This is a genomic window from Taibaiella koreensis (assembly GCF_003545715.1).
GTDB lineage: Bacteria > Bacteroidota > Bacteroidia > Chitinophagales > Chitinophagaceae > Taibaiella > Taibaiella koreensis.
In genome coordinates this window covers 1-57,671 of the sequence record NZ_QVNU01000003.1, presented here as the reverse complement: position 1 = coordinate 57,671, position 57,671 = coordinate 1, and the positions used below count along the sequence as shown (strand labels likewise).

Here is a 57,671-nt window from a genome sequence, read left to right as displayed (position 1 = left end):
AAAAGAAATGGCCTGACCTCACTTTTAACCTTTCCCAATGCGGCAAATTGCCATTCATCAGCAGTAGGTAAACGATAATTTTTATTTGTTCTTCTGTTTAATTCTTTAAGAAATAGCTGAATGTCGTTATAATTTACGTTTTCAACTGGACAGTCATCGCAATTGCTAAAGTGGGATGGGTTATCGCCCATTATTCTTTCCCATTGCTTTTGTGTCACTTCAGTTTGACCAATATAAAACTCTTTTAGATGATTTTTATGAAAGGAAAACGTATCCCGTAAAAAAACCATTTTATAGTCTATAATCGAGTCTGTGAAATCTTGAGAGAGTTGCCAATATTGAGCGTCCTTAGATTTTTTATTTTCCTGATTTGGTTTTGCAGAGAATATGTTGCTTAAGAATGCCGTATTAGACAGGTAATTTATTCCTAGAATAGAATCATCATAACCTTTCGACAGCGAATTTGGTTGCTGCTTAGCGGAATCATTGGTGATTTTTATAGAAGAAAAATGAGGTTTCTTTAATTCCTTCTTTTCCTTTAAAATAAAAAAGTTAAAGATATAATCCTTACTGATAAAATACAGAGGCACTAAAACTATAATTATTATCAGTACATAGATAATCGATCTATATTCTTTGAAATTCCATTTTTTCCTACTCGCTAATCGTTCAAATCGTTTTTTTTTACTCCAACAAAATTGGATTCAAAATTCGGCTTTTCTCCTATTTGCGGCTTTTTAATTTTAGGTTCTTTATAAATCTCCCTTAATAATTCTTCATAGTTCTCTGAAAATTTTCTGTCGTTTGAAAAATCGATATGGATGAACTGTTGCATAAATTCAGGTATACTACTTGCTATACTGCCTTGCCTCAAAATAGGTATTATTTTACCTTGACCAGTAATATCCTTATAGAGACCAATGTTGATAATTGAGTACTCATAACCAACGCCTCCTTCCCTCTTGTCAGCTTTCAATTTGTAGTTAGGCGTATAAACTATTATTATTCTGTTAGACTCACTTACAGCATTTTCTATAAAGTGCTGTAAACTCTTGCCAGCGCTTAATTCATATCTATCAAGTATAACATCAATCCCATTTTTAATAAGCAGATTCGCCAAATCTAAAACCCACTGCTTATGCGCATCATTATCCCAGGAATAGGATATGAAAACTTTGTTGTTCGTCGTATTACTCTTCATACCGGTGATTGCGAATGTGTTGTATCTTAATTGATAAAAACAACTAAAAATAACACAAGATTCTGAATTTTAATGCAGCAGTGGAGCAGAATTTTATAATTAATGTCGCTTAGGCCCTTTCGGTTTTTGTTCTTTATCGGCTTTCTGTTTTTGTAGCTTGTCCAGGAACATTTCACGCTCTGCCTCTTTGCTGCCCGCTTTCAGCCCGGTATAATAACCTTTGTGATTGGCGGCTCTCTGTATTAGATCATTCAACTCCGGGCTATTGCCGCGCCGCAGCCAATAGCCATGTTCAAACCCTTTCTTGAATATCGGATCGACTGTTTTTTCTTCTTCCATTAGAACGGGTTTTTAGCGTTTTTCTCAATATAAGCGTCGATGCTATCGCTATCATACAGGAACAGCCGGGGGCCGACTTCGCTGTAGCGGATTTTGCCCTCATTACGGAATTTTTGCAGCGTGGTTTTGGATTTGATTTTCAGCATGGACATGGCTTCCTCGTCATCAATCCATTTATCACGCGACTTGACCCCAAGTTGCTTTTTTATATCGGCTACAAGCCTGTTATAAAGTTCGTAAAAAGCTTCTTCCTCTAAAACAATAACTTCCATATCGCAAGTGTTCAGGTATTCGGCTTGACGAATTTAAAACACTTATTGCAATATGCGCGCATAGCGACAGAAGAATGAAAATGTTGTACCTATGTTGTACCAAAACAAAAAGCGTTACAGAAAAACTCTGTAACGCTTTGATTCTTTGGTAGCGAGAACGGGAGTTGAACCCGTCACCTCAGGGTTATGAATCCTGCGCTCTAACCATCTGAGCTATCTCGCCATTGGGCCGGCAAAGGTAGAAAATGTTTTTTAATTAAACAAAAAATCCCCACTCATCTTCGTAGTCATCTTTTTCAAAAGTGCGCACCCATTTGCGGAAGAGTAAGCGGAAGCTGTCGATATCGGCACGCACTACGGCCGTATGTCCTGAGTCTATAAAACCCATATCGGCCATGGCCAGTACCTGTGAGGAAACAAACTGGGCGCTTTTGCGGATGACAGCGGCATACTCCATCTTCAGCACATAAAAACCCGCCGTATCGGCGCTCCTTACTTTTACCGCTACCTGGCGCGCCTCGTCGAAGATCATATTTTTCTGGCTATGGAGGAATTCTTCGGAGGTGCCGGTATGCTCGCGTACATAGGAGAACAGCCCGTTGAGTCCCGCCATTACTTCGCGCCATTGGTTGTATAAAGCCTTACAGGCCTCGCGGCCGGCATTGTCGTTCCAGGTAAGACCATCCTCTTCTTCGATCCTCCGGAATCGTTCGTCATCCCATTCGGGCAGGTTGCTCGGATTGTCCCAGATATTTTCCATATTCAAATCGTTTAGTTTGTTTTTTTCACCCTGCGCAGGTCTATAATGTTCAGCGCATTGCTTTTTAAGCCGGTCACATTGTTCTGGGTGAAATGAAGCATCTCATCATAATATAAAGGTACTACCGGCGCCTCGCTGGCAACCAGGCTGTCCATGCGGGCATACAGGGCATAGCGTTGCGTATCGCTGGCTGCCTGCAGGCTCTCCCGGTACCAGCGGTCAAAAGTCTGGTTCTGATAACGGGTATAATTGGGCGGGGCCGGGAAACCACCGTAAAAGCAGGCCAGGAAGGTTTCCGCATCGGGATAATCGGCTACCCAACCGGCCTTGAAAAAGGGTAGCTGAGAGCGGGTCATCATTTGCCGCAGCAAGCCCATCAACATCACCTGTACCTGGGTGCGTATCCCTACTTCGCCAAGCTGGCTGGCTACAAAGTTACAAATGTCCACATATACATCGGGAACTGTAAGGGTGATGGCCGGCAGCCCTTCCCCATTGGGAAAGCCGGCTTCCCGCAGCAGCGCCAGGGCCCGTTCCGGATCGTAATGGTAACCCTCAAACGATGCACTTTCGAGGCCAGGCATGGCCAGGGGTATGAAGCCCCTGGTAGCGGGTACGCCTACGCCATTGCGGAAATAGGTCACGATCTTTTCCCGGTCTATCGCATAGTTGATCGCCTGCCTTATCTTTTTCAGCTTCACAGGGTTGTTCTTCACTACGGGATTGGTGGTGTCGATCACGAATGCCAGGTATTCGGTATACAGGTAGGGCTGCTTTTCCAGCCGGATACGACCTGCAAATTCGGGTCGCAAGGTCCCTTTCCGTGTGAGCACCATATCCTTCATCGAACCGTCGATACCATTAATAAAATCGATCTTCTTCTGGTTGAAGAGCAGGAACTCCATAGCCCGGGTATCGTTGAACGAGACCTGTACGGCATCCAGGTAAGGGAGCTGTACACCCGCCTCATCATGCTCCCAGTAATGCGGGTTGCGGTGCAGCACCAGCATATTGCCTTCGTCCCAGTAGCGGAACTGAAAAGGGCCGGTACCACAGGGATGGTTACGGAAGTCCTTGCCCCACTTGTGCACGACCTCCGGGGCTATTACCGAGCAATATTGCATGGTAAGGATCTGGGGCAAGGGCCGGAACGGTGTTTTGAGATGGATGAGTAAGGTGCTGTCGTCGGGCGCCTCAAAAGGCCGGTGTTCCCGCACACGGTCGTTGAATATCCAGGCGCCGGCCGATGCCGTAGCCGGATCAATAAGACGGTCGAAGCTATAGACAACGTCGGCAGCCGTCATCCGGCGACCGCGCCCCCCGGGAAAAGCCTCATTGTCGTGAAAATAAACGTCGCGGCGCAAATGGAAGCTATAGTCGAGGCCGTCGGGGCTCACTTCCCAGCGCGCCGCCAGCGATGGTACTGTATGCAGGTTGCTGTCCACTTCCAGCAGGGTATTGTAGATAAAATGGGTGCCCCATATGATAGCAAGGCTTTTGGCAAATGCAGGGTCGAGGGTTTCCATTCCGCTGATCTGGTTATAGCGGAAGATCATTTTCTCACCGGTCTTCCGCCCGCCGCAGGAAAGCAGCAGGAAAGCCAGGAGTGCAGGAAACAACAGAACTGCTTTGGGTCCTTTCATCAGATGGTGCAAGATAAGCTAAAACAAAAGAGGCGCCTTCAACGGGCGCCTCCATTTCATTTCGTTCAGGTTATTGCTTGATGAAACGGCCCGCGGCGCGAAGACCGCCGTTATAGATCGTCACCAGGTACATACCCGGCTGCAGCGCCGAAATATCCAGCGACAGCTTCTCTTTGCCGGAGAGTGCCTGGCCTGTGCCTTTTACCGCAAGCTGCCGGCCCGAAAGGTCGGACAGGCTTATCACCGGGCGGTCAGCCGCAGTACCGGCCCATGCAATTTGTACCGTATTGCGGGCAGGATTGGGATACAGCGTCAGACGCGTTTTCGCAGCATCCGCCTCATTAATACCGCTGGCAGGAAGCGCTTTAAACGTTACATTATTACAACTGGAATTATTATTGGTTACTGTCGTATCAATAAAAGTGCCGGTATTGCTGGGGTTGCTGACTACCCGTACGCAATAGGGCTCGGTAACATCGCCGGGATTGTTCGTTACATTGGTGCTCGTGGCCAGGATCAAGGTAGCGCTGCCCCCCGAGAGGATGGCCTGCTGCAGCAGGAAAGGCTTCAGTTGCGCATAGGGCATCGATGGCGTATTGTACCAAACGGTATCGCCTGCGGCTAGGTCGTCGGGTCCTATGTTATCTATCTTTACGGTAATGTTGAATGTGGCATACGCATTGATCACCGCTCCTTCGGCCGGCGTCATGAGCGTAATACTCATATCGCATTTCTTTGGCTGCGCCTGTACGCTGCCGGCGCCGGCAAGCAGCAGCAAAGCGGTACAGAGTAAATTTCCGGACTTCATAATTAATTATATAGTTTCGTTGCAAATTAAACAAAAAAGCATTGATATACGGTAGTATCAATGCTTTTAATGTTAAATCTTACCGTCTTAGCGACTGATGGTCAGCTTGCCCGTGGCGCGGCGGTCGCCGCTGTTCCACTCGACAAGGTAAAGACCGGCGTTCAGATGGCTAACGTCGAGACGCAAAGTAGTATTAACGCCTACGGGAAGCTTTCCGTAATCTTTGCGGGCTACTTCACGACCGGTGATATCTTTCACAGACAATACCACGTTCTCTGCCTTATCGGCTTTGATGTCAAACTTCACTTCGCCGCTGGCGGGGTTGGGGTATAAGGCCAGGGCCTCGTTGCTGCCGCTACCCCATTCGAAGATGCCATTGTTCGGGCGTTTCTTCAATGTTATGGTATTGCATGACGTATCGTTGGTGGCTACGTTGTCGGTATACGTAACAGTGAGCGGCCGGGGCGGAGTGCCAACGGTAATATCTGCCTGCTTACGCAAAACGGCGCAGACAGTGCCGGTAAGATCAGCAGCTTTCAGGGTATCGATGGTATGTATTACCCGGAACGATTTCGTGGCAGTAAACGATTGACCGCTGGCAATGGCGCCGGCAGGTACCAAAGGTATCAGCGTTGTGGTACCCAAAAGGCCCACTACGATTGTATCGGTGGTAGCCAGTGCTGCGGTGCCATTATTCTGGATCTTCACATCGAAAAAGCAGGTATCCTTGTAGTTAAGTGTTGTTGAATATCCTGCTGAAGCCGTAACCGTGATCCCCAGGTTGCACTGCTTTTGGGCAAAGCCGGTTGCTGTACAGAGCAAGCCTGCAGCCACCAAAAAGAGTTTAATTTTTTTCATCAATATTGCTTTTAAAGATTTACCCGCTAAATTATAGACAAAGTTCTATGTATTCCAATCCTGATGCCTGCCTTTTTGATTTTCAGCAAGAAATCACACGCAAACAGCCATTCCTCTAAAACAAAAAAGCTGGTACCGTATTTAATGTCCGATCACAAGCTTGCCTGTGGCCCTACGGTTACCGTTGCACCATTCAACAAAGTACAGACCTGGCTTAAGTCCTCTTACATCTAGTGCGACATTGGTCGCAGCGTTGCGCAGTACTCCGAAATCCTGCCGCCGAACTTCCCTTCCGGTAATATCTTTGACGGACACCAGTACGGGTGCGGTATTGTCGGGTTTCAGATCAAAACGCACTTCATCCCGCGCCGGATTGGGGTATAGCTGTAAGGACTCCGTGGCAAGGCCCGGGCCGGCTATACCATTTGCCGGACGCTTTTTGAGGGTAACCCTGAAACAGGCGGTATCATTGGCTGCCCTTGTATCTTCGTACGTTTCCGTAACCGGCCTGGGCGGATTGCCGACAAGGATGTCTGATTGCTTCAGCAGCACGAAACAGGCGCCAACAACTTTGTCGGCAGCCCGCAGCGTATCGATGTCGTGCGCGGCATAGGTTTTTTTGACCAGCGTAAAAGAGCCGCCGTTGGGGATCGGCCCCGGGGGAATGATGAGGGAAATGGATGAAGTACCCACCATACCGAGGAAGAGACTATCGGTAATAGTGAGCACATCGGGCCCGTTATTGGTGATCTTGAGATCGAAAAAACAAGAGTCACCATAATTTACGGTGGTGGAATAGCCCGCCGATGGGGTCATCGATACAGCCAGGTCGCAATCCTTGTGTGCAAACCCGTTAAAGGAAGCCAGAACGGCTGCCAGAGCAAGGTACAATTTTCTCTTTTTCATAAAATTCGCGTTTAGATACCGCCAAATTATAGGCCTGGCGCGAGATCCGGGTTCTTTTGCGCAAGGGACCACAAGCTGCTTGCCAAAATGATCTGATGCCGGTAGCAAGCAGCTACCCGCTTCCGGGTAGCTCGCCGGCCCGTCCCGGAATGCTGCAACATTTCCGGCTCATGGAGGCTTCCTCTACTGCTCCCGTTAAGCTATTTAAGGTATAAAAGACATTATTTTTCTATATAATTTAGCGTAGGAGACCGGTAAAGGATTTGTTTTTCCAATTTTTCCATTACATTTGCGCACTTTCGATAATTGTGTACTTCATTTTACTATGGCAGTAATTCAGAAAATACGGGATAAATATGCGAAGCTGGCCGGTGGCGTGATCGTGATCGCATTGGTGGGTTTCATCTTGATGGACTATGGCAAAGGAGGCGGCTCCCGCTCTACAACCATTGGTAAGGTCAATGGTGAAAAGATCGATGCCCGGGACTATGATGTTGCCGTAAAGCAGCGGGAAGATGAAATGAAACGCCAGAATCCCAATGCTACAGTTGATGAAAATACACAGGCACAGTTGCGCGACCAGGTCTGGAACGAGATGGTAAGCGAACGTCTGCTCAATGATATCAGTCAAAAGCTGGGCATCACCGTCGGATCGGCCGAACTGAAAGACATGGTAAGTGGTCCCAACCCCGACCCTACCATCAAGCAAATGTTCACCAACCAGCAAACGGGCGTTTTCAACCCCCAGGAAGTGGCAGCCCAGATCCAGCAGATCAAACGGAATCCCGAGTCCAAGAAACAATGGGATGCTTTCGAGGCAGGTTTGGTTAAGAGCCGCTATACTACCAAGTTCAATACGATGGTTACCGGTGCGATCTACATTCCTAAGTTCATGCTGGACGACCAGCACACCTCACGTAACACACTGGCTAAAATCAACTACGTGAAGCTACCCTATACCCTGGTTCCCGATGACCAGGCCAAGGTAAGCGACGACGATATTAAAAAATACATGGAAGCCCACAAGGCCATGTTCCAGGTAAGAGAAGCCAGTCGGGCCATCGATTTCGTAAGCTTTACGATCCAGCCTTCTGCCGAAGATTCTGCCAGCACTTTTGCTGCGCTGGATAAGCTGAAGACTGAATTTGCCGTGGCCACCAACGATACTGATTTTGTAAACCGTAATTCCCAGAGCCAGATCCCTATCGCTTATTTCACCAAGCAGCAGCTGCAGAGCATTCCCAATGTGGATGAGCTGATGAGCGCCCCGGTGAATAGCATAGTTGGTCCGTTTTACGACGGGAATAACTATATGCTTGCCAAGATCAAGGACAGGAAATCTTTTCCTGATTCTGTAAAATGCCGCCACATTCTTATTGCAACCAGGCAGCTGGGAGAAGGCGGACGCTTCTTTTCCGATACTGCTGCCAAGGCCCGTATCGACAGCGTAATGGCCATGGTGAAAGCAGGCGCTAAATTTGATTCCCTCGCAGCTACTTATTCCGATGATGCTGGTAGTAAAAATAAAGGCGGCGAATACGACTTCCCCCTGGGGCAGAAAGGCAGCCTGGCAAAAGAATTCGGAGACTTCGTATTTGAACAGGGCCATACCGGTGAATCGAAGATCGTAAAGACGGAACTGGGCTATCACTACATTGAGATCCTGCACCAGGGCGCGCCCGAAGCCTCCACCAGGATCGCCTTCGTAGCCAGGGAGCTCGCTACCAGCGACAATACACAGAATGCGATCTCGGCCAAAGCGACACAATTTGCCAGCCAGGCCACATCGGGTTTCGACAAGGCCGTTAAAGCCAATGGCTACAGTGCTATCCCTGCCGGCGGATTGAACAAGAACAGTTATGCAGTGAATGGGCTGGGCGCTTCACGCGACCTGGTGAAGTGGGCTTACGATGCTAAGCTTGGCGATGTGTCCAGCGTATATGCCGTAGGTGATAAATATATAGTGGCCAAGCTCACGAGCATTATGGAACCAGGTATGGCGCCCATCAATAGCCAAACGAGGCCCATACTGGAAGGCTATGTGAAAAAAGAGAAGAAAGCCGAGATCCTGAAACAGAAGGCAAAAGGTAAGACGACGCTTGAAGCGATCGCACAGGCAGAGAACCTGCAGGTAGGTACTGCCGATTCACTGAGCTTCATTCGTGCCTTCGTTCCCAACATGGGCAATGAGCCGAAAGTAGTCGGCTATTCTTTCTGCAAAACATTCAAAGAAAATACACTTTCTCCGGCTATATCGGGACAGGATGGGGTATTCTTCATCAATGTTCTGGGTCGCAGCGCCATCACCGATCAGCAGCCACGTAACCTGGCTGTTGAACGCCAGATGCTTGAGTACGGCGTTAAAAACAACGCTTCAAGTATGGTGCTTAACGGCCTCCGTGAAAAAGCGGAAGTGGAAGACACCCGCTCTAAAATTTATTAATTTTCATTTGAGAATAATTTTTGAAAAGGGGCAGCATTGCCCCTTTTTTTATTAATGACACCGGTTTAACTTAGCGTCCCCAAACCGATAACCAATATTTCCCGTTCTGGAAAAGAAAAGAATCATACTGACCGTGATCAACGATCTGAATTATGATCAGCGTATGATCCGGATCTGCCGGTCGCTCACCGAGGCGGGTTACGACGTCACGCTCATCGGGAGGGCACACCGTAACAGCATACCCCTGCGGGAGCAACCCTTTCGTTTGAAACGGCTGCGCATTGGCCCCGGCAAGGGAAAGATGATGTACGTCCTTTATTGGCTCCGGCTGTTCTGGCATCTTCTGTTCCGTAAGGCCGATGCTCTTTGCGCGATCGATCTGGATACCATATTGCCTGTTTATTTGGTTTCCAGGATAAGAGGCATTAAACGCGTATACGATGCGCATGAGCTGTTCACCGAAATGCAGGAAGTAGTCACACGGCCAAAAGAGAAAAAGATATGGGACCGTATTGAGCGCTTTTCCGTTCCCCGTTTTCCTGCAGGTTATACCATAGGTGAATGTTATGCGGCTTATTTCCGGGAAAAGTACGGCGTCCGATACGAGGTTGTACGCAACGCTACCGTTCTTCGCCCGCTTAGTCTTCCCGGAAAGCGGGAAAAATTCATCCTGTACCAGGGAGCAGTCAATATAGGCCGTTGCTTTGAGTACCTGATCCCGGCGATGCAGCAAGTGGATGTTCCGCTGATCATTTGCGGCGACGGTAATTTTTACAAGGAAGCGATAGCGCTGGTCAAAAAGTACCAGCTTGAAGATAAGATCAGCTTTAAGGGCTATGTACCGCCCGATCAGTTGCGCGAGTACACCCTGAATGCCTGGGCCGGCATCACTTTATTTGAGGCAATAGGTCCCAGCAACCGGCTGTCGATGGCCAACCGCTTTTTTGATTATATGCATAGCGGCGTGCCGCAACTGTGTATGGCTTACCCCGAATATGAAAGTGTCAATGCGCGTTTCGAGCTGGCCTGTCTCATCGAAACACCGACCATAGACAGTATAGCCAAAGCGCTGAACCAACTGGTGCACGACGAAGCTTATCATCTGCGTCTGCAGCAAAACGCGTTGAAGGCAAGGGAAGTTTACTGCTGGCAGGAAGAGGAAAAGCGCCTAAAAGCAGTGTACGAGCATCTTTTTGACGAGAAATAATTTTTAATGACTATCGGATATAGGAATCCAGCCCAAAAACAGGTGCAATGAAAAATGATTCTTTGGGTTAATTATTAGAACGTTGATCTATGGTCATATGCCCATACCGGGATATCGTCACTTAATCTTTTATCATTTTGATCCGCCTGCATATTATATCGTCCGATGTACCTTATCCCCCCGACTATGGGGGTATGGTCGATGTGTTCTATAAGATCAGGAACCTGCACGAAGCCGGCGTAAAGATTTACCTGCATTGCTTTGAATACGGCAGAGGCCGCCCGGAGACTATGGAACGTTATTGCGAGCAGGTATTCTATTACCGGCGCAAGACCGGGCTGGCCGGGCTTTCCCTCCGGCTACCTTATATGATGTATTCCCGCAGGGACGATCAGCTGCTGTACAATCTGCAAAGTATCGATGCGCCGATCCTGTTTGAAGGGGTACATACTACCCACTATCTGTCGCATCCCTCTTTGGCCCGGCGCTTTAAACTGATGCGTAACCAGAACCTTGAGCAGGAGTATTATACCCATCTGGCCGACCGGGAGCGCAATCCTTTGAAAAAAATGTATTACCGGGTCGAGGCGCTGCTGCTCAAAGGCCAGGAAGCCCGGCTTGGGGCTGCGGATGTCTTTCTGACGGTGGCTGAGCACGATCATCATTTTTTCAAAAGGGCTTATCCGGAAAAGCAGCATGCCTATGTACCATCTTTCCAGCCTTACAATGATGTGACCGCCCTGCCGGGCAAAGGTAGCTATGCGCTATACCACGGCAACCTCGGGCACCCCGAAAATATCGAGGCGGCTTTATTCTTGCTGGAGGAAGTATGCCCGCACAGCACTATGCCTTTTGTATTTGCCGGGAAAGACCCGGATGAGAAGGTGATTGCAGCTTGCGAACGCCTGCCACATTGCCGGCTGGTGGCCAATCCTGAGCAGTCTGCCATGGCCCGGCTCGTAGCAGAAGCGCAGGCCCACCTGCTGCCTACTTTTCAGGCTACCGGGCTTAAATTAAAGTTGCTGCATGCCTTGTTCCACGGAAGACACGTGATCGTAAATCCCGAAATGGTGCACGGGACGGGGCTTTCCGAAGTCTGTCACGTAGCCGGCGATGCCGCCGCATTCGTTAGCTTGCTAGAAACGCTTTCCAACCAACCTTTTGACCGGGAAAGCATCGATAAACGAAGAGCTTTGCTGCTGCAGCGTTACAATAACCGGGACAATGCAGCCCGGATCATGGCATTCCTGCAGCCGTGATCTCCGTTACCGTATTCTGTTCTATACGCACCACTCTTGCCGGGTATTTTTGAAGAATGCCGTAGTCGTGTGTGGCCATTACCACCGCTGTATGATAATCGCGGCAAATGGTGAACAACAGCTGCATGATCTTATCTGTAGTCTCGGGGTCCAGGTTTCCGGTGGGCTCATCGGCCAGGATCAGCTTGGGATTATTGAGCAGGGCGCGGGCAATATCAACTCTTTGCTGTTCACCGCCACTCATTTCATAAGTCATCTTATAACCTTTGGCCCGCAGGCCCACTTTATCCAGTACGTTCTCGATCTTTTCTTTGATCAGCGCTTTGTCGTTCCAGCCTGTCGCTTTCAGCACAAACTCAAGGTTGTCGTTCACATTACGGTCGGTGAGCAATTGAAAGTCCTGGAATACGATGCCCAGGTTGCGGCGCAGCAGGGGCACGGTTTTCCAGTTCAGGTCCTTCAGGTTGAAGCCGGCCACATTACCTTCCCCCTCTTTAAGCAACAGATCGCCGTACAGGGTCTTCAGTAAGCTCGATTTACCGGTTCCAGTCTTGCCAATCAGATACAAGAATTCACCTTTGCGCACTTCCAGGTTTACATTGCTGAGCACTAAGCTCTTGCCCTGGTATATCTGAGCGCCTTTAAGCAGCACCGGAACTTCTTCAGACATTTATATTCTTTTTTGATCGTTACAAAAATAGGCTATTGATGGCAAATGGTAGCCCTCGGGTCGGGGAAGCCTTTAATCATCCTTCTTATAGATATGCTTGGTGGTGACGAGACGCTTGCCCGTGATCTTACGCAGAAAATTGCGCAGTTTCCGGTCCAAGCTAAGCGCCATTCCTTTGACGGCCTCTTCGGGCCTGCCATAGAATGAGGTCACATGGAAATAGCTTTCGTTGTCGGCAGGCAGGTGCGAGAAATAATAATTCGAGACACAACAGCGCTTGCCGTCTGCTACTACTTTGCTTACCGAATGATAGGACGACTGGTTGGTGATCATCAGCACAAGCCGGTTGAACTGCGATACAATGGTACGCGGATCGCCCTGCACACCGCCATCCCATAGCTCCAGGTTGCCCCCATTCTCCAGCTTCCAGTCCGGGCTTATGTAGTACAGCAGGTTAAGCACCCGGTACCGTTCCCGGTCGTTGTCGTGTGAGTTGTCGAGATGTGGGTTGAGAAAATTGCCCTGGCTCATCAGGCTGATGCCACCGGCATAAAGATGCTCATCGGGCTCCATGTCCCTGATACCGGTAATATAGGTACACAGCGCGACTACAGCGGGTTCCTGGAAGGCATAGACAATCTCTTCCAGCAGCGGATGATATAAATTCATCTGCGCCGCTACCCTCTTGTTTTCCCTGATAGAACGGTGTATGGCCATTTCCTCGGGCGAGGGGAAGGCCTGGTATATTTCCATCGCCTGCTCAACGGGCAGCAGGTTGTCGATAAAACAGGAGTTGATGTGGCCGCTCTGCTGGAATTCAGCCTTCAGCCGATCTTTTTCTTCTTCCAGGCGCCCGGTTATCAGCGCTGCCAGCGCCTTTCGCATACCCTTTACATTGATCTCTGACATCCCTTGTTTATTGATCGTCTACAAAGATAATACGTATCGGACACAAAAAAGGGGTTATGATCCTTGCGGTCATCACCCCTTTTCCGGTTTCTTATCCGGTGTTTAAAGCTTCTTGCTGTTGATGAGCACGTCGCCGGTGATATTCATTGGTATGGTCTGCCCGCCTCCCGATATCTGACCTTCGATGTTCTGCGTGGTTTTACCCGACAGGATCTGCCCGGTATTGATATCGAGCTCCATAGTACCTTCCTGTTTGCCATTCATCCGGATCTGCATGGGAACGCCCGCCGCAGCGCTCATATCGGTTGCCGGCAGGTTCATGGCAGAAACGACGGCTACCGTGGCTTTACCATTGCTGATGCTCTTCAATGTATACGTATTCTCCATATTCACATTGATACCCTGCAAACCCATACCCATTACCGATTTTTTACCCCAGGACTCGCCCACTTTGATCTCTTTACCGGGATAAAGGTCAAATGAATTTTGCATCATCATCCTGATCGCCGTATCGCTGAACTGGCTTTCCATGGCCGCCCGGGTGTTACCATCTGCATTGCCCGACAGCGATTTGATGAGCTCGCCCAAGCCCTCTACGGCAGCAATATCTCCATTGGGCGCTATTTTAATGCTGAACGATTTGCCGATAAGCTCGTTCATAAAAGCCATATCAGCCGGACTCTTCTCGGGTGTTTTCGAATCGTACTGAACAGGGCCCATCGGGGTCGTCAGGCTCATAGCCACATGATCGTAAGTGATCTTTAGTTTTTTATTATTGCCCTCTTCGCCTTCGTAGGCATATACCATTTCCATTACCATCGACTGGTCCATGGTCGTATTGAGCGAGTTAATTTTCTGATTAACCTTGGTCGTATAGAGATATTTTTCCCCGGGTTTGAAATTGATCTTAATTGTAATCGCATTCCCGCTGCCGGAGTTTTCGCTTCCCGATTTACAGGAGAACAATACCAGCAGGGATAGGCAACATGCCAACCAAAGCCCTGCGCCTTTTCTGAATTTGTTCATCTATCTGATTTTGGTGGAAGAACAAAGATAGCTTTTTGCCGGGCAACCGGCGTTAGCGAAGCCATAATCTTTACAACGGTGCCGAGCTGTGCCATCACCTGATAAACGGCCTGTTTATTTATACTCCACATCCAGCCGGAAGATGCAATTGCTGCCTACCTCCCGGTTGGCATGTACCGATTTGATCTTCCGTTTTCCGCCTAAGCCTAGCATGCCCTTCTTGCCCTTCAGTGTTTCTCCGAAAAGGTTAAGGTTGGCATAGATCGTACCATTGCCTTTTATTTTACCGCCGGGACACATGTATTGAGCGATATTTTCAAGCGTTTCTTTGCCCTCGATCACATCCTGGAGCTGGTTTTTCAATATGGCGTCGGGTATCAGCTCAATCTTCTTCTCTGCCGGCGCAGGCTCTGCAACCGGACCGCTTTCTCCGGCACCGGCTGCGGTGCCTTCGCCAGGAGGCGCTGGGAGAGGCAGTGGCGGTAGCTCATCCACATTTGCGCCGTGGGCGTCGGCCGGGTTCATGGATATGGTGATCGTCTTGCGATACACTTTTGTCTCATCGTTGTCCAGCTTCAGCTTCAGCACATAGCTACCGGGCTCGGTAAAGCTGTAAGATACTTTGTTGCCCGGCTTTGGCGGAAAAGCAGTATTATTTTCTATCGTCCATTCATAAGCGCCGGCAGTCATTCCGGTCTGGTAAATAGCCAGCTCGCCTGCTGCAGCAAAGTCTTTACCGATGATAGCACCCTCACCGTTGGCCGAAGGCGTTGCCGTTACCGGTGTCGCAAGCGCTATAGGACTGATGTGCACATTAACCGATTGCAGGCAACGTCCGTTGATCGTTGCGGTAACCAGGAAATTGCCTTCCTGCTTGTAGCTATGGGTCACCGTAACGCCGGTAGCTGCCGGGCTGCCATCACCGAAGTCCCAGCTTACGTCTTGCAGTCGCTTCATCCCCGCCTGGAAAATAATGCTCTCACCCACGAAGTAATAGTGGGGCCGGGCATGTGCCACCACACCCTTCAGGTTCAGCCTGGCCTCATAGCAAGGCTCTGTAGTGGCGATACGGAAACCCAGAAGCCCGGCCGACAAGAGTACGGTAAGCAAAAGCGTCAACCATACTTTGTTGTCGAAGCCCATACGATTGCGGCTATAGATGCGGGAAAGCTGCTGCATAAGATAAGATGTTCTTTTACGGGGCCGGTTAACGTTTCATGCTCATATTGTACTGGGTAAGCAGCTGCGAGTAGGTGTTCCTGCAATCGTCGTACTTGGCTTTCCACTGGGCCAGCTGGCTCTCGAACTCTGCCGCCTGGGCATCCTTATCTCCCGAAGCCCTGATCCTTTTCTTATCGTCCTTGATTTCAAAATAGGTCTTGATCAGCTCCTGGTACAGACGCTTTTCCGAAACGGAATCTTTATCCACCATGGCGGTAAGCTGCTGTAGCCTGGAGTCTATCTGGCCGTCAACCAATTCAGCCTGCACGCCGGGTTTGTTTACGGAATCCAGCAGGCCTTTGGCCTCACCCAGCTGGGCAAAAAAACTGCGGCCGAAGTCGCGCTCCTTTTCTATGCTGGCAAGCTGCTCCTGCAGCTTCTTATTTTGCTGAAAAGGGACCTGTATTCCGAAGTATATGGCAACCACAACAATGCCCGTAGTAATGATATACAGGATGATAAAGCGGGTAAAGGCCTTTTTACGTTCCGGGCTGTTTTGCGGTATCATGCTTGTTTATTTTGTTTAGGTAACAAAGTGTTTTCTCAATGATTGCTAACCGAAGAAACGGCGCTTGGGCTTGGGCGTTTCGTTATTGCCGTTCTGCTGGTACTGTTGCTCTTCTTTGACAAAAATACCGGACTCCTTACGCTTGCCGATGAATTCAAGGTTGCTCAGCGATTCAAAAAGCTTACCGGTTACCTTGGCGAAGCGGATTACCGGCATAATGTTGCTGTTGATATCATTGTGCTCATAACGCAATCCGGCCAGGCCACTCAGCATTTGTTCGAGCTCACCGGGGTTCAGCTCGCACCATTCGCTCAGGTAGCTCATCAGCTCTTCCTTGCCGGAGCCAATGCGGAGGTCAATCGTATTCTTCATTACCCTGGCGAGGCTCACGATCGTGCTGAACATCTTTGCCGGCGGCTCATAGACCTGGTTCCAGCGCAATTCGGTAATGGCCTGCCCGATGAAGAGCATAATGCGGTCGCAGAGAAACAGGGCCAGCTCCGAAAGATCATTCTGCTGACTTTTCCGGAAGATCTTCTGTACGATCTGGGAGCAGCGCAGCTCCAGTCCTGCCAGGAACTGATCCAACTCGGAATGCAGCCCCATAAGGTCGGGAGACGACTGGACCGACAGACAGGGTGGTATATAATATTCCTCTACCCTCACGGTGTCGCCGTTTACGATCACCTTACCTATTATCAACGCAAAAGGATTACGGGCATATTGGTTATACTGGCTTTCCGGCGTTACCTGCAACTGGTAGGCCGGCTGTGCAAGCGGATACCGGGGCGGATTTTCCGTCGCGTCGGGATTACCCGATGGCACACGTTCAAAGGGCTGGGCGGTAAGCACGATCCAGTACAAGGCCTCGCTGCCCGAAGCCGTGAATGGAAAGGTACCGGTCAATCCTCCTTCGGCCTGGTGCGAAGGCAGACCCGGAACTTGTATGCGTACGCCGCCGGGTGTCACTGCCTGGAGACTCAGCACAGCTACCTTAAGCGTATTCTGGTTGTCGAGCGATAGCTTTACATGGAAAGTGTCTTCCCCGGCTGCGGAAGGTGGCATCACTCCGTAACGCAGCGGCGAAAGGCATAGGGTAGCCATATCGCTAAGGGCGTCCTGCCATGCGTTATCCTGGGCAATGAAATGATCCTTATTGATCTTCATGCCATCCATCCAGTTAACGGGAAAGTATTTTCTCTGGCTTCTCATGGTTCATCTATAAGGGGCTGTTATGCCCCGGTTTATGAAGTGGATATTGTAGCGTCATCTTCCCTAGCCGCTCTCTCACATATGATCACGGTATTTTCCCGTATGCCGGTTTGCTGAACAGTACGTGTGGCATCGAGAATACGCGAACGTTGATACCATTTGGGCTTCGTCCGGAAGTACCATTCCTGTGCCCTGCCGGTACTATCGGCATATTGTATCGGCGTCTCGCTCTGCATCTCGTTATAGTCGTTGATGAAATGATAATACAGCTCGCCCAGCACCATTTGTTCCGGCGCCTTGGCACGGAAAAAAGTACGTTGCCGGTCGCTCGCTTTCTTCGCTATCTCAAAGCCGATCACATATAGCCGCTCTCCTTCTTTTTCATCGGGTAGGTCGATCGCTTGCAGCAAAGGATATTCCCATGCAGGAAATACCGTGGGCGGAATATGATAAGCAGCCAGAAAAGTCTGATTCATCAGAAAAGGAACCAGGAAAAACAAGAGGCTTAGCAGCATGGGATAGAAAAGAAATGACTTATCCTTCAGAAAATACTGCAATCCCGCAAAGGCCGCGATACTGAACAGGATGATCGTGATACCGAATAGCAGCTCAGCATAGAAGAGCTTACTGCGCGATTCTGCCGGATGACTGAAAAACCGCCGGTGTGTGATGACAACATGGATCAAGCCGAAGAGAAAGTAGACAGCCGACAGGATCCAGAAGACCAGGAAAAGGTTGTTACTGATGAAAGTAGCGGCAAAAGCTGCAGCCGAAGCCAGCAGGGAAGAAAGCCCACCGTAAAGCAACGGCTTTTTGCCCTTAGCCGAAAAGCTGGACGAGACTTGTTTGATCACCGCAAACAAGGCCAACGAGCCTACCAGGAAAGGAAGAAAATAAAGCAGGAATGATTTCAGGACCATGATATTTCTGTTCTTCAGGTTTACAGGTAAAAGCCATAACCCAGCACCGGCTCCGATGCCGCCTCCTCCTGCTGGTCGCCAACATATTCAAATTGCGCTTCTACGGCCAGGGGTATAAACAATGCTTCAAACCGCTCCAGGAAACGACCGTAGGGCTTCCCTGCGGTATACAACAGCATCTCCTCCGGCCCCAGGCCTTCTATCGTGAACACCCATTGTTCATATGGCTCTTCAAAACACTGTCCGCATATGGTATCGACACTCAACGCGGCATCGCCTGTCCCCAGCGGAAAACCGCTTACATCGCCGGATGGCTCATTGACGATACGGGACGCACCCGATACCGGCCGGTCGAGCATCATAGCCAGGGCGCTTGCCGTAAGCCGGAGATCGCCTTTGATCTGCCGTATCCAGGGCATTATAAGCACCAGTACTGCCGCCGGCGCTTCGGGAAGCTGCGGGTCGATATTCCAGAAGCGATAAAATTCTTTATCCAGCTTGCCGCTCAACATACCGAACTGCAGCTTTCGCTCTTCTGTCTCGGTGAGGACCGCATAGCGGAACAGCTCTTGCTCTACGGGCTGAAAAAATTTGCGGGCCAGCTTCTCCTCATCCCTATAGCGCCGGTATTCACCGGTCATGGCGCTTAGCGTGCCGGTGTTGCTACCGCCGCGTGTCTGGTGAAACAAGCCCTCAGGCAAACGGTCGTACAAGCCATCCCGGTTGATCTCGATAGCCAGGCGGTTGTTGGCGTCTTTCAGCGCCTCTACCCGTTCTATATCGTTGCGGTAGCTTTTACGGAAAGCACCTGCCATACGGATAACGATCTCGTCGAAAGAGACGCCATTCTCCATCAATTCCGCACACAATGCTTCAGCCCGCAGCAGCTGGTATTGATCAATGCAGTATGGGCTTTCGGCAGACATGGGAACAGCTTAACGGATGAGGATTTTTACTGATGGAACAAAAGTAGATAAAAGTTCTTTTTTGAAAATACGTATTAAAACGTATTGTTTCCCCCTGGGTCAGCGGCTACTTTTGCTATTACAATTTTATTCATTTAACCGAAAATTTTTAACCATGAGCTTCAAAGCAAAACTGAGTGTTGCCGGTAAAGATTATAATGTGCTTAATGCCAGCTACGACCTCCACCAGGAAGTGGACGCCACCGGCCGGCCCTCGTCTATTACCCGGGGAGGCAAGATCTATGTTACCGTGGAAAGCACCCAGGAGACAGAGCTTTTTGAATGGATGTGCAACAACTTTGAACGCAAAGACGGCAGTATCGTATTCCTGAAAAGAGACTCCGACGCGACCATGAAAGAGCTTAAGTTCAAAGAAGGCTACCTGATCAAGTTTGAAGAGGTCTATGCTTCCGACAATAAAAACCCGATGATCGTTAGCTTCGGTATCTCTGCCAAAGAGATCTCAATGGGCAACGGCACCCATGTTAACGAATGGGTATAAACCCCAATGGAAGAGATTCTGCGGCGACGGCCCCTCCTGCCGCTGCCGGCGCTCTTTGTCTGTGCCCCGGCGATCCGGATCACATATGCTTTCCATCGTTCTTATCGTCTGACGGTCACCGGGCGGGTCACCGCACAATGCCGGCTCTTAATCCGAAGTTCTCATGAGTAACAAAGTCAAGATAACGATCAGCGGGCAGGAAGGAGAGATCCAGTTTTCCAGCCTTATGATCAGTCAAAGGCTCTGCGATGTCAATTCCTTTTCCTTTATCTGGCGCGATCAGCAGGACCAGGAAGTTACGCTGAATACCTACAAAGCCTTTTACGATAAGAACCTGGGCGCGGAAGTCAATATCGGGATCGACGAGCAGTTTACCTTCAAAGGACTGATACAAGGTATCAGTTGCTTCAACCAGTATCAACACAACATCGAGTACGAGATCACCGGAAGCGGTCTTCCGGCAAGGCTCGACGGCATGCAGCACTGCACTAGCTGGAGCGGCAAAACGCTCCAGGAGATCGTTAGAGACATTGCTCCGGCCGACCAGATCAAAAACGAACCGACCTGCAGCGAAACCCTCTACTATACGGTCCAATACAACCAGACGGCATTTGAATTCCTGTCGATGATGGCCGCCCGGCACGGTCAATGGTTCTTTTATGATGGAACGAAAATGGTATTGGGTAAACCGGAAGGCATGGCCAGCCCACAAAAAATAACTTTGGGCAGGAACACCGTTTTCGATGTACGCATCCGTGCCCGTATTTTCCGGCCCGAAGCCAATATCGTTGGCTTCGATCGCTATAAGGGCGAAAAGACCGCGCACAATAAAGATGTACCCGATTACGGCGGTACCGGCCTTGTTGATACCGGCGCCAAAAAGGGTAAAGCAGTGTTTGGCAAGGAATACCTGGCACACTACGTCAATTCCGCGAACCAGAATCTTATGGGTAAAGAAAACGAGCTGCACCAACACGCGCAAGCCGCCGCCTCTACCTTCCTGCATGCCAACAGCTATCTCTCCCAAATCAGGATCGGCAGCGCCATTCAGCTGGAAGAAAGCAACGGGACCGGCGCAGGCACCTATATCGTCACAGAGATATATCATTCCAGCAGCGGTGTGAACAATTACCAGAACCAGTTTAGCGCGATACCGGCCGAGAACCAGGCGCCGCCTTATACCAACCCCGATTTGTATGCCTGGTGCTACCCACAGCCGGCTGTGGTCAAACAGAACGAGGATAAGGATGGCCTGGCCCGGGTGAAAGTCCAATTCCCCTGGCAGCCGCAAAACGAGACCTCGCCCTGGTTAAGCGTTGTAGTGCCCCATGCGGGCAATGGAAAAGGCTTTCGTTTCCTGCCCGAGCTGGAAGACGAGGTCATGGTCGATTTCGTGAATAACAATGCGGAACGGCCCTTTGTCATGGGCGCTGTATACTCCGAAAAGAATAAATCGGGTGTACCAGCCGATGGCAACGACGTTAAGATCATTGGTTCCCGCACAGGAAGAATGATCGCCATCAACGATAAGCTGGGCATGATCACCCTTGTCGACAATGTATTTGAAAAAGATGAGTACGGCCTGCAGCAGACGAAGAATCCAAGCAATGATATCGCACTCGTACGTAAGGGCGAAGGCGCCGACGATATTTACCTCTCCCTGAGCTCCAATAAAGACGATGACAACTGGTCGTACCTCCAGTTTACCAATGGTAAGGAGTTGAGGCTATCGCTCATCAGCGATGGCGAAAATATTGCCTCCTTACTCTTCAGCAAGGATGGCAAGAAGATTAATATCCATTCCAAAGGTGTGATCAATCTTTCATCCGATCAAAGCGTCAATATAGACTCTGGTGAGATAAATCTCAACGCGCAGTCTATAAACCTCAACGCGAAACAGAAGATCACGATGAGCGGTAAAGAAGCTATAGAAGCCGCCGGCGGACAGGTTGCCATAAAGGCCGATACCGAACTCAAGCTGGAAGGCATGCAATCTGAAGTAAAAGGCAGCACTATGCTGGACCTGCAGGGCGGTTCGCTTGCCCAGCTACAGGGCAGCCTGGTCAAGATCAATTAATACGGGCAATATGCACTATTTCTGCTACGATACGGCCATCAACAAAGAGTATACTTTACTGCTGCTGCAGCAATCGTACCTTGCTCATCGTTGCCTTTTCGAAGGAACCAAAGACAACCAGCTCTGGGATGTAGCACCCTGGCTTTTTGCTATCGGCGACGATATACCCGGCCTTTACGCGCACATCCAGGCAGATCCTCTCGCTTCGTTGGAACGGGCCACCATATTCGAATCCGGCCTTGACCTGGTAAGCCTGGCCACTTACCTGCAGGAATTCATCTATTATACCGAGGCGGGCAAAGAATATTTCTTCCGCTTCTGGGATGCTGCCGTTATGGACAAATATCTTGTCTCCTGCAGCCCGGTGCAGCTGGATATTATCTACGGCGAGGCCTTACAGGCGATCTGTTGTGCACCCGATGCGCAGCATATCCGGCGGTATACCTTCCGGTCGGGGAAGCTTCACAGCACAGACCTCATAACAGACACAAAGGAGATACAGCCGCTTCCGGCCGCCGAAATAGCACCCGCTACGGAGACGACAGCCCGGAAGCCGCGGAAGTTCTTTATCGATTAGCACAGGAAAAACAAACAGGATATGGGCAAGCCCGCAGCAAGAATAACCGATATGCATGTATGTCCTATGGTAACGGGGATCGTGCCGCATGTAGGCGGACCCGTCACCGGCCCGGGCGTACCCACAGTGCTGATTGGCGGACAACCCGCTGCGGTAATGGGCGACATGTGTACTTGTACCGGGCCACTGGATATGATCGCCCTGGGTAGCGCAGGCGTGCTGATCGGTGGTAAGCCGGCTGCGCGTATGGGCGACATGACCGCTCATGGCGGCAGTATTGTGTTAGGCCTGCCTACGGTGCTGATCGGCGAAGCGGGTAGTGGGGGCGGAGGCGGGAGTACAGGCAGCGGAGCGGCAGGCGGACAAGGCGGCGGTAATGCCACTACGACCAGCAATGCGTTGAATAGCCGGAACCTGAAGGATGCAGCAGAAAAAGGCAGCGACCTTGCCGCCCGGAACAGTAAAGAGGATATCCAGGTAAAATATACCCTGATCGACGAAGCCGACCAGGGCATTGCCGGTGCGAAATACGAGATACGGACAGCCGACGGGGCCGTACACAACGGCAAAACCGACAGCTCGGGAGTAACGCAGACCCTGTCGGGCTATAGCAGTGCCGAGTGCAGTATTACCTTCTTCCGTAAAGGCTAGAAGAAAATTATTAAAATGTTGATCTATGGTCATATGCCCGGCAATGGTGAATTAAAGTTGATATCTGTTTTTAGCTCGGGTGCGCTGGCCACAAAAAAACAGCGGAGCATTGTTTTTTTGCCGCCTTATTTCTTTCTTTTTTGGCGGAGCAAAAAAGAAAGAAATATTGCCACCAAATAAAAGGACGAGTAAAGCAAAGCGTGCCAGCTAGTATTTATAGACGTACAAAACTTTGTTTCCTTTATCCGGATAGTCGCTAATTATTAATCATCAGGAACAGTATATGCCACCACCGATATCACAGCAGCAATCTTCGGGCATGGATAAAAGCGGCGACCACGGCGCCCTTGCAGAAAATACCCATCGCGAGACCGACCTGAGGCAGATCGTTGTCTTTATACGGGAGAAGGCCCCTGGACCCGCTTCCGACAGCCTGGCCGGCGCCAGCGCTTTGGCCGGCGGCGTTGCCGGTGCTGTAGAAAATGCTGCGGCTGCCGTGGAAAACGCGGCAGCATCCATCCCGGGGCTTAATATGTTCCTTAAGGAAGAAAAGGACAAAAGCAGCGACGCCGACCAGGCGGCAAAGAACAAGTACAAATATTTCGAAGACTACAGCTCCTGGGACAAGGTAAAAAAGGATTACAATACTACTTTACCGGAAATGAATGACCAAAGCTGTACCCTGCTGTACGAGTACAATAGCAAGGATGCCGCCGGCAGAAAACAGGATGCGCAACAGCTGCACAGCCAGATCGGGAGTAAGCTATCGGGCTGGACCGGCTATAGCACGGCTTTGCACTTCGTGGGTCTCGACCAGGGCGGTAATATCGCCGCTGAATGCACCCGCCTGCTTAACGAAGACAGCAGCTTCAGCGGCAATGCAAAATGGTGGCTTCAATCTGTCACTACTATAGCTACACCGCAATATAGCAGCCTGCACCGGATACAGGCGGCCGCCTTCAAAGGAAGAGGCAGCGCCCTGCATTTCGGCAATCGCAACGATTTTACACAACAGGCTATCGCTTTTTTCGAGCCCTCCGACAAGCTGATTGAAAAGATCAAAGACGCCAACAAGGGAACGCTTTCCATATTTACCGGTAAGATCAAGATGCATACTATCCAGGCCCTGGCCTGCGTGATGAAAGGCGTAGGCACTTCGGGCCAGTCGCCACAGCAGCTTTACGATGGGGTCAAGGGTGAGGTGGAGGGCCTTGTCGGCGGCGTGATCGATATTGTAAAGCAATTGGTGGGCGAAGGTATCGGGCTATTTCAACCCGGCGATATAAGTCAACTGAAAAACATGATGAATGGTTTCGATGCGATCCCGGGCCGTTCTGCCAACAGGCTGAAACAATTTTTTGCCGACCTCCCCGGCCGTTTAAAGCGGGAAGGAAAGAAAGCATTTGGTGGCGGTGACGACGGGCAGGGCGCGCAATTCGGTCCACAGATGCTTATGGGTATGTTCAATTGCCTGTGCCCGCTGGTCGACGGCATCAGCGACAGCCTGGCGCTGTTCCGCTACGATAGCCCTGCCAGTGTAGAATTTGCCGGAAAAATTATCGAAAGCGCCGGCGTTACACAGGTGCATGTTCCCGGCGCCTATAACGTAACGGACCTTGCCGTAGAGCCGGCTATGACGCAGGGCAGTACCGTGCCGGGACAGGCGGCATCGATGATGAACAAAGTGCGGCAGCTGCTGATTACGGCTACAGAAAACAAGGAAAATAAAGCTACCGTCGCTGTGAGTGATATGAATGATAAGCAAAAACAAGCTCTGGCCGAAGCGATCTTCGTTATGGCCACACCCATGCTGCCATCCAAGAAAGATTTCTATGCGCGCTTGCTGAACATAATTCCTTTAAGCCTGAACGAATACCTGGAAAAAGCCGACGGCAATGTCGCCGCGCAAAAGATCAATACGATGATCTCGGGAATAGGGCTCATGCTGCCACCGGAATTGCAACAATCTTTAAGCCGTAACAAGAGCGAGGTAAGCCGCGTGGCAGGCTTCTTCAACAAGAGTAACTACCCCGTCGACAAAGGATCCGATACCCTGCAATACGTATACCAAAGCCATAACCTGGCATTGCAGCGTTGTTACGGCGCCATAGGCGCGGCCCTCGACAAGCAGACAGGCGTGCTGGATCACATGAAGAGCAAGGGGTATAAAAATACGGTTACCCAGGAAGAGCAAAAGTATGAGCTGGAAACCTCCTCGGAGAAAAGTAATGTACGCAGTGCACCTCAGGTAAATTAAGCGTTCCGGATCCCTATGAAAAAGATCATTATTCACGATACACGTTTAAGCGGCCAGGTCTCGCCCTACCAGGCCGATCGTATTTTTGGCTCCTCCAAAAAGCGCAGCCTGAAAGAGATCTTCAACCGTACCTACTGGCAGGCGCAGAGCTATAAAAAAGATAATCCCCGCGAGCAGTGCGAGGTGGAATTGTGGTGCCATGGGTTGGAACGGAAATATACCGACGATACGCGTAACCAAAAGGGTGAGCGACGTGATGAGATGCGTGGCGGGTTCGGAATGCTATTGGGCACAGAAAACCTGGGCACGAACAATGTCCAGGAATTCGCTTCGCTTTGGAACAAGGAAGACAAAGCCATTGACGTCATCACACTCAGGGCCTGCAGCATTGCCGATTGTTTTCCCGCCAACAAAGGAATATACGGCGACGGGCAGCAATTCTGCCTGGCGTTTGCCAAGTGGGCCAAAGCCGAATTGTATGCCTCTTCGGTGCCACAGCTTATTGTTTCGGATGATTACAAGCCCTATAAAGTTATCGACCTGATATCCGATCCCAGCCGCAGCTTCGAGTACATGCGGCAGAAAGGCTGGTCAGGATCAGTATACGTATTCAATAAGACCGGTCGTCCCGAATCGGACCTGGTTACACTGGGAGAAGGCTTTAAACCTTACGATACCACGCTCGATGTTGCCAAGGCACACCCGGTGCCTTATAAGCCAGGGTTTTCGGATAAGGTCTCGGACTGGTTCAATTCCATATCCGGACGGCCGGAAGGCACCTACCCGGCGATTTACCGCTAGCCCCCTAGCCTCCGGGGTCTGTATTTACGTCTTTTTACGTATTTATTCTGCCCCGCATTAAGTCTATTTTTGTAAGCATAGCCCAACTTATTTTTTAAAAGCCTAAATCGACATTCCATGATGGACAATAATTACGGTATCGGCGGCAACGAGGTAAAGACCGATGCCAGCGAAGCCTTCGGCGATATTCCCCAGAACCGTACCCTGATGGCCGAAAAGCTGACCAAGGATGCCCCGGTAAAACCGGAAGTAGTACATGGCCTGCAAACGATCGAGCAGGTATTTGCTCACTATAAACCGGAACTGAACGTGGATTTCGAGGATGCGGACGGCGTATCGCGTAAGGAGACCTTACGTTTCGGCGACCTGGGCGATTTCGGCACACGGGGCATTACGGGGCAAAGTGAATTTCTGAAGGATAATGCCGCTCAGAAAGAAGAATACCTGAAGATCATCAAGCAGCTTAAGTCCAACAAGATCCTGAAATCTGCGCTTTCCGATCCGGAAGCCAAACAAGCGCTGCTGGATGTGATCAAAGGCATGATCTCGGAGCTGCAGCAAAACAAATAAAATTAATCCGCTACCGGATGCTTTGGATCAAATGGTATAAATGACGGTGGCTAAGGTCAGACAGGCGCCGGGATCAAAACTGCTTTTATGCCCGGAATGCGGTTAATCCCGAATATAATACGGCCGCGGCCGGTAAAAAAAATCTGCAACATGGCTTCAGTATTTGGAAAAGTAAAAATCGGCGATACGGAATATACCTTGTTAAGCTGCAGCTACAGCATATCGCAGCCCACAGATGCCTATGGTATTCCCAACGATATTCCCCGCGGCAATCTCATCAACCTTACTGTTCAGACCAATGGCGTGAACTCCTCGCTGGTAGAATGGGCCTCGCAGCCCAAGCTGAAAAAGGACGGCCAGATCACCTACACCAATATCGAAGGCTCCAGCGGACAGACTTTCGATTTTTATGATGGCTATTGCGTTTTCTACGGGGAAAGCTTTTCGGCTGGCTCCAACAACAATTCCGATGCAGTAATGGCATCGGTTACCATATCGGCAATGAAAGTATTGCTGCACGGCCTTTACGCCGTTACCATCCCGGGATTCGAGAACCTCGGATCGTCGGGAAATACCTCTTCGGGGGGCGCTAAATCGGATAGCAATGTTTCCAGCTTTATTGCCGATTGATATCCTACCCGGCCTTATGGCTGCCTGACTTAGGTGAGAATGCCTAACTTCGGGTATGTATCTTTTGCAAACCCCGAAGTTGCTGCGCGCGCTGGCGCCCTCCTATGCCGAATGGCAGATGCCGGCGCCGGCACAGGATCCGAAGGTATACCTCACTTTCGACGATGGTCCCCATCCTGTTGCCACTCCCTTTGTGCTCGATCAGCTGGCACATTACGAAGCCAAAGGCACCTTTTTTTGTATTGGCAAAAACGTGGTCGAATACCCGGAGATCTATGCCCGCATCCTTCAGGAAGGCCATAGCGTGGGTAATCACACGCACAACCATCTCAAGGGCTGGACGACCAAAACCAAAGACTATATCGAAAATACGCTTCAGGCGGCTCAGTTTATCAACAGTAAATTGTTTCGCCCGCCTTACGGCCGCATCAAACGCATGCAGGCCGGGAAACTGCATGAGATGGGTTACCGCCTGATCATGTGGAGCCTGCTGAGCGCTGACTTCGATACGGCGCTGGAACCCAAACGCTGCCTGGAAAATGTGGTCTTCCACCTCAAACCCGGCGATATTGTGGTGTTTCACGACAGCCAGAAAGCCTGGGACAGGATGAGCTATGCGCTGCCACGCGTGCTGGAGCATTGCAAAAAGAACAAATGGCAGGCGGCAGCCCTTTAAGTATTTGTTTTAGGACGGATTTAAGAAAACGCTATCCGGTACAATAAGTAATTTCGGTAGCATATCCCCTTACCATGCGTAGCAAAACCATTTTCAGGATTGCCGGCGGTGCACTTGTGCTTACCGCGGCAACCGTATTCGCCACCGATCGCTGGGTTACCGCATCGACCCGGAAACAGCTCTACAGCGACACACAACATATTCCACATAACAAAGTAGGCCTGCTGCTGGGCACGACCAAATTTCTTAAAGGCGGCTGGATCAATTATTATTACCAATACCGAATCGATGCGGCCGTTGCTTTGTTCCAGGCCGGGAAAATCGATTTCATCCTCATCAGCGGCGACAATGGAACGGAACATTATAATGAACCGGAGACCATGCAGGCCGATCTTATCGCCCGGGGCGTGCCTAAGGAAAAGATATTCCTGGATTATGCCGGCTTCCGTACACTGGATAGTATTCTGCGCTGTAAAGAGGTCTTTGGCGAAAACAGCATCACCATTATTTCCCAGCCTTTCCACAACCAACGCGCCCTATTTATTGCCAACCACAAAGAGGTTGCTGCTATTGGCTTCAATGCCCGCGACGTGAATCGCTATGGCGGCCTGCGTACACAGGCCAGGGAGAAACTGGCGCGGGTAAAGATGTTGCTGGACCTGGCCTTCGACAAGCAAGCCAAATTTTATGGCGAAAAAATAAAGATACAGTAAGGACTATAGTTGCGTTACACTGATACCGGTCATCTTCCGGTACAGGTCGATCGCATACAGGTCGGTCATACCCGACAGGTAATCCACTACCGACTGCAGGTTGCTGTACAGGGCTCCTTCGTCTTTGCTGATGGGGAATTGCTGCGAAATAAGCTGCAGCAATTTAAATGACTTGGAACGCTCCGGTTGCAGCACCGCGCCCACAAACTCTTTCAGCAGAGCACCGATAATATGATAACCGGCGATCTCGATCTCTACTACGGGCTTATGGTTATACACATTGCGGTAGGAATAAGTATTGACCTCTTCAAGCAGGGCGAGATAAGAAGCAGGTAGCAGGTCCATGAGCGAATGCTCCAGCGTCCCGCTCAGCAATTGTGTTTCGTGCTGCATAAACAGGCCGGCCAACTGCTGCACCATCAGCCCTATCCATACGGCGCGTATGTATTGCACTTTCTGATTCGGATCGTTGATCCGCTGCAACTGGGCGCTTACCGCTTCAAAATTGTTGTAACCGGTCTCTTCTTTAAAGAAAGGAAGGAAAAGCTCCTGTATTTTCTCCAGTGAGGTGATACCCAGTCGGTGCGCATCTTCCAGGTCGATCACACGGTAACAGATGTCGTCGGCCGCTTCGGTAAGGAATACGTAAGGATGACGTACATAGACCTGGTCGAAGTCTTCGTTCCTGAGTATGCCGAGATGGGCCGCGATTGCTTTGTACGTATCACGTTCCGAATCGAAAAAGCCCGATTTCTTACGGCTGATTAGTCCCGATGCTTTATTAAAACCCTCCAGCGATGAGCAGGGATACTTGACTATGGACGCGAGCGTGGTGTGGGTAAGGTTATAGCCACCCGCTACCGGCTCGTTGAAGTTATGGGTAAGGATACGGAAGGCATTGCTGTTGCCTTCGAACTTATGAAAGTCGCGGAGCTGGTTGGGGCTGAGCCGGTCTTCAAGCAGCCGTGCGGCAGGGCCTTCCAGCTCGGTAAAGTAGGACCGGATCGCATCTTCGCCGGAATGGCCAAAGGGCGGATTGCCGATATCGTGCGCCAGGCAGGCCGAAGAGATCACGGTTGCGAGCTCGTAGCGGTAAAACTCCCGGAAGGCCTCGCCGGCCTCTTTATATTTATCCGCTATTCTTACGCCTACTTCTTTCCCCAGGGAACGGCCTACCGAAGCTACCTCCAGGCTATGGGTAAGCCGGTTGTGCACAAATACGGGCCCGGGTAATGGGAACACCTGGGTTTTGTTTTGCAGCCTGCGGAAGGCCGATGAAAAGACGATACGATCGTAATCGCGCAGGAAGGAAGTACGGAGCCGGTCGGGGTTTACCACCTTGTCCGGGGCATCGCCGCTGCGCCTGGCGCTGAAAAGCCGCGCCCAATCCATGGTCTGTTGCATGAGGGCGAAGGTAAGCAACAGGAAGCAAATTTACAGACCGGCATACCGGTTTTCTACCTTGGACGGGTTGGTAGCTATGCGCTACCGATGAGCGTATACACAGCCATATCGGAAAACGATCCGTTGAACCATATCCGTTCCCTGAAATGCGCTTCCTTACGGAAGCCCAGGTGGCTAAGCAGGGCGATGGCGCCCCTGTTGGCGGGCGATACTTTGGCCTCGATGCTATGCAGCCGCATGGTTTCCATACCAAATTGAATAATGGCAGATACCGCCTCCAGCGCTATTTGCCTGCCCCACTGAGCTACCGCCAGCTCGCCCCCGATCTCTGCCCGCAGGTTGGGGTAGTCGATACTGTTGAAGCCGCAGGTACCGATCATTGCGCCATGATCTTTCAGCTCGCCGGCCCAGCCAATGCCCTGCTGCTGCTCAAAAGCCGCTATCGTTCGCACAACCAGCACCTCAGCCTGCTCCTGTGTGGCCATAGCCTCGCGGGCAATGAATTGGTTTACCCGGCCGCTGGCACGCATGGCCCTTATTGCAGACGCATCGGCAGGCCTTATCTCACGCAGCAGTATCCGTCTCGTTTCCAGTACCGGAAAGGTCCCGAAAACGGCTTTGTTGATTTCCATAGATGCGATTACAAAAAAAGAGCTGCCCCCAATGGTGCAGCTCCCGTTTTTTATTTTTTGTCGAGATAGAGATCGAAGGTATCGCCTCTGAGCCCGATACGCATAGCTTCCAGCGGTATGATCTCGTTGGGTGCAATATTGCCCAGGTTCACATTGCAGCCCAGCAGTTCCAGGAAGTACAATTGCTGTGCTTTCTGCGGCGCCTCCCAAATGATCTTTTCGGCCGGTATCTTGGTCAGGATCTCCTGTACCAGCCCTTCGCGCACCTCACCGGTACCGCGGTAGATGCCGATATTACCGGCTTCACGGGCTTCAGCGATCACATAAGAAGAACCGGCGCTAAGCTCGGCCGACATCTGCTCGATCCATTTATAAGGCGGCATCACATGCGAAGCATCTTTGGAGCCCACTTCCGACAATACCGTAAATCCATCCTTAACGAGACGCTCGATATAACGGCATTTTTCTTCGTGGGGAATAGAGACCGAGCCATCGGATACTTCCACCAGTTTGACACCAAATTCCTTCATCGAAGCGGTGTAATCGTCCAGCTGTCCGCGAACCAGGAAAGCCTCAAATAAGGTGCCCCCAAAATATACGGGTATATGATGCTTACCGTAGATCTCCAGTTTTTCTTTCAGGTTGTTGGTGACATAGGCTGTGCCAAAACCCAGCTTGACCATATCGGTATAAGGGTCGGCCACGGAAAGAAAGTTATTGACATCGGCAATACCCATTCCTTTGTCCATGACCATAGTGAGCCCATGAGAACGCGGTGCTTGCGTGCGTTCCGGGATCTGTTGGAGGGAAAAATTCATAAAATTTTTTGCTTGTTTAATAACCGGCGCTGGGTTTACTTAAAACAGTGTGAGGGCAAAAATAAGGGATAATCATTTTATTACGTCGGTTACCTTAATTTCGCCTCATGACAGACAGAAAACAAAGTCCGCCGGTGCTGGATGCCGTCAATTTCAATTACCAGCTGCAGCCACTCCGCCGGGAGGCCTTTTCCAACCATATTCCCTTGTATTGGCTCTGCGCCGGCACACAGGAAGTGGTGCAGGTGGAATGGGTGTTTGAAGCCGGACTGTGGCAGGAGCAGCAAACGGCAGTGGCGCAGGCTACGGCAGCTTTGCTGAAGAACGGTACTGCCCGCCGCAGCGCGCTGGAGATCAATGAAGCCATCGAATTTTATGGCGCTTCGCTCAAGATAGCGGCCAATAATGACTATACGATAGTAACCCTTCATACGCTTACCCGGCATCTTGCCGCCCTGCTGCCTGTGGTACGGGAAATCCTTACCGAAGCTTCCTTTGCCGCCACAGAGGTAGAAACCTATGTACGCAATGCGCAGCAGCGGCTGGGTATCAGCCTGCGGCAATGCGATTTTGTCGCCAACCGGCATATCGATGCTTACCTGTTTGGAAAAGCACATCCCTATGGGCGCTTTACCGAAGTAGCCGACCTCCTGGCTTTAAATACGGCTACCCTGTCTGATTTCCACTGCAAACATTACCAATCGGGCAATTGCCGCATCTTCATGGCAGGAAAAATTGACAAAAGTCATGTTGCTATGGTTGATGAGCATTTCGGAAGGGCGCAATGGGGCGGTAGTGAAATGGCTCCTGCAAATGAGCATACCACAAACCCAGCGGCAGAGCGGCACTACCGTATTGTCAACGACGAGAACGGGGTGCAGGGCGCCGTTCGCATTGCCCGCAACTTTCCCACACGCAAGCACCCCGATTTCTCCCCCATGCTGGTACTTAATACCGTATTCGGCGGCTATTTCGGTTCGAGGCTTATGGCCAATATCCGCGAAGAAAAAGGATTTACCTATGGTATCTACTCGCAGATCTATAACTACAAATGGGACGGCGCGCTGCTGATCGCCACAGAAGCCGGGCGGGAAGTATGTGAGCAAACCGTAACAGAAATCTACAAGGAAATGGACCTGCTGTGCCAGGAACGTGTAAGCGAAGAAGAGCTGCTGCTGGTGAAGAACTACCTGCTGGGCAATATCCTGGGCGACCTCGACGGACCATTCTCCATTATGCAGCGCTGGAAGAATATCGTGCTTAACGATCTTCCTGACGATCATTTCGACAGCAATATTGAGATATATAAGACCATAGGCCCTGACCGCCTGCGCGACCTGGCTGGTAAATACCTCAACCGTCCCGATTATTACGAGCTCGTGGTGATTTAATCCAATTCATGCGAAAAGGTTACCTTTACAGCCTTATTTTAATACAGCAATATGCAGTTTTTAGATTTTGAAAAGCCACTGGAGGATCTGAACAACCAGCTGGAAAAGATCAAATCCATAGCGGAGAAGAACCAAGTAGATATGTCGGCTTCGGTAAAAGAGCTGGAAGCCTCACTGGAGCAGACCCGCAAACATATATATGAGAACCTCACGCCCTGGCAAAGGGTGCAGTTGAGCCGCCACCCCGAGCGGCCTTATACTAATTATTATATCAGCCGCATCTGCAACAAGTTCACCGAGCTGTTCGGCGATCGCAATGTAGCCGATGATAAGGCCATCGTAGGCGGCTTTGCCGAGATCGACGGCGAACCGGTAATGGTGATCGGGCATCAGAAAGGGACCAATACCAAAATGCGCCAGTTGCGCAATTTCGGCATGGCCAACCCCGAAGGTTACCGTAAGGCATTGCGCCTGATGAAGCTGGCAGAGAAGTTTGACCGGCCCATCGTTACGCTGATCGATACGCCGGGTGCTTATCCCGGCCTGGAAGCCGAAGAGCGCGGACAGGGCGAAGCCATTGCCCGCAACCTGTTTGAAATGGTCAACCTGCGCGTACCGGTGATCTGTATCATCATAGGCGAAGGCGCCAGCGGCGGCGCGCTGGGCATCGGCATCGGCGACCGTGTGGTCATGCTCGAAAATACCTGGTACACCGTAATTTCTCCCGAGAACTGCTCTACTATCCTGTGGCGCAGCTGGGACTTCAAAATACAGGCTGCCGAACAGCTGCACCTCACGTCGAAGGATATGTCCGGCTTTGGACTGGTCGACGGTGTGCTGCCCGAGCCCGTAGGCGGCGCACACAGCCAGCCCGAAGCGATGGCCAACACCCTGAAGCAGTATGTGCTGAAGACCCTCACCGAGTTGAAGAAGATCAATCCCGACAAACGGATTGAGCAAAGGATCGAGAAGTTTTCCAATATGGGCTTCTACGAAGAGGTATAAAACAATAACACTGATATAAAGCAGAACAATGTTTGAAGGCACCGGCGTCGCCCTGGTAACGCCCTTTACAAAAGACAATACTGTTGACTACTCTGCCCTCGGCCGTATCATCGATGCCGTAACCGAAGGCGGCGTGGACTTTCTCGTGGCCCTGGGCACCACTGCCGAAACACCGACCTTGACAAAGGCGGAGAAAAAGGAAGTGCTGCTATATATACTCGACCATAATGCCGGCAAGCTCCCCATGGTGGTTGGTATCGGCGATTACAATACGCAAGGCTTGCTGGATACGCTTGCCGAATATCCGATGGATCGCGTGGCCGGTATCCTGAGTGTAGCGCCTTATTATAACAAGCCTTCGCAGGAGGGATTGTACCAGCATTTCAAGACCCTGGCGCAGGCAACCGATAAGCCCATTATCCTTTATAACGTTCCCGGCAGAACGGTAACCAATATTCTTCCCGACACGGTATTGCGTCTGGCCAAGGATTTCAAGAACATTGTCGCCATCAAGGAAGCCAGTGGCAATATGGCGCAATGTATGGAGTTGGTAGCGAGAGCACCCGAGCGATTCACGGTGCTTAGCGGCGATGATAACCTGATCCTGGCGCAAGCTGCCATTGGTATGAAAGGTGTGATCTCTGTTGCCGCCAATTGTTACGCCGCTTCCTTCTGCGCCATGGTAAAGCATGCGCTTCGTAATGAAATGAATGAAGCGCGCCGACTGCATTACGAGTTGCTCGACCGCATCAACCTGCTGTTTGCCGAGGGTAATCCCACCGGTGTAAAATATGCCCTGCACCTGCAGGGTCTTTGCGAAAACGAGCTGCGCCTGCCCCTGGTACCCGCCAGCGAAGGCTTGCAGCAGCAATTCAGGAATGCCTGATGTTTTGAAAAATGATTATAAGAAAAAGCATCCTGTACGATCGGGATGCTTTTTGTTTTAGGACATGAAGCCATATCTCTTACTGGACATTGATGGTGTATTGGTCACCACACCCTCGTGGAAACAGCCCGAATTGCTGGAGGATGGGTTCATGCTATTTCAGAAAAATGCTGCAGCAAACCTGGCGTATTTATTATCTCTCGCAGAAATACAGCTGGTATTGGTCTCCAGCCACAGGCATCGCTATCCCATCGCTGAATGGCAGCGACTGTTCGCCAACCGGAAGATCCATCCCCGGTCAATTACCTTAATGGAAAGCATTTTACCGGGATTCCCTTCACGGAAAATGGAGATAGAGGCGTGGCTAAATAGGAATCCTGGCGCCAACTTTATCCTGATCGACGATGACAGCAGTTTACAGGCATTGGAACCTGCGTTAAAATCCCGCTGGGTCCAAACCTTTCCGTTGAAAGGATTTGACGACGAAGCGCTTGAAAAGGCGAAGATTTTATTAGGCCTTATGTAGCGCAGAAAAATAATAAAAAGAGACTATTTGAAAAGGTCTCAAGCCTGCCCACATTGAGCGATTCAAAATGTAAACAGGCTTGAGACATAATTTTGGAGACTGCCTCGCTTCAGCTTACCGGATCAGGGTAATGTCTCCCTTGAAGGTATTCTCTGTATCGTTGGTACATTTCGTATATACCCTGAAGAAATAGGTACCGATATCCACGGGCTTGCCCTGGTAGGTGCCGTCCCACTTGCTGTTCACACTGATCGAGGTAAACAGCAGCTGGCCGTAACGGTTAAAGATCATCATCTTGAAATCTTTGGGATTGCCAATGGTCTCGGGTCCGAAGCGGTCGTTAAGTCCGTCGCCGTTGGGGCTGAAGGCATTGGGGATCATCATCTCGCAACAGGCCTTGGTCTCTATGCTCACCTTCGCTTCGCTCTCACAGGCATGTTCATCTTTGGCGAGCAACCTGATAACGTTCACCTTTTCCGAAAGTACGATATGCTGTTGGGCATCATTGCCGAGGTCCTGGTCATTCCATTTCCAGTCATAGTCCTGTGCGCCCTGCGCCGTAACCGTTATGGTGTCGTTCACACAGGGTGTTTCATCGAGGTTCCTTACGATCACCGCCTGACCAATATCCCATACCGTAAGCTCCAGGTTGAGTACCGAGTCGCAGCCGCTGGGCATGTTGAAGCTGCGCGTATACAACCCCGATTCCTTATACGTCTCACCCATCCAGGTATAGGTCTGGTTGGCGCAGATACCGGCCTTCAGGGTATCCCTGTAAGTGGTCAGTATCCTGATGTTCGTGGTACGGTAAGCACTGTCGCAACCACGTGCGCTCAGCAAGGTATCCTTTACAGTGGTATTGCTGGTATACAAAATGCCTTTGAAATGTACCTGCCCGCAACCAGCGCTATCTCTTGGCAAAAGTGTCACAGGCGTCGGCGATATATGCAGCGACAAAGTGATGATGCTGTCGCAGCCGGCTACAGAAGTGAACGGGTGTGGATAGCTGCCGCTGCTGGCATAGCTCTGTCCCAGCCAATGGAAAGGTGCCTGGGCATAGCAGATGCTTGTATCGATGGTGGCGGTATAGACCTGCTTTATAGTAAGGTTAAGCGTTGTAATACTATCGCAGCCGCCTGTAGCCATGGTGGTATACTGGGCTGCCTGGCTGCCACCCGCCGTTACGCTGACGCCATTCCAGATGTAAGGCAGCTGGTTAGCGCATAGGGTAAGGTACACCGTATCCCTGATGGCCGGCACTACGGCCAGGTTCAGGATGGTGCTGCTATCGCAGCCGGTTATCGCCGAAGACACTGTATAGACCGCAACACCGCTGCCGGCAGCAGTTACCGTGATGCCGTTCCAGTGGTAAGGCAGCTGGCCCGAACAGATGGTAATGTTCCGCACTGTTGTCAGCACAGGGTTGATATTGAGGTTGAGCGTCGTAATGCTATCGCAGCCCGAGACCATCGATGTAGTAGTATAGGTAGCCACTGCCGTACCGCCGGTATTGACCACAATACCGTTCCAGGTATAGGGCAGCTGCCCGGCGCAGATCGTTTGGTTCCTGGTAGCGTTGATCACGGGATTCACCTGCAGGTTCAGCGTAGTTGTACTGTCGCAGCCGGTAAGCAGCGAGGCTGTGGTATAGCTCGCTACAGCGGGACCTCCGGCAGTAATGATATGACCGTTCCAGCTATAGGGCAATTGCACAGTACAAATGCTGACATTCTTCGTTACCTGTATCAGCGGGTTCACTGTAAGGTTCAGCGTGGTGGTGCTGTCGCAGCCGCTTACTGATGAAGCTGTAGTAAAGGTCGCCGCGGCGCCACCACCGGCCGCTACAGAAAGCCCGTTCCAACTGTAGGGCAGTTGGCTGGCGCAAATGGTACGGCTTATGGTTGCTGTCAATACCGGGTTTACGGTAAGGTTGAGGGTGGTAGTGCTATCACAGCCGCTGCTGGCCGATGTAGTCGTATAGGTGGCCGCATTGGCGCCACCTGCTGCAACGCTAAGCCCGTTCCAGCTATAAGGCAGCTGACCCGAACAAATGGTACGGCTCACCGTTGCGGTAAGCACCGGGTTCACGGTAAGGTTCAGGGTGGTAGTACTATCACAGCCGGTCTGCGCCGAGGCCGTTGTAAATACTGCAGCTGCTGTACCGCCGGCTGTTACGGTAATACCATTCCAGCTGTAAGGCATTTGGCCGGCGCAGACGGTACGGTTTACCATTGCGGTAAGCACAGGGTTCACCGTAAGATTCAAGGTGGTAGTGCTATCGCAGCCGGTTGCAGCCGATGGCGTAGTGAACACCGCGGCCGACGGGCCTCCTGCAGTTACGGTAATACCGTTCCAGGTATAAGGCATTTGACCCGCGCAGATAGTCACACTACGGATTACTGATGGCGAAGGATTAACGGTCAGGTTCAAGATGGTGGTGCTGTCGCAGCCGGTGAGCAGCGAGGGCGTGGTAAAAGAAGCTGTTGCAGTGCCGCCGGCGTTGATGGTTTGTCCGTTCCAGGCATAAGGCAGCTGACCCGAGCAGATGCTTCGATTCACCGTGACCTGTACCGGCTGATGCACCACCAGGTTCAATGTTGTGGTACTATCGCAGCCGGTAAGCAGCGACGGTGTCGTAAATGTGGCCACCGCTGTACCGCCGCTATTGATAGTCTGCCCGTTCCAGCTCAGCGGAAGCTGGTTAGCACAAATCGCTATGCTGATGGTATCTCTGGGCAGGGGATTGACGGTAAGACTGAGCGTGGTCGTGCTGTCGCAGCCGCTTACGGCTGACGTACTGGTATAGGTGGCTGCAGCAGGGCCGCCGGCATTTACATTAATGCCATTCCATACATAAGGGAGCTGGGCAGCACATACAGTGGCGGTAACGGTGGCAGTAAGGGTATTGACCACATGCAGGTTCAGGCTGGTAATACTGTCGCAGCTATTCGCACCGGTAGCGGTAAAAGTTGCTGCGCCATTGCCCCCCGTCGTTACGCTGAGGCCATTCCAGGCGTAGGGCAGCTGGCTGGCGCATATGGTGCGGTCGACGGTTACTACCGGTACCGCGTTTACGGTAAGGTTAAGTATCGTAGTGCTGTCGCAGCCGGTTACCAGCGAAGGAACGGTATGGGAGGCGATATAAGCGCCGCCGCCATAGATCAACTGGTTGTTCCAGCCGAAGGGCAGCTGGTTCACACAGACTGTACGATTGTCAAAAACAGTAATAGGCGGATTGACCCTTATGGTAACTGTTGCCGGCGTTCCGTCGCAACCGCCATTGTGTGGGGTAATGGTATAGGTAACGGTACCCGGCGTTCCGCCCGTGGTTGTAAGTATTTGTGCTATCGTATTACCGGAGCCGGCGCTGGCGCCATAGGCGCCGTTCTGCTGCACGGTCCAGCTGAAGGTAGTGCCTGCTATTGGCGCCGTAAGCTGGATAGCCGTTGTTTCGCCGCTGCATAGGGTATCGCTTATGGGTGTGGCGGTAACAGCAGCGTAATTGACGGTCACCGGTAGGGAATCGACAGTGGCATTGCCGCAGGCATCGGTAATAATGGCGTAAATGGTATGGTTCAGGATATTGGGAAACGTGATGCTGGTCGACGCACCGGTACCTAGCGAGGGGGTGCCGGAAGCATTAAAGCTCCAGTTGTAGTTATAAGGCGGTACACCGTAGCTGGCCCAGGTGCTCACGTAAATGGAGTCGCCCATACAAATATTATTGGCTGTATAGCTGATGGGCTCAACCGGGTCGTTAAATTCGACTGTCTTGGCCCTGATGGTCATCACCCAGGGTGCAGAGGCGCCGATACAGTTATTATCGCAGCCTGTTGCCCCTTTACAGCTACGGAAGAACTGCATGGTAAAGTCCATATTTTGCGGCGTACAGGAGGGAGCGGGAAAACAAGCCTGGATATCATTGGTAATGGGTACCAGGTTCATAATGGTAGGTCCCGAAGTCTGCGACTGATTGGTAAAATAGCCTGTAGTGCAGTTGCCGGTGCGGAACCGCACCGCACCGTCGGAGCCGAAGCAGGGCGCCGTGGCCAGGTAGGTAAAGGAATACAAGGCACCGGTCACAGTGGTGCCCGGCGGAATCGCCACCGACATGGTATAGTTACAGGAGCTGTCAAAGCTACAGGAAGCATTGTACCGCGAACCGGTAATGGCAGCCGCGGCTATAGTGGCCGAGCCGGTTACGGTGGGATCGATCACGAGCTCGTGCCCGTCAAGATGGGTGCTGATCCAGCTATAAGGCACCAGCACATCCATCGTATTATCTTTTATAGCATAAGGCGTGGTGATCACTTCTTCCTTACCCGCGCCCTTTGGGTAGATCACCGCTTCATTTACCTTCAGCACGGCAGTATTACCCGAATAGATCTCTAGCTTACCTACGGCCGAAGGCCCGGTAATGCCGCCGGCAAAAGAAACCTTTGCGGTCGTGGGTGTCTGGTACCGGTCCCGGAAAATAAGCTGGTCAAACAGCCCATAAGCATTCCGTTTGATGATAAAGCTCGTTTTTATGGTACCACGGTAGACCCGCAGCTCGGCATCTATGCCTTTGAAGATATCGTGGATCAGCAAGCCGTCGGCGCCGGCGCTATAGTGGCTCCAGTCGGCCTGGTCCAGTTGCACCTCGCCGGCGCCGGTCCTGGCATACAGTACCCAGCTGTTAAAGTAGACCTTACCCTGGGGCGTGTGGATAAAGCTACGCTTTTCAGGTACGTCGATACCGACCGGTTCGGGGTAAGAGCCCGATAGATAATGGCCGGGAGCAACAGCATGCAGCTTGTCGTCTATAGTGAGCCATTGACCATCTTTGAGTCGGTGAAGGTCGCCCAGCGATTTCTGAATGAAGATCTCGGAAGGATCACTAAGACTTCTGAAGACGCGCTCATCGGCCTTGCGCCGGTCGAGGAGCTCCACACATCCGGCAGGCGATCCCTCCGGAAGTATTCCGAATTCAGGGTGTTTGTAATGAGCCGGACGGTTAAACTTTTTCCAGGCCTCGGAGTTGCTTACCTTTTTTGTAGAAAACGACGAGAAATTAGGCGCTGCCGTGCCAATACGCGTATCTGTCTGGCCGAAGGTAAGAACGGGGCACAGACACGCAAGCACGAGCAACAAGCGCCTTATTGCAGAGCTGGTCATGATATTTGGTCAAGAAAGATTGGTTCAGATATAAAATTAGAACATTTAAGGAAAGTTTATAATTATCTTAAAGGTTCTTTGCCTCTCTTGACACAATATCAAATTACATTACAGAAAAATATCTTCGTTTTCGCTTGCAACAGGGAGTCTTAACCCAATCATATATCAAAAAAAATTCTTCTTGTTATTATGATTAATTCTTGATGAATTATGCCTTTTCACCTCATGTTTTATAGATCGCCCAACTGCGGGCGCAATATGATGTGCTCCACAGTGGCCTGTGCTGACAGGCTATAGGTACTCCAGAGGATGTCGGCTATGTCTTCCGCTTTCATAATGCGTTCGGGGGCCACGCCACTGCCGCTCCAGCTGTTACTCCATACGGCGCCGGGACTGATCGCCGTTACTTTGATGCCATCATTCCTTAGCTCATAGCGCAGGTTTTCGCTAAAGCCCAGCAAAGCATATTTGGTAATACTATAGGCGCCGCCATTGGGATACGCCTGTAATGCGGCTACGGAGCACAGATTGAAAATATGGCCCGAGCGATGCTGTTTCATAGAAGGCAGCAGGGCACGGGTGAGATGGTAAGCGCTGTAGAGATTGGTGGCCATAAGGCCCTCCAACTGATCGTCGGGCTCAGTGGCGAGGTTGCCTGGAAAATAAAGGCCGGCATTATTAACCAGTATATCGATCCTGCGGAAATTGTTGAGGATGTTGCGTGCAAAGTCTTTTACCTGAACCTTGTCGCGCACATCCACATTTTGCATAAATACTTTTCTTTCGGGGTATTGCCGTTCCCATTCGTCATGCAGATCGCGAAGGTTATTCGTGGAGCGTGCGCACACCGCCACATCGAACCCTTCCTGCAATAGCTTTTCTGCTATCGCCCGCCCTATCCCTTTGGTGGCGCCGGTAATAACTGCTGTTGGCATACGTTTTATATTTTAAGAGCGCTTATTTTTTTATGCTTGCAAAAGTAACTTTTAAGGATGTTGTTTGTTGTCTTGACTTTTAAGTAAATGTATTGGCTGCTGGTTAAAAACGGGGCCATTCATAAAAAATAACTTTTCCTTTTATTTGATCGCCTTTGCTTATATTGCCTTTCGATGCGTATTGGTTTCCGACATATAGTGCTGTTGCTTTTTGTATGTACCGGCGTTCATAATTCCCAGGCTCAGTCGGGAGAGCCGGCGCCCAGGAAAAGGACTTTTATCGGTTCCATTATTTACGGTATCCGTACCAGCTTTGGTAAGGACACCACAGGCAGAAGAGAAAGTATAACGATATTAAATACCGATGCGCTGCTGCCCTACGAGGGAAGGATCATCCGTAGCATACGCACCGAGCAGCTGGGCTTCGAAAAAAACATCTCCGACTCAGCGGGCAACTTCATCTACTTTGGCACCAGGGCGCTCAATGCCGTTCATGCCACTTCGAGGGATCGGACCATACGCCGTAATGTGTACCTGCAAACCGGAACGGCTTTCAACCCTTACCTGGCCGCCGATAACGAAAGATACCTGCGTACCATCGGCTTTATCCAGGACAGCCGTATCGCTATCGACAGCAGCACCAGCACCGCCGATTCGGTCGACATTATCGTCACCACCAAAGACCTGTTTGCCTACAGCCCCTCCACCGGCGGGCTCAGCCCGCTACGACAGCGGGTAGGTCTTACCAATATTAACCTGCTGGGTACAGGCCAAAAGCTTTCTTTCAGCTACCTGCACGATTCCCGCCGCGACCCGGGCAGCGGCATCGATGCCGGCTATGGCTACAACAACATTGCCGGCTCCTTCATCAATGCCAATTTTAATTTCAGCAAGATTGCCCGCAATATCTACGATAGCAGGGAGGATGAAGAGAACTTTATGCTGCAGCTGGACAGACCGCTGGTATCGCAATATAAGCGCCTGGCAGGCGGGCTTAGCGTAGGCAAGGGCCGGTCGATGAACCTTTATCCCAATTACTACGGCGGCGATTACTACCGGTACGATTACGGCGTAGGCGATGTGTGGGTCGGCTATAACCTCGGCGCCCGGAAATACCTGAACGACCAGAAGCTGCACGTAAAGAAATTTATCGGCATCCGTTACTTCAATTACAATTTTTTCGAAACACCCTACCAGGTCAACGATAAGGTATTTGATCAGCGTTTCAATTCGCGCCAGGGAATATTGGCCAGTCTTACACTGTTCCGCCAATACTATTACAAGACACGTTATATCTACGGCTTCGGTATTACCGAAGATATTCCGGCGGGTTTCAATGTATCCATCACGGCGGGCTGGTACAAACAATTGGACCTGTCGCGGCCCTATCTGGGCGTAGATGCATACCGATATATTGTTACCCGCAAAAGAGATATCGCCGGTTTTTTTGTACGTAGCGGTATGTTCCTTAACCAGGGAAGTATTGAGGATGCTAGCCTTATGTTTGGCGGCAGCTTTTTTACCAGGGTGCTGTTTGCGGGCAACAAGAGAATACGGCAATATTTCAGGGGAAGCTATTCGGCAATCGTCAACCGGGTTGCCCTTAATCCGCTCCGCATCAACAATACCCTTGGCGTGCGCAACTTCAACTCCGATCTGGCTTCGGGCAACAGCCGCTTTGCCCTGCGTAGCGAAACCTTTATTTTCCTGCAGGAAAAATATTTCGGCTTCCGGCTCGCGCCTTTTGCTTCGGGCGACTTCGTCTACCTGGGCAACAACCAAAGCACTACCGATGCTTCGGGGATCTTTTATGGCCTGGGCGGAGGTATGCGCGCGCGAAACGAGAACCTCGTCTTCGGCACCTTTGAGCTGCGCGGTATCATTATTCCAAGGAAAGGCACGGGCGACAACCGTTTTAAGATCAGTGTGGCCGTCAACCTGCAGTTCCGCTACAACAGCAGCTATGTAAGCAAGCCCGATATTGCAGAGCTGAACGGCGATGTTACGGGCGATATCTACTAATCCGAAGGGAGGCTTATCTTCGCAGCGTCTCTCTATCCAGGCAAAACTTTATTATAATCCATGCAGGACATTGTGCTCAACTGGAGCAGCGGCAAAGATGCCGCGCTGGCCCTATACCACCTGCTACAAACCGGAGACTACCGGGTACGCAGCCTGCTGACCAGTCTTTCGGAGGCCTACGGCAGGATAAGCATGCATGGCGTAAGGGAAGAGGTGCTGGAACGCCAGGCGAAGCATATGCAACTGCCCCTGCAAAAGATCTACCTACCCGAGGATGCAGATATGGACACTTATAACCGGATCATGGGCGATACCGTAGCAGCCATTAAACAAGCCGGTATCGATACGATGGGCTTCGGCGATATCTTTCTGGAAGACTTGAGGGCCTACCGGGAGCAACAACTGGCGACCGCAGGCATGAAAGCCCTGTTTCCTTTATGGAAAAAGAATACGGCCGGGCTGGTAAAAGAAGTGGAAGACTGTGGCATTAAAGCCCTGATCGTATGTGTAAACGACCGTTATCTCGATCAAAGCTTCCTGGGCAGGTTTATCGGACGCGACTTACTCGCCGATCTGCCAGATCATGTCGATCCCTGTGGTGAGTATGGTGAGTACCATTCATTGGTGATCGACGCACCTTATTTCTCTGCACCTTTGCCCGTAACGCCCGGTGAAACGGTTTTCCGCGAGTACCGGGTAAATGAGGACAGCAGGCAGGGATTTTATTTCCTGGATGTACTACTGAAGGATGAAGCATCGTGATATTCATAGATATCAGCAGATGATCTGATGATTTTCCATACCGTTGACTGAAAATAAAAAGGAACGTGCAGGTTTTGGTTCCTGCACGTTTTATTGAACAACCGAGCTCCTTTGGATTTAGGAAAACACGGAAGATGACTTTACCGGTTTCTATTGTTTCATGTGGAAGCAACCTGGGGGTCATATCCCTATTCCCTGATGAGCTTATAGCTGCTCTTCCCTCCTGCTACATCGGTCAGGATCAGGTAATACATCCCCGGTATATTATGCTCGAGGTCCAGGTATTGGATTGCTGCTCCGGTAGCTTTCCGTTGCAGTATCCGGCGCCCGTTGCCATCGTATAAGGTCAGCTCATCTCCTTCTCGGAGGCCTTCCACCTGTACCTTGCCGTTAGTATATGTGGGATATACCTTGACTTTGTATGCAGCGCCGCAATGCCGGATCAGGCTAACCACTGGGCTATAACGGAAGCTTCCATCGAGATCCGTCATTTTTAAACGGTAATAAGCTGCACCTTCTCCGGCATGATCCGGTATATATTGGTAGCTGTTGCCGGAACCCTTTGCAGGGACAATGCCTGCAGGTACAAAGTATTTTCCATCCTTACTCCATTCTACGGTAAATTCCCGCAGATGCTCTTCTTTACCGGTAAGCCAGCTCAGTACCACCTGGCAGGGCGCTTGCTCCACTGCTGTAAAACGGACCAGCTCAACAGGCAATGTGGTACTCACGTTGATGCTTATCTTAGCCGTTTCCGGACAGCCATTGCCGCCGGGACTTACCGTATAGGTAAACGAATCCACCCCGGAAAATCCGCTCGCAGCCGTAAAGGTGATATCGCCTGTGGTATCGACGGTAATGCTGTTGCCGCTGGGCAGTGTGACTACCTGGCCATTGGTAAAGGCAGCACCGTTAATAGCCGACATATACCGGAGGGCAGATTCGAAATTATCGGCTGAAGCCCCGCCGGTACCGGTTATGGGGTTAAAGGGTAGCGGTGCAACGCCCGATGCATTAAGGTTATCGGCCCTGATATCGGCCATAATGCCGATAGTTATGATCCTGCTCGTGGTATCGGTTCTGGCGACAACGGGGAAGCCCGGATCACCGGTATTACCATGATCGTCGGCCGTCATCGTGATCCGCACGCGTAAGCAGGTGTAGTTGGCATCGGCGCCAGGGGTGAGGTAGGTAATGGGTGGCGATGCCGCCGTATTACCGTCGTGAAGATAGGCATTGAGGGCAGGCAGGCTGCCTGTGAGCACGACTTGCGCCGTACCCGATCCGGTAACGGTTACACTGTCGGTGCTGGTTGCGGTAAGGGTGCCAAAGGCCGGATCGGGCGTAAAGATCAGGTTGTTGCCATCTGAAATGATAAAGCTGATGGTGAATTGTCCATAGCCGGCATCCACATCTTCTTCCCAGATCAGAGGGGCCCCATTTATCGAACGGTTAATAACCAAAGAACTATCTTCCCGCACATTATAAGATGGAATCGTATTGGCTGTTCCGTCGTTCACGGCTCTGATCAGGATCTTCAATATGGCGGTATCCGTTAGGTTATTGACATCTTTTACCGTATAGGTGATCAGCGGGACAGTATCATTATAGTTTGGTTTGGGTATAAACTGGTAATTACCGTTGTTGTGAATATTGATCGTGCCTACGGTATCGGTCGCTGCAGGATAAAGAATAGTGACCACAGTACCGGTATCATAAGTGCCCGGCATTCCGTTTATCGTATACCCCGTAATGCTGAGGCCGCTTCCTGTAGCGCCGTTCAGCAGGTTGGCAGTGCTGGTTGTCGCTGTGATATTGGTCGTAGCGTCTTCAGTAGTATTTCTAACTTTTCCATTGGCCACAGGCTGGGCCTCGAGGGTCAACGCCATTGCAGAAAGCAAAGCGGTAAAAAGGGTGGATAAAAATCTTGTCTTCATGTACAATACGTTTAATAAGCTTGTTTAAAAAAGGTGTTTCCTTATTCTTAAATCAAACCTTATTCCACATATTTTATATGACAACATACATGGATAATTAATGCGGGAATTGTTTTAATTATAGATGATGAGTATAATATTCACATATTTTGTATTTCGCATTTATAAAATACGAAAGCCGTTGCTACCAGCGGCTTTGAATATCATCTTTATTTTGTGCTTTTCTCCTTCTGCCTTATCTTCCCATATATACCAACAATATCTGCACATCGCTGGGATTGACCCCGGAAATGCGGCTGGCCTGGCCCAGTGTATGCGGCCGTATTTTAGTTAGCTTTTGCCGGGCTTCAGTGCTGAGCGCCTGTATCTTCTCATAGTTGAAAGCATCGGGAATTTTGAGATCTTCCATATTGCTCATGCGGGCCACCATTTCCTTTTCCTTTTCTATATACGTTTCATACTTTACCTGTATCTCGGCCTGTTCCAAATCCTCTTTTTTAAAGCCACTGAGCTTTTCCTGTACCGATGGAAGGCACAGGACCATTTCCTCCAGCGAAATGTCGGGCCTTAGGAGTATTTTTTGCAGTTTTTGACGCTCTTTTATGGTCGAAATACCCTTTTTTTCCAAAATTGGGTTGATTTCTTCCGGCTCGATACCCGATTGCTGTAAAATATTACGGATGCTCTGAACTGCATCCTTTTTTTCCTGCACACGTTGCATACGTGTTTCCGAAGCCAGCCCCATATCATAGCTGATCTCCGTCAGCCGTATATCGGCATTGTCCTGGCGCATGAGTGTGCGAAATTCGGCACGGCTGGTAAACATACGGTACGGTTCATCGGTACCTTTATGGATCAGGTCGTCGATCAGCACACCGATATAAGCATCATTTCTTTTCAGCTCAAAAGGTTCCAGCGCCTGTACATTCCGGTGCGCATTGATACCGGCGATCAATCCCTGGCAGGCCGCTTCTTCATAGCCCGTAGTACCATTGATCTGGCCGGCAAAGAAAAGGTTCCGCACGAGCTTAGTCTCCAGGGTGAACTTCAGCTGGGTAGGCGGGAAATAATCATATTCGATCGCATAGCCGGGACGGAAAAATTTACAGTGCTCAAAACCGGGTACTTTGGTCAGCGCCTTATATTGTACCTCTTCGGGCAACGATGTGCTGAAACCATTCACATAAATTTCCACCGTGTTCCAGCCCTCGGGTTCTACAAACAGCTGGTGACGGTCTTTATCGGCGAAGCGGTTGATCTTGTCCTCGATGCTGGGGCAATAGCGCGGACCGCTGCCCTGGATCCTGCCCTGGTACATGGGCGAACGGTCGAAGCCGGTTTTCAGTATATCGTGTACTTCCTGCGAAGTATAAGTGATCCAGCAATGGCGTTGCTGCTGCGGTGCAATACGATCAATATTGCTATAGGAAAAACCAACGATCTCTTCATCGCCAGGCTGTATTTCCATCTTGGAATAATCGAGGCTTCTACCATCGATACGGGGTGGCGTTCCGGTTTTGAGGCGGTCGCTTTCAAAGCCCAGCGATACCAATTGCTCGGTAATACCAGTCGCCCCTTTTTCACCCATACGGCCGCCGCCAAATTGCTTTTCACCCACATGGATCACACCATTCAGAAAAGTGCCATTGGTCAGCACCACGGCCTTGGCCCGCACTTCCCGTCCCATACCGGTGATCACACCCTTTACGGCGCCGTCGGAAATAAGGAGGCCTTTGACCATATCCTGCCAGAAATCCAGATTGGGGGTCTGCTCCAGCATTTCCCTCCAGGTTTGGGCAAACAGCATCCGGTCGTTTTGCGTACGGGGACTCCACATGGCCGGACCTTTGCTTTTATTCAGCATGCGGAACTGGATCATGCTTTTATCGCTTACAATACCGCTATAGCCGCCAAGGGCATCTATTTCCCGTACGATCTGCCCTTTACCGATACCACCCATAGCCGGGTTGCAGCTCATTTGCGCTATGGTTTGCATGTTCATCGTGATCAGCAGGGTCTTGCTCCCCATATTGGCGGCTGCAGCTGCGGCCTCGCAACCGGCATGCCCTGCGCCTACTACTATTACATCATATTCTGGAAACATCTTCTTGTTGGTACTCCTTATTTATATTATACAGAGTGGCGGCAAAGGTACAAAAGATAATGCATGCGCCCGGAAGCCCTGGCGAAAACGGCTATACCTGGAAGCAATATACTTATCTGACTATATTGATACAGGAAACATTGTCCCGATCCCGGTTGCCGGGCCTGTCGAAGCATCGCTATAGCTTGTTCTTTCGACTGGCTCAAGGATCGGAGAATATTTTGTTTCCTATATCGACATCGTCAGCTACAACTTATTCGCCCTTCCCTGCACTGGAACAATGGTGTTTTCAACCTATGCCCACTATCCCGATTTTAAGCAGGTGATGCATTTGACAATGAAACCCAATAGGGAAACCAGCAAATTAGGAGTAGCAAAAAGGGGCTTTGGATTAACCATTAAAGCGTTGCTCTGCTATCCTTGTCCGGCGATATAAACTAAAGTTGCTCCTGATTTTATGCGTGGTCAATGGCTATACGATCAGGCGGCACTGTCTTTCTTTTTTTGTGGGAACAAAAAAATATCAATTAACATACCGGGTAAAGTAAAGCGTATTCGTCAATATTTATAGAAGCACAAGCCTGGTTCCTTTATCCCGATAGTCACTATTCTTTTAACCATTAAAACACATCTGTAATGAAGCGCATTTCGATCTTATTACTCCTGCTGCCAATTAATCCAGCCTTATACGCACAAAGCAAATGGTCTGCAGGCTACCGGCTGGGCCTGGTGGGAGAGCGGACATTTAGCAGCAGTACAGAAAAGAATACCGGTATCAGCAACCAGGTCTATGCCGCCTATCGCATTTTGAAGCATTTGGAAATAGAAGCAGGTCTGCAGCACAACCAGGTCCATGACCAGGCCAGTATCGAATACGAATGGATAAGAGCCCAGCCGTATAGCATGTATGTGCAGCTTAAAGCGCAGGTGATTAACCTGTCTCTCGCCGCCAAATTCCACTTCCTTAGCGGGAAACGATGCTCTTTATATGCCTTTGGCGGATTGAATAGCGGTATGGCTTTCGGGTATTATGAATCTGCCCGTGCCAACCAATTTGGCGATATATTGATCACAAGACAACATTTTACCAGCAAATACCACCCGGTATCAGCCCTGTTTGCCGGCTTAGGCCTACAGTACCAAATCGGGCGAAGAGTAAGCCTTAATACGCAAGCAGCTGGACTGGGGAATACTATGAACTCAATAACCGGCGAATCCTTTCCGCCTTATTTATACAGTCCAAACTTTACAGCCCAAGTAGGGTTCAACTATTTGTTTTAAGTGATTATCAGGATACGGAAACAGACTACAAATTCAATTAATGGTTACTGGCCTATTGAAGGCTCATCTTAACCCTTTCACAAACTCAAGAATCGACTTACTTACTATTTCAGGATAACCAGACTATTTCATATGAATGCCGTTCCACGTGAAACATTGTTGCACTATTGTTTCACGTGGAACAACGCTATACTCCAACTAAATAGTTTAAAACTGCTTCTAAAGGAACATGCTGAATCTAATAGGATCATCAATCACCAACTTATTTACCGTATTGTTCCACGTGAAACAATGACGTCAGCCTCCAATCGACCAGAGGGCATGCGATCAATGAGATCAATGCGAGGACCGTTCCAATTAAGCACCAACATGCAACCTCACCGAGCTTTGGTAAGAAAGATTGATTCCAAGGCCAACAAGGGTATCCGCTCCGGGACAGAAATTGAATGGATCCTGATACCATTGTTCCACGTGGAACAGTAGTATTCAAATACACAACATTAACCAACCGATCAACCATATCCAGGAGTTGTAAGAAAATGATAACTCCAGCCGCCTATCACTTCATTTCTCTTGTTGAAACATATACTTGCCATTCGTTGAGCGCAATGTCTTTATCGAAGTTGCTCTTAGCCACTAACCTTCTATGTGGAGCATTTAAAAACCAATATCTATTAAACCTCCTCTGTTGAAACACCAAGCAATTATCTTAACTCATTTCAAAAGGGAGAAACTTATAAGATACCGATAAAAGATATTACCCAATAGAATTGCTACTCTACAAACTACGCAAAGACATACTAAGGTATTCTACAGAAAGTGTGCGGTAGGGAACACATTCGGATATCATGTTCCACGTGAAACATTAAGCCAAACCATTTGAAGACATTGCTGATTACTTAAGACCAACTGGCTTCATAATAGACTGGAGAAATCAGTAATCCTATTCCCTTTAAGCAGTAAGTAAGAAGGTATGGGGCGACTATTTATATACTGTCACGCTATCCATTCACTCATGATACGCTATGCCACGAATCTTTCACAGCGTCCAAATGCTGTTGCTCTCATGCAATCAGAACTTGAAATACCGCAGTCTGTTCCCGAAAAAAGTCATTCGCATATATACATAAACCCTATAGATCATAGAGCCTCTCGATAAGGATACTTTATATATTTTACCTACCTTTGCGGCGCATTAACCAAAGAAATCATTCGATGTCTCTGACTTCAGCAGTCCTGGATAACTTCGACCCGAATTCACCAGGTCTCGTTTCCAACAATATCTTCGGCCTCCCCTTCTCCGAAGAGGATTCACAGCTCATTATTATTCCCGTGCCCTGGGAAGTAACCGTAAGCTATCGCCCGGGCACCTCAAGGGGACCAGAACAAATATTTGACGCCAGCATGCAGGTCGACCTTTACGATTCCGACTATACCGATGCCTGGAAAAAGGGTTACTATATGTTGCCCTATGACAAAAACATACGCAACAAAAGTGATTACCTGCGCAGCTGTGCCGAGCTCATTATCGGCTGTCTCTCCGAGGGCAATCCACTCAATTGCAGCAAACAGCTGCTTTCAAAGCTGCAGGAGGTAAACGAAGGCGGAAAGATGATGCACGACTGGATCCACGACCTCGCCGCCAAATACCTGGCCGAGGGTAAAAAGGTAGCCCTGCTGGGCGGCGATCACAGCACGCCCCTGGGCTATATTAAAGCCTTAAGCGAACAACATGAATCCTTCGGTATTCTGCAGATAGATGCCCATGCCGATCTGCGCAAAGCATATGAAGGCTTCACCTATTCCCACGCTTCTATCATGTACAATGTATTGGAGCAAATACCCCAGGTGAAGAAGCTCGTACAGGTAGGCATTCGCGACTACTGCGACGAAGAGCTGGATATCATCAATCAATCGCCCGACCGTATCAAAACCTTCTTTGATAAAGACATTAAAGAACGCCAGTACGAAGGCGAACACTGGAAGCACATCGTAGACGAAGTCATTGCCACACTGCCCGATAAAGTCTACATTAGCTTCGACATAGATGGCCTCGACCCCAAACTATGTCCCAATACCGGCACCCCGGTTCCCGGCGGCTTCGAGCTCGACCAGATCTTCTACCTCTTCCGTAAAGTAAAACAGTCGGGTAAAGAGATCATCGGCTTCGATCTTAACGAGGTATCCTCCGGCTCACATGGGCACGACTGCATCGATCCCATTGTCGGCGCTCGTGCTTTGTACAAATTGTGTAATATTCTGGCCGGGTAATCAGCCGGCACACTTATCCCGCTTATGTATCAAATACTCCTGGAAGGCAAACAGGTAAAAAAGAATCAGGTAACCGGCATGCATCTTATGGCCGGTTTCCTTCTTTTAATTATGGGCCTTTTCACCTGGCTGGTCCCCAACGCTGTAAAACAGGCCGAATTTAATTTCCTCAATAACATAGGCTTGTTATATGCAGCTTTTGGTTTTGCCTTGCTCATTATATCTGTCTTCTTCAATAAAAAGATCATTCAAAGCCCTGCCAATTTCGGCTTGCGCATAGCCGAGATCTTGCTATTCATTTCTATCCTGGCCTATTCCTTCATCCGGAAATGGTATCTTCCAGCAGCCTATTCCGGCGCAGCCTTGCTTGGCATCATATTAGCCTATTACTGGGAACGGAATGGGAAAAAGACAAGACGAGCTGTTTTCAACGATAAAGGCATCTTTGTTACCGGCCTCGGTCGGAAAAGCGACATGACCTGGCAGGATATTAAAAAGGTTATGCTGCGGCACAAAGTCCTTACCATTGATTGCAAGGATAATAAATTATTCCAGATCAATGTGGATCATGGACAGGAAGCCATAAACCAGGAAGATTTCGAAGCCTATTGCCATATCCAGATCGAAGCCAAAAAACATCTGTATAAAGAAGACTGGTAATCATATAAAATTAAATACTAATATTTAATTCCGGCACGCTTTTTGCAACTGGGAAGGTATATCCTTCCCTTTTTCATGAAATACATATTCACTATCTTTTTCCTCTGCACGCTGACCCAAGCCGGTTATGCCGCAACCACCGAAGTACCGCAGCTCGCCGGCCATACCTGGAAATTACAGGAACAAATCTATGCCAACCAGGAAGGCTCCGCGACCGACACCCACAAAGTCGTGGGACAAGCCGGCGACTATATCCGCTTTGAAAAGAACGGCAAAGCCATTGTACATTACCAAGGCAATACCGACACACTGGATTATAGCCTCAAAGACAATATGCTTTACATAGGAGCGGAAACACCTTATCTCGTAGCAGTAACCGGGCCAAAGGCAATAAGCCTGCTACAGCAAAGCAAAGAGGCCAACGGCGATTACAGCAGCATCCTGCTGGAACTCAAATGGTAAATAAGCAGAGCTAACAAATTGTTAGCTCTTGTTATATATCCCGCAATTGCGCTAATTTTGCGGCGTTTCATGAAAAAAATGTTTATCTTTCCTAGGTTGAACATATTATAAAAAACGAAACTGACCTCTATGACATTTAATCCCTCCGGTCTATTTGAAGAACTGACCTCCACCACACAGAAACTGGCAAAAGGATACGAAACACTGAAAAACATCCAGGAAGTAACGGTAGCAACGACCCCTAAAGAACTGGTATGGCAAAAAGATAAAGTAAAGCTGTACCACTACCTGCGCGAAACACCGGCAAAATGTAAAATTCCCGTGCTGGTCTCCTTTGCGATGCTGAACCGCCACGACGTGCTCGACCTGCAGCCCGACCGTAGCCTGATGAAGAAGCTGATAGAAGAAGGATTAGATATCTATATTATGGACTGGGGCTATCCCACCCAGGCCGATAAATACCTCACTATGGAAGATTATATCGATGGCTATATGAACGACGCCATTGATTTCATCCGTAAAAAACATAAAGTACCCAAGATCCACAAGCAAGGCATTTGCCAGGCTGGTACCTATTCCATGATTTACGCCAGCCGGTATCCTGAAAAGTTGCAAAGCCTTACTACTTATGTAGCGCCTTTCGACTTTGGGGAAAACGAGAATATGCTGTATAAATGGGCTAAATATATCGATGTAGACACTATGGTAGATAGCGTGGGCACCATATCCGGCGAAATGATAGACTCTGCCTTCAGCATGCTGAAGCCCTCCATGAATATCAGCAAATACATAGGCGTTATGGATTCCCTTGAAGATGAGGATAAGCTCCTGAACTTCCTGCGCATGGAGCATTGGAAATCCGATCTTCCTGCTATTGCCGGTGAAATGTACCGCAAATACATCAAGGATCTTTTCCGCGACAACCTGCTGATAAAAGGCGAACTTACCCTGGGCGGTGAAAAAGTAAACCTGAAAAACATGAACGTGCCTTATCTCAACGTTTATGCCACAGGCGACAACATTATTCCCAATCACAGCACCAAAGCAGTGATGGCCAAGATCGGATCAAAAGACAAGCAGGAGATCCCCTTCCCGGGTGGTCATATCGGCGTATTTGTAGGCACCAAGTCCCAGAAAGATCTGGCGCCGGCAGTAGCCAAATGGACTATTGAAAAGAGCTGATAACAGCTTATCCACAACCTTATACCACAAAAGGCAATTCTTCCCGCGTGGTAAATAACATCTGAGCTGCTCATCACTGATGGGCAGCTCTTCATTTAACCTACCACGAATACGGTCCACATCCCTATTTATTAAACATATTAGACCTAAAGACCTGGTTGTACACAAGATGATGTGCATTAAGGAAATGTTACGCCACTCTTCCAAAACCGATCTTTCCTTCACTTATTTACCCACAAACAGTAGCAAAAAGTTGTTGGAAACTGGTTAAACCCGTCTTAAAACCCACCTAATAAAAACCAAAAATAAATTTGGCTCGTGTTGTTAAAGATTTGTTCACTTTAAATTCATATTCACTTTACAGGATATCCCACTTGCACACCACAAAAGGTTCTGCAGCACCTTCTTCATCCACAGCGGAGAATAACTTTAAGAATCTCAGTAAAATCAAGGCTTTCCTCCGATTCATGACTGTGGAAAAGCGGGGGATTAACGATTCATGCGAGAATTCCAATGTTAGCAGAAAAAAGTTTCCACCATATTCACAGCCCTAATAGTAGTAATCCTTTTTTATTAAAAAATAGATAATTAAAATTAGGGCTGTGGATTACCCAAAAAATGGAGCGCACCCCTTACCCGTTGTTTCCAGCCCAAAAGGGTTTACTTTTGGATTCATGATTGCCACCCCTGCCGAAAATTGCCTCATCGTAAACCGCCTAAGCGTCCGCTTCGAAGCTGCACAGCCTTTCGAAGCCGTGCAGGAGCTTTCCTTTGCCCTGGCCGCCGGAAAAACACTGGCGCTTATCGGGCAGAGCGGATCGGGCAAATCGGTGACATCACTGGCGCTCATGGGGCTTTTGCCTGCCAACGCCCGTATCAGCGGCAGCATACAGCTCCAAGGCGTTGGCGCACTCACAGCGCTGCGGCCCCAGGATTGGCCTGCTGTACGCGGAAAAGCCGTAGGCATGGTATTCCAGGAGCCCATGACTGCCCTGAATCCCGTAAAGACCTGTGGTTATCAGCTGATCGAATCCATCAGGGCACATCAGGACTTATCCACAAAGGCAGCGCGCCGGCTGGCCCTGCAATGGTTTGAAAAAGTAAAGCTGCCCGATCCGATCCGGTTATTACGACGTTATCCACATCAGCTGTCCGGCGGACAAAAGCAGCGCGTCATGATTGCCATGGCCATGTGCAACCACCCCACCCTGCTGATCGCCGACGAGCCTACTACCGCCCTTGATGTAACGGTTCAGAAAGAGATTATCCAGCTCATGAAATCGCTGCAGCAGGAATATGGTACGGCTATCCTCTTTATTACCCACGACCTGGCGCTGGCCCGCACATTAGCCGACGATTACCTGGTGCTGGAAAAAGGAAAGATGGTTACTGCTTTTCCACAGGTAAAAGAGATCAATATGGCGCCTACACCAGCACTGAAAGAAACGCCGCTACTCTCTGTACAAGATCTTGCGATCCGTTATCCCGAAAAGATCAATTGGCTGGGGAAAACGGTAAAGAGCTTTACCGCAGTCGATCGCGTGAGCTTCGATCTTTATCCCGGCGAGACCCTGGGCCTGGTGGGAGAATCGGGCTGTGGTAAGAGTACGCTCAGCCGTAGCATACTGGGCCTGCAGCCGGCCACAGAAGGACATATTTATTTTGAAGGACAGGATATTACGCAATTCACTACGGCACAGTGGCGCCGTTTACGCAAAGATATCCAGATTGTTTTCCAGGACCCTTATGCGTCCTTGAATCAGCGTATCAGAGTAGGCGACAGCCTGGCCGAGCCGCTATTGGTCCATGGCATCGCCAACGCGAAGACTGTGGATAAATATGTGGACGAACTGTTGGAAAAGGTAAAATTGCCGGCCGCTGCGCGGCACAAATATCCGCATGAGTTCTCGGGGGGCCAGCGGCAGCGCATTTGCATTGCCCGTGCCCTGGCTGTGCAACCCCGGCTCATCATTTGCGATGAAAGCGTATCAGCGCTGGACGTTACCATACAGGAGCAGATACTGGAACTGTTGGCCACACTGCAGCAGCAGATGCAGCTTACCTACCTGTTTATCACGCACGATCTTACCGTGGTTAAAAGGATCAGCAACCGCATTATAGTGATGGAGAAAGGAAAAATAGTGGAGCAGGGCGCTACGCAGCAGGTATTGGAACACCCGGTACAGGCTTATACGCAGCGATTGCTTGCCGCTATACCCGGTTTATAAACACTTTGGCCATGTCCCCGTTATTATTTCCCCGCAGCTGATAAAACAACACACATGGTTTTCCACAAAAACAAGCTATCTGTCCTGGTCTTACTGTTCGTCTTGCTTTCTTTCGGGAGTTTGGCACAACCTTTTGCAGGCGCCATGATCATACAGGGGGAAAAGCGGGTACCCTTAGGCGATGAGCAATCAATAAAGCTGAAAAGGGAACCATTTACCTTACGTTTCCACAGTCCCCGCTACAGTGAAGATGCAGGTAATGCCTTACAGCTAGCGGCCTTTGAGGACAAAGGCCTGCCCGATAAAGCGCGCGTAGGCATGGCCGTATCACGAGTACCTTATCTTGCTCCGGGGAGTGGCATGGCTGCTGACGCCGACACCGGTTATAGTGAAATGATATTGAATCCTGAGGGTCATCACTACCTGTATTATTTCGATGAACGGGACCACCGAGCGGCTCTGGCCGGGCAGCAGGGCGATTGGCTCACGCTCGACTGGAGCGTGAATGCCTTGCTGATAGCGGGAAAGAGAAAAACATTAAAAGAATCAGGTGTCCATACCCTTTATCTTGTGCTGTTTTTCGATGCCAATCACAACCAGCGTATAGATGCTGGAGAATTGAACAAAGTAACGCTGACCTTTGATTAAGCTGTTGGGCAATGTAAAGGAGATCGGTTAAGTTATGAGCTGCGATCAAAATATTCTTTTATACTTTTAAGCAAACACCATTTATGAAAAAGAAATCAATCGCCCTTAGGTCGCTAAAGCTGAACAAAGAAGCTATCTCCTCTTTACAGAATAAACATGCTGTCGTTGCAGGCGGCAGCAACAACACAACTTGTTTTCCTCCTGACGATGGTACCATAATCAATCCGGGAAACAGCAACCAGTGCGCTACGCAGAACGTGGGCCTGTGTCCCAGGGACAGCGATCTCTGCTATTCGGGCAAGCGGTACATTTCGCAATGCTGTGTATAGTATAATGGAATAAACTTTTTTATAAGCCTCCCGAACAGAGGCTTATTTTTTATACCTGTACCTGGCCATCAGCGGCTTTTGCCAGATAAGGCGATGAAGAAAACAGTTTTATCTGTTGGGATTGCTGTTTATCCGCATTAAAAAGAAGATCGGCACCCGTTTAGGCCGCTGTCGCGTTCTGGCCGGCTTGCCGGGAAGGATGATCTGTAAACCCAGAGACAGCCATTGCTCCGTAGGAGCAAAATGTCTGTAGACAAAGAAACAAGCAACCCTGAAATTGCTCCGTAGGAGCAAAATGTCTGTAGTCAAATAAACAAACAACCCTGCCATTGCTCCGTAGGAGCAAAATGTCTGTAGTCAAATAAACAAACAACCCTGCCATTGCTCCGTAGGAGCAAAATGTCTGTAGTCAAATAAACAAACAACCCTGCCATTGCTCCGTAGGAGCAA

At 50.0% G+C, this 57,671-nt stretch carries 51 protein-coding genes and 1 tRNA gene (1 of these 52 running past the window's edge); 27 read left to right on the top strand and 25 right to left on the bottom strand.

Annotation, left to right across the window (positions count from 1 at the left end):
* From DZK30_RS10375 to DZK30_RS10330, 10 genes are all read right to left on the bottom strand, one after another.
* Positions 1–590, bottom strand: partial view of a formylglycine-generating enzyme family protein gene (locus tag DZK30_RS10375; protein ID WP_118974079.1) — the 5' portion only. 283 nt of this gene lie to the left of the window's left edge; the window shows 590 of its 873 coding nt (coding positions 1–590); it begins with the start codon at positions 588–590; its stop codon lies beyond the left edge, outside the window.
* Between the two features lie 71 nt (positions 591–661).
* Positions 662–1,201: a toll/interleukin-1 receptor domain-containing protein gene (locus DZK30_RS10370; RefSeq protein ID WP_118974078.1), complete on the bottom strand. Its 540-nt coding sequence runs from the start codon at positions 1,199–1,201 to the stop codon at positions 662–664.
* A gap of 99 nt (positions 1,202–1,300) precedes the next feature.
* Positions 1,301–1,540: a hypothetical protein gene (locus tag DZK30_RS10365; protein ID WP_118974077.1), complete on the bottom strand. Its 240-nt coding sequence runs from the start codon at positions 1,538–1,540 to the stop codon at positions 1,301–1,303.
* Positions 1,540–1,812, bottom strand: coding sequence for a helix-turn-helix domain-containing protein (locus DZK30_RS10360; protein WP_118974076.1), 273 nt, complete (start codon positions 1,810–1,812; stop codon positions 1,540–1,542). The genes DZK30_RS10365 and DZK30_RS10360 overlap by 1 nt, the downstream gene beginning before the upstream one ends.
* 146 nt (positions 1,813–1,958) lie before the next feature.
* Positions 1,959–2,035, bottom strand: a tRNA-Met gene (locus DZK30_RS10355).
* Between the two features lie 33 nt (positions 2,036–2,068).
* Complete coding sequence (locus DZK30_RS10350; protein ID WP_118974075.1) at positions 2,069–2,572, bottom strand: hypothetical protein; 504 nt, start codon at positions 2,570–2,572, stop codon at positions 2,069–2,071.
* Positions 2,573–2,583: 11 nt separating this feature from the next.
* A complete protein-coding gene (locus DZK30_RS10345; RefSeq protein WP_118974074.1) occupies positions 2,584–4,215 on the bottom strand; it encodes an ABC transporter substrate-binding protein in 1,632 nt (543 codons plus the stop codon).
* A 70-nt stretch (positions 4,216–4,285) separates the two neighbouring features.
* A complete protein-coding gene (locus DZK30_RS10340) occupies positions 4,286–5,023 on the bottom strand; it encodes a T9SS type A sorting domain-containing protein (RefSeq protein WP_118974073.1) in 738 nt (245 codons plus the stop codon).
* Positions 5,024–5,110: 87 nt separating this feature from the next.
* Positions 5,111–5,881 carry a T9SS type A sorting domain-containing protein gene (locus DZK30_RS10335; protein ID WP_118974072.1) on the bottom strand — a complete coding sequence of 257 codons (771 nt, stop codon included), beginning with the start codon at positions 5,879–5,881 and terminating at the stop codon, positions 5,111–5,113.
* Positions 5,882–6,022: 141 nt separating this feature from the next.
* The gene (locus tag DZK30_RS10330) at positions 6,023–6,787 is read right to left on the bottom strand and encodes a T9SS type A sorting domain-containing protein (protein ID WP_118974071.1); all 765 of its coding nucleotides are present in this window, start codon (positions 6,785–6,787) and stop codon (positions 6,023–6,025) included.
* A 325-nt stretch (positions 6,788–7,112) separates the two neighbouring features.
* Between DZK30_RS10330 and DZK30_RS10325 the strand changes: the two genes are divergently transcribed.
* The 3 genes from DZK30_RS10325 (at position 7,113) to DZK30_RS10315 (ending at position 11,696) form a co-directional block, all read left to right on the top strand.
* Entirely contained in the window at positions 7,113–9,230 is a 2,118-nt protein-coding gene (locus DZK30_RS10325; RefSeq protein ID WP_118974070.1) for a peptidylprolyl isomerase, read from the top strand.
* 133 nt (positions 9,231–9,363) lie between these two features.
* Positions 9,364–10,437 carry a glycosyltransferase gene (locus DZK30_RS10320; RefSeq protein WP_240432899.1) on the top strand — a complete coding sequence of 358 codons (1,074 nt, stop codon included), beginning with the start codon at positions 9,364–9,366 and terminating at the stop codon, positions 10,435–10,437.
* Positions 10,438–10,574: 137 nt separating this feature from the next.
* Entirely contained in the window at positions 10,575–11,696 is a 1,122-nt protein-coding gene (locus DZK30_RS10315) for a glycosyltransferase (RefSeq protein WP_118974069.1), read from the top strand.
* Here DZK30_RS10315 and DZK30_RS10310 read toward each other — a convergent pair.
* The 8 genes from DZK30_RS10310 to DZK30_RS10275 all read right to left on the bottom strand — a co-directional run bounded on the left by DZK30_RS10310 (position 11,674) and on the right by DZK30_RS10275 (position 19,088).
* On the bottom strand, positions 11,674–12,366 hold the full coding sequence (locus tag DZK30_RS10310) for a cell division ATP-binding protein FtsE (protein WP_118974068.1): 693 nt from the start codon (positions 12,364–12,366) through the stop codon (positions 11,674–11,676). The two genes, DZK30_RS10315 and DZK30_RS10310, sit on opposite strands and share 23 nt — an antisense overlap.
* Positions 12,367–12,438: 72 nt before the next feature.
* Complete coding sequence (locus DZK30_RS10305; RefSeq protein ID WP_118974067.1) at positions 12,439–13,275, bottom strand: 2OG-Fe(II) oxygenase; 837 nt, start codon at positions 13,273–13,275, stop codon at positions 12,439–12,441.
* A gap of 102 nt (positions 13,276–13,377) precedes the next feature.
* On the bottom strand, positions 13,378–14,301 hold the full coding sequence (locus tag DZK30_RS10300; RefSeq protein ID WP_118974066.1) for a DUF6263 family protein: 924 nt from the start codon (positions 14,299–14,301) through the stop codon (positions 13,378–13,380).
* A 114-nt stretch (positions 14,302–14,415) separates the two neighbouring features.
* On the bottom strand, positions 14,416–15,480 hold the full coding sequence (locus tag DZK30_RS10295) for a PKD domain-containing protein (RefSeq protein WP_118974065.1): 1,065 nt from the start codon (positions 15,478–15,480) through the stop codon (positions 14,416–14,418).
* Between the two features lie 28 nt (positions 15,481–15,508).
* Positions 15,509–16,030, bottom strand: a complete 522-nt coding sequence (tssO, locus tag DZK30_RS10290; RefSeq protein ID WP_118974064.1) for a type VI secretion system TssO — start codon at positions 16,028–16,030, stop codon at positions 15,509–15,511.
* Positions 16,031–16,075: 45 nt separating this feature from the next.
* Positions 16,076–17,242 (bottom strand): type VI secretion system baseplate subunit TssK, encoded by a 1,167-nt coding sequence (gene tssK / locus DZK30_RS10285; protein ID WP_118974063.1) that lies wholly within the window; start codon positions 17,240–17,242, stop codon positions 16,076–16,078.
* A 32-nt stretch (positions 17,243–17,274) separates the two neighbouring features.
* On the bottom strand, positions 17,275–18,162 hold the full coding sequence (locus DZK30_RS10280; RefSeq protein ID WP_118974062.1) for a TssN family type VI secretion system protein: 888 nt from the start codon (positions 18,160–18,162) through the stop codon (positions 17,275–17,277).
* A 20-nt stretch (positions 18,163–18,182) separates the two neighbouring features.
* Positions 18,183–19,088, bottom strand: a complete 906-nt coding sequence (locus DZK30_RS10275) for a hypothetical protein (RefSeq protein WP_162903008.1) — start codon at positions 19,086–19,088, stop codon at positions 18,183–18,185.
* Positions 19,089–19,242: 154 nt separating this feature from the next.
* Between DZK30_RS10275 and tssD (DZK30_RS10270) the strand changes: the two genes are divergently transcribed.
* The 10 genes from tssD (DZK30_RS10270) (at position 19,243) to DZK30_RS10225 (ending at position 28,581) form a co-directional block, all read left to right on the top strand.
* On the top strand, positions 19,243–19,629 hold the full coding sequence (gene tssD, locus DZK30_RS10270) for a type VI secretion system tube protein TssD (protein WP_118974060.1): 387 nt from the start codon (positions 19,243–19,245) through the stop codon (positions 19,627–19,629).
* Between the two features lie 163 nt (positions 19,630–19,792).
* Positions 19,793–21,706: a phage baseplate assembly protein V gene (locus tag DZK30_RS10265; RefSeq protein WP_118974059.1), complete on the top strand. Its 1,914-nt coding sequence runs from the start codon at positions 19,793–19,795 to the stop codon at positions 21,704–21,706.
* A 10-nt stretch (positions 21,707–21,716) separates the two neighbouring features.
* Positions 21,717–22,283 (top strand): DUF4123 domain-containing protein, encoded by a 567-nt coding sequence (locus tag DZK30_RS10260; protein ID WP_118974058.1) that lies wholly within the window; start codon positions 21,717–21,719, stop codon positions 22,281–22,283.
* A gap of 21 nt (positions 22,284–22,304) precedes the next feature.
* Positions 22,305–22,934 (top strand): PAAR domain-containing protein, encoded by a 630-nt coding sequence (locus tag DZK30_RS26235; RefSeq protein WP_205529411.1) that lies wholly within the window; start codon positions 22,305–22,307, stop codon positions 22,932–22,934.
* 283 nt (positions 22,935–23,217) lie between these two features.
* A complete protein-coding gene (locus tag DZK30_RS10250; RefSeq protein ID WP_162903007.1) occupies positions 23,218–25,191 on the top strand; it encodes a hypothetical protein in 1,974 nt (657 codons plus the stop codon).
* A gap of 15 nt (positions 25,192–25,206) precedes the next feature.
* On the top strand, positions 25,207–25,992 hold the full coding sequence (locus tag DZK30_RS10245) for a hypothetical protein (RefSeq protein WP_118974056.1): 786 nt from the start codon (positions 25,207–25,209) through the stop codon (positions 25,990–25,992).
* Positions 25,993–26,109: 117 nt separating this feature from the next.
* Positions 26,110–26,562 (top strand): hypothetical protein, encoded by a 453-nt coding sequence (locus tag DZK30_RS10240; RefSeq protein WP_118974055.1) that lies wholly within the window; start codon positions 26,110–26,112, stop codon positions 26,560–26,562.
* A 150-nt stretch (positions 26,563–26,712) separates the two neighbouring features.
* Positions 26,713–27,192, top strand: coding sequence for a type VI secretion system tube protein TssD (gene tssD, locus DZK30_RS10235; protein WP_118974054.1), 480 nt, complete (start codon positions 26,713–26,715; stop codon positions 27,190–27,192).
* A gap of 55 nt (positions 27,193–27,247) precedes the next feature.
* On the top strand, positions 27,248–27,868 hold the full coding sequence (locus DZK30_RS10230) for a polysaccharide deacetylase family protein (protein ID WP_118974053.1): 621 nt from the start codon (positions 27,248–27,250) through the stop codon (positions 27,866–27,868).
* A gap of 74 nt (positions 27,869–27,942) precedes the next feature.
* The gene (locus DZK30_RS10225; RefSeq protein WP_118974052.1) at positions 27,943–28,581 is read left to right on the top strand and encodes a SanA/YdcF family protein; all 639 of its coding nucleotides are present in this window, start codon (positions 27,943–27,945) and stop codon (positions 28,579–28,581) included.
* A gap of 3 nt (positions 28,582–28,584) precedes the next feature.
* Here the strand turns inward: DZK30_RS10225 and dgt are convergent, their stop codons facing one another.
* The 3 genes from dgt to DZK30_RS10210 form a co-directional block, all read right to left on the bottom strand.
* Positions 28,585–29,985: a dGTP triphosphohydrolase gene (gene dgt / locus DZK30_RS10220; RefSeq protein ID WP_240432898.1), complete on the bottom strand. Its 1,401-nt coding sequence runs from the start codon at positions 29,983–29,985 to the stop codon at positions 28,585–28,587.
* A 74-nt stretch (positions 29,986–30,059) separates the two neighbouring features.
* Positions 30,060–30,617 carry a GNAT family N-acetyltransferase gene (locus tag DZK30_RS10215; protein ID WP_118974051.1) on the bottom strand — a complete coding sequence of 186 codons (558 nt, stop codon included), beginning with the start codon at positions 30,615–30,617 and terminating at the stop codon, positions 30,060–30,062.
* A 50-nt stretch (positions 30,618–30,667) separates the two neighbouring features.
* Positions 30,668–31,435, bottom strand: coding sequence for a phosphosulfolactate synthase (locus DZK30_RS10210; protein ID WP_118974050.1), 768 nt, complete (start codon positions 31,433–31,435; stop codon positions 30,668–30,670).
* Between the two features lie 107 nt (positions 31,436–31,542).
* Between DZK30_RS10210 and DZK30_RS10205 the strand changes: the two genes are divergently transcribed.
* The 4 genes from DZK30_RS10205 (at position 31,543) to DZK30_RS10190 (ending at position 35,243) form a co-directional block, all read left to right on the top strand.
* Positions 31,543–32,826: a M16 family metallopeptidase gene (locus DZK30_RS10205; RefSeq protein ID WP_118974049.1), complete on the top strand. Its 1,284-nt coding sequence runs from the start codon at positions 31,543–31,545 to the stop codon at positions 32,824–32,826.
* A 51-nt stretch (positions 32,827–32,877) separates the two neighbouring features.
* Positions 32,878–33,831, top strand: a complete 954-nt coding sequence (locus DZK30_RS10200) for an acetyl-CoA carboxylase carboxyltransferase subunit alpha (RefSeq protein WP_118974048.1) — start codon at positions 32,878–32,880, stop codon at positions 33,829–33,831.
* Between the two features lie 28 nt (positions 33,832–33,859).
* Positions 33,860–34,717 carry a 4-hydroxy-tetrahydrodipicolinate synthase gene (gene dapA / locus DZK30_RS10195; protein WP_118974047.1) on the top strand — a complete coding sequence of 286 codons (858 nt, stop codon included), beginning with the start codon at positions 33,860–33,862 and terminating at the stop codon, positions 34,715–34,717.
* Positions 34,718–34,781: 64 nt separating this feature from the next.
* A complete protein-coding gene (locus DZK30_RS10190) occupies positions 34,782–35,243 on the top strand; it encodes an HAD domain-containing protein (protein WP_118974046.1) in 462 nt (153 codons plus the stop codon).
* Positions 35,244–35,357: 114 nt separating this feature from the next.
* Here DZK30_RS10190 and DZK30_RS10185 read toward each other — a convergent pair whose 3' ends face one another.
* Positions 35,358–40,400, bottom strand: a complete 5,043-nt coding sequence (locus tag DZK30_RS10185) for a T9SS type B sorting domain-containing protein (protein ID WP_118974045.1) — start codon at positions 40,398–40,400, stop codon at positions 35,358–35,360.
* Between the two features lie 230 nt (positions 40,401–40,630).
* Complete coding sequence (locus tag DZK30_RS10180) at positions 40,631–41,335, bottom strand: SDR family oxidoreductase (protein ID WP_118974044.1); 705 nt, start codon at positions 41,333–41,335, stop codon at positions 40,631–40,633.
* 174 nt (positions 41,336–41,509) lie between these two features.
* On the opposite strand from DZK30_RS10180, the gene DZK30_RS10175 reads away from it, so the two are divergent.
* Together DZK30_RS10175 and DZK30_RS10170 are read left to right on the top strand one after the other, a co-directional pair.
* Positions 41,510–43,357, top strand: coding sequence for a BamA/TamA family outer membrane protein (locus DZK30_RS10175; RefSeq protein ID WP_118974043.1), 1,848 nt, complete (start codon positions 41,510–41,512; stop codon positions 43,355–43,357).
* Between the two features lie 60 nt (positions 43,358–43,417).
* Positions 43,418–44,119 carry an adenine nucleotide alpha hydrolase gene (locus tag DZK30_RS10170; RefSeq protein ID WP_118974042.1) on the top strand — a complete coding sequence of 234 codons (702 nt, stop codon included), beginning with the start codon at positions 43,418–43,420 and terminating at the stop codon, positions 44,117–44,119.
* Between the two features lie 188 nt (positions 44,120–44,307).
* Here DZK30_RS10170 and DZK30_RS10165 read toward each other — a convergent pair whose 3' ends face one another.
* Together DZK30_RS10165 and mnmG are read right to left on the bottom strand one after the other, a co-directional pair.
* On the bottom strand, positions 44,308–46,056 hold the full coding sequence (locus DZK30_RS10165; protein ID WP_162903006.1) for an Ig-like domain-containing protein: 1,749 nt from the start codon (positions 46,054–46,056) through the stop codon (positions 44,308–44,310).
* A 235-nt stretch (positions 46,057–46,291) separates the two neighbouring features.
* Positions 46,292–48,160 (bottom strand): tRNA uridine-5-carboxymethylaminomethyl(34) synthesis enzyme MnmG, encoded by a 1,869-nt coding sequence (gene mnmG, locus DZK30_RS10160; protein ID WP_118974040.1) that lies wholly within the window; start codon positions 48,158–48,160, stop codon positions 46,292–46,294.
* Between the two features lie 636 nt (positions 48,161–48,796).
* On the opposite strand from mnmG, the gene DZK30_RS10155 reads away from it, so the two are divergent.
* The 8 genes from DZK30_RS10155 to DZK30_RS10115 all read left to right on the top strand — a co-directional run bounded on the left by DZK30_RS10155 (position 48,797) and on the right by DZK30_RS10115 (position 57,221).
* Positions 48,797–49,441 carry an outer membrane beta-barrel protein gene (locus DZK30_RS10155; RefSeq protein ID WP_118974039.1) on the top strand — a complete coding sequence of 215 codons (645 nt, stop codon included), beginning with the start codon at positions 48,797–48,799 and terminating at the stop codon, positions 49,439–49,441.
* Positions 49,442–50,656: 1,215 nt separating this feature from the next.
* On the top strand, positions 50,657–51,712 hold the full coding sequence (locus DZK30_RS10145) for an agmatinase family protein (RefSeq protein ID WP_118974037.1): 1,056 nt from the start codon (positions 50,657–50,659) through the stop codon (positions 51,710–51,712).
* A 24-nt stretch (positions 51,713–51,736) separates the two neighbouring features.
* Positions 51,737–52,372, top strand: a complete 636-nt coding sequence (locus DZK30_RS10140; protein ID WP_118974036.1) for a hypothetical protein — start codon at positions 51,737–51,739, stop codon at positions 52,370–52,372.
* Between the two features lie 75 nt (positions 52,373–52,447).
* Positions 52,448–52,834 (top strand): hypothetical protein, encoded by a 387-nt coding sequence (locus DZK30_RS10135; protein WP_118974035.1) that lies wholly within the window; start codon positions 52,448–52,450, stop codon positions 52,832–52,834.
* Between the two features lie 129 nt (positions 52,835–52,963).
* Entirely contained in the window at positions 52,964–54,016 is a 1,053-nt protein-coding gene (gene phaC, locus DZK30_RS10130) for a class III poly(R)-hydroxyalkanoic acid synthase subunit PhaC (protein WP_118974034.1), read from the top strand.
* 674 nt (positions 54,017–54,690) lie between these two features.
* On the top strand, positions 54,691–56,244 hold the full coding sequence (locus tag DZK30_RS10125) for an ABC transporter ATP-binding protein (protein ID WP_118974033.1): 1,554 nt from the start codon (positions 54,691–54,693) through the stop codon (positions 56,242–56,244).
* A 54-nt stretch (positions 56,245–56,298) separates the two neighbouring features.
* Complete coding sequence (locus DZK30_RS10120; protein ID WP_162903005.1) at positions 56,299–56,892, top strand: hypothetical protein; 594 nt, start codon at positions 56,299–56,301, stop codon at positions 56,890–56,892.
* An 83-nt stretch (positions 56,893–56,975) separates the two neighbouring features.
* Positions 56,976–57,221, top strand: a complete 246-nt coding sequence (locus DZK30_RS10115) for a hypothetical protein (protein ID WP_118974031.1) — start codon at positions 56,976–56,978, stop codon at positions 57,219–57,221.
* Positions 57,222–57,671: the final 450 nt, after the last annotated feature.

Excerpts from the sequence above, each read along its gene's own strand:
- DZK30_RS10370 (WP_118974078.1), bottom strand. The coding sequence starts at position 1,201 with ATGAAGAGTAATACGACGAACAACAAAGTTTTCATATCCTATTCCTGG.
- DZK30_RS10365 (WP_118974077.1), bottom strand. The coding sequence starts at position 1,540 with ATGGAAGAAGAAAAAACAGTCGATCCGATATTCAAGAAAGGGTTTGAA.
- DZK30_RS10360 (WP_118974076.1), bottom strand. The coding sequence starts at position 1,812 with ATGGAAGTTATTGTTTTAGAGGAAGAAGCTTTTTACGAACTTTATAAC.
- DZK30_RS10350 (WP_118974075.1), bottom strand. The coding sequence starts at position 2,572 with ATGGAAAATATCTGGGACAATCCGAGCAACCTGCCCGAATGGGATGAC.
- DZK30_RS10345 (WP_118974074.1), bottom strand. The coding sequence starts at position 4,215 with ATGAAAGGACCCAAAGCAGTTCTGTTGTTTCCTGCACTCCTGGCTTTC.
- DZK30_RS10340 (WP_118974073.1), bottom strand. The coding sequence starts at position 5,023 with ATGAAGTCCGGAAATTTACTCTGTACCGCTTTGCTGCTGCTTGCCGGC.
- DZK30_RS10335 (WP_118974072.1), bottom strand. The coding sequence starts at position 5,881 with ATGAAAAAAATTAAACTCTTTTTGGTGGCTGCAGGCTTGCTCTGTACA.
- DZK30_RS10330 (WP_118974071.1), bottom strand. The coding sequence starts at position 6,787 with ATGAAAAAGAGAAAATTGTACCTTGCTCTGGCAGCCGTTCTGGCTTCC.
- DZK30_RS10325 (WP_118974070.1), top strand. The coding sequence starts at position 7,113 with ATGGCAGTAATTCAGAAAATACGGGATAAATATGCGAAGCTGGCCGGT.
- DZK30_RS10310 (WP_118974068.1), bottom strand. The coding sequence starts at position 12,366 with ATGTCTGAAGAAGTTCCGGTGCTGCTTAAAGGCGCTCAGATATACCAG.
- DZK30_RS10305 (WP_118974067.1), bottom strand. The coding sequence starts at position 13,275 with ATGTCAGAGATCAATGTAAAGGGTATGCGAAAGGCGCTGGCAGCGCTG.
- DZK30_RS10300 (WP_118974066.1), bottom strand. The coding sequence starts at position 14,301 with ATGAACAAATTCAGAAAAGGCGCAGGGCTTTGGTTGGCATGTTGCCTA.
- DZK30_RS10295 (WP_118974065.1), bottom strand. The coding sequence starts at position 15,480 with ATGCAGCAGCTTTCCCGCATCTATAGCCGCAATCGTATGGGCTTCGAC.
- tssO (WP_118974064.1), bottom strand. The coding sequence starts at position 16,030 with ATGATACCGCAAAACAGCCCGGAACGTAAAAAGGCCTTTACCCGCTTT.
- tssK (WP_118974063.1), bottom strand. The coding sequence starts at position 17,242 with ATGAGAAGCCAGAGAAAATACTTTCCCGTTAACTGGATGGATGGCATG.
- DZK30_RS10280 (WP_118974062.1), bottom strand. The coding sequence starts at position 18,162 with ATGGTCCTGAAATCATTCCTGCTTTATTTTCTTCCTTTCCTGGTAGGC.
- DZK30_RS10275 (WP_162903008.1), bottom strand. The coding sequence starts at position 19,088 with ATGTCTGCCGAAAGCCCATACTGCATTGATCAATACCAGCTGCTGCGG.
- tssD (WP_118974060.1), top strand. The coding sequence starts at position 19,243 with ATGAGCTTCAAAGCAAAACTGAGTGTTGCCGGTAAAGATTATAATGTG.
- DZK30_RS10265 (WP_118974059.1), top strand. The coding sequence starts at position 19,793 with ATGAGTAACAAAGTCAAGATAACGATCAGCGGGCAGGAAGGAGAGATC.
- DZK30_RS10260 (WP_118974058.1), top strand. The coding sequence starts at position 21,717 with ATGCACTATTTCTGCTACGATACGGCCATCAACAAAGAGTATACTTTA.
- DZK30_RS26235 (WP_205529411.1), top strand. The coding sequence starts at position 22,305 with ATGGGCAAGCCCGCAGCAAGAATAACCGATATGCATGTATGTCCTATG.
- DZK30_RS10250 (WP_162903007.1), top strand. The coding sequence starts at position 23,218 with ATGCCACCACCGATATCACAGCAGCAATCTTCGGGCATGGATAAAAGC.
- DZK30_RS10245 (WP_118974056.1), top strand. The coding sequence starts at position 25,207 with ATGAAAAAGATCATTATTCACGATACACGTTTAAGCGGCCAGGTCTCG.
- DZK30_RS10240 (WP_118974055.1), top strand. The coding sequence starts at position 26,110 with ATGATGGACAATAATTACGGTATCGGCGGCAACGAGGTAAAGACCGAT.
- tssD (WP_118974054.1), top strand. The coding sequence starts at position 26,713 with ATGGCTTCAGTATTTGGAAAAGTAAAAATCGGCGATACGGAATATACC.
- DZK30_RS10230 (WP_118974053.1), top strand. The coding sequence starts at position 27,248 with ATGTATCTTTTGCAAACCCCGAAGTTGCTGCGCGCGCTGGCGCCCTCC.
- DZK30_RS10225 (WP_118974052.1), top strand. The coding sequence starts at position 27,943 with ATGCGTAGCAAAACCATTTTCAGGATTGCCGGCGGTGCACTTGTGCTT.
- dgt (WP_240432898.1), bottom strand. The coding sequence starts at position 29,985 with ATGCAACAGACCATGGATTGGGCGCGGCTTTTCAGCGCCAGGCGCAGC.
- DZK30_RS10215 (WP_118974051.1), bottom strand. The coding sequence starts at position 30,617 with ATGGAAATCAACAAAGCCGTTTTCGGGACCTTTCCGGTACTGGAAACG.
- DZK30_RS10210 (WP_118974050.1), bottom strand. The coding sequence starts at position 31,435 with ATGAATTTTTCCCTCCAACAGATCCCGGAACGCACGCAAGCACCGCGT.
- DZK30_RS10205 (WP_118974049.1), top strand. The coding sequence starts at position 31,543 with ATGACAGACAGAAAACAAAGTCCGCCGGTGCTGGATGCCGTCAATTTC.
- DZK30_RS10200 (WP_118974048.1), top strand. The coding sequence starts at position 32,878 with ATGCAGTTTTTAGATTTTGAAAAGCCACTGGAGGATCTGAACAACCAG.
- dapA (WP_118974047.1), top strand. The coding sequence starts at position 33,860 with ATGTTTGAAGGCACCGGCGTCGCCCTGGTAACGCCCTTTACAAAAGAC.
- DZK30_RS10190 (WP_118974046.1), top strand. The coding sequence starts at position 34,782 with ATGAAGCCATATCTCTTACTGGACATTGATGGTGTATTGGTCACCACA.
- DZK30_RS10185 (WP_118974045.1), bottom strand. The coding sequence starts at position 40,400 with ATGACCAGCTCTGCAATAAGGCGCTTGTTGCTCGTGCTTGCGTGTCTG.
- DZK30_RS10180 (WP_118974044.1), bottom strand. The coding sequence starts at position 41,335 with ATGCCAACAGCAGTTATTACCGGCGCCACCAAAGGGATAGGGCGGGCG.
- DZK30_RS10175 (WP_118974043.1), top strand. The coding sequence starts at position 41,510 with ATGCGTATTGGTTTCCGACATATAGTGCTGTTGCTTTTTGTATGTACC.
- DZK30_RS10170 (WP_118974042.1), top strand. The coding sequence starts at position 43,418 with ATGCAGGACATTGTGCTCAACTGGAGCAGCGGCAAAGATGCCGCGCTG.
- DZK30_RS10165 (WP_162903006.1), bottom strand. The coding sequence starts at position 46,056 with ATGAAGACAAGATTTTTATCCACCCTTTTTACCGCTTTGCTTTCTGCA.
- mnmG (WP_118974040.1), bottom strand. The coding sequence starts at position 48,160 with ATGTTTCCAGAATATGATGTAATAGTAGTAGGCGCAGGGCATGCCGGT.
- DZK30_RS10155 (WP_118974039.1), top strand. The coding sequence starts at position 48,797 with ATGAAGCGCATTTCGATCTTATTACTCCTGCTGCCAATTAATCCAGCC.
- DZK30_RS10145 (WP_118974037.1), top strand. The coding sequence starts at position 50,657 with ATGTCTCTGACTTCAGCAGTCCTGGATAACTTCGACCCGAATTCACCA.
- DZK30_RS10140 (WP_118974036.1), top strand. The coding sequence starts at position 51,737 with ATGTATCAAATACTCCTGGAAGGCAAACAGGTAAAAAAGAATCAGGTA.
- DZK30_RS10135 (WP_118974035.1), top strand. The coding sequence starts at position 52,448 with ATGAAATACATATTCACTATCTTTTTCCTCTGCACGCTGACCCAAGCC.
- phaC (WP_118974034.1), top strand. The coding sequence starts at position 52,964 with ATGACATTTAATCCCTCCGGTCTATTTGAAGAACTGACCTCCACCACA.
- DZK30_RS10125 (WP_118974033.1), top strand. The coding sequence starts at position 54,691 with ATGATTGCCACCCCTGCCGAAAATTGCCTCATCGTAAACCGCCTAAGC.
- DZK30_RS10120 (WP_162903005.1), top strand. The coding sequence starts at position 56,299 with ATGGTTTTCCACAAAAACAAGCTATCTGTCCTGGTCTTACTGTTCGTC.
- DZK30_RS10115 (WP_118974031.1), top strand. The coding sequence starts at position 56,976 with ATGAAAAAGAAATCAATCGCCCTTAGGTCGCTAAAGCTGAACAAAGAA.